Raw genomic sequence first — 55954 nt, 5'->3', positions numbered from 1 at the left:
TTCCAGCTCCTGTGGATTCTGCTCATCGGCTTCGTGCTGGGCGTCATCGCCAAGCTGTTCCTGCGCGGGCCGCAGTCGATCCCCTGGTGGCTGACCATGCTGCTCGGTGCCGCCGGGGCGTGGCTCGGCAACGCCGTGTCCGGCTGGCTCGGCGTCCGCCACACCTCGGGCATCGACTGGATCCGCCACATCCTGCAACTCGCCTTCGCGATCGCCCTGGTGGCCCTCGCCGCGCCCGCCTGGAGCAAGTCCCGCCCGAGCCGCTGACCCCGCCCGCCCCGTCTCCGGCACCCGCGGCGCAGCGACCTGCAGCGACGTGCAGCGCCGCGCACCGCCATGCCGCTCAGCCGACGTGCACGGCCGGCCGGCGCGTGCGGTCCGGCTCGGCCTCGCGCAGCACCTCCCGGGTGACCGGCGCGATCTCGCCCTGCCCGAACAGGAAGAACCGCAGGAACTGGGCGAACGGGTTGCCCTCGGTCCACTCGAAGTAGATGTGCGGCTGCTGCCCGGTCAGGTCGCGCACGTGCAGCAGCAGGGCGGCGATGGCGTTGGGCACGCTGGAGCTCTCCAGCGACAGCACCCGGTACCGGCCGTGCAGCACCTCGCCGTGCACGGTCAGTTCGGACTCGAAGTCGGACGGGTCGAGCACGGTGACCTCGACGAAGACCAGGTCGTCCTCGGCCGGGATGTCGTTGTCGGTGCGGATCTGGCGGATCTTGTCGCGGTACTCGGCGAGGTCCCGGCTGTTCGGCTCGTTGGCGATCAGCCGTAGCGGGCGGTGCATGTAGTCCCGGACGAACCGCTCGGCGACGTCGTCCAGCGTCACGTCGGTGACGCGCAGTTCGAAGGCCCGCTTGAGCCGGGAGAGGAAGGAGACCAGCATGATGCCCGCGATGAAGCAGGCACCGATCTTCACGCCGTCCGGGCGCTCGGCGATGTTGACCCCGGTGGTGTAGAGGAACACCGCGGCGATCACCGCGAAGCCGGCCCGCCAGCGGCGCTGCCCGGCCTTGTGCGCGGCGATGGTGACGGCGATCGCGGCGGAGCTGATCAGCACCAGCACACCGGTCGCGTACGCGCCGCCCTGCGCGTCCACGCTGGCGTCGAAGATCCAGGTGACCAGGAAGGCGATCAGGGTGAGGACGATGACGGTGGGCCGCACCGCGCGGGCCCAGTGCGGGGCCATGCCGTAGCGGGGCAGGTAGCGCGGCATCAGGTTGAGCAGCCCGGCCATCGCGGAGGCGCCGGCGAACCAGAGGATGGCGATCGTGGACAGGTCGTAGATGCTGCCGAAGGTGTTGCCCAGGTACTCGTGGGCGAGGTAGGCGAGCGCCCGTCCGTTGGCCTGGCCGCCGGGCTTGAACTGGTCGGGCGGGATCAGCAGCGTGGTGATGAGGCTGGTGGTGATCAGGAAGACGCTCATGATCGCGGCGGCGGTGGTGAGCAGTTTGCGGGCGCCCCGGATCCGGCCCGTGGGCTTCTCCTCGGTGTCGTCGGGGTCGCCCTCGATGTGCGGCATCACGGCGACGCCGGTCTCGAAGCCGGACAGGCCGAGCGCCAGCTTGGGGAAGACGATCAGCGCGACGCCGACCACGGCGAGCGCGTTGCCGTGCTCGGCGGTGAGCGCGTCGGTCCAGGCGGTGAACAGGTGCGGGGCCTTGAGCACGTGCCAGAGCCCGTTGACCACCACCACGACGTTGAGCGAGAGGTAGACCGCGACGAGGACCACGGCCAGGCCGATCGCCTCGCTGAAGCCCTTGAGGAAGACCCCGCCGAGCAGCGCGATCATGATGAGGGTCAGCATGACCTGCTTGCCGGTCAGCGCGCTGTGCAGGTGCGGGTTCTCGACCAGGTGGGCGCTGGCGTCGGCGGCGGACAGGGTGATGGTGATCATGAAGTCGGTGGCCGCGAAGCCCAGCAGGGTGAGCACGAAGAGCTTGCCCTGCCAGAACGACAGCAGGCGCTCCAGCATCGCGATCGAACCCTCGCCGTGCGGGCTCTCCTGGGCGACCCGCCGGTAGACCGGGAGCGCGCCGAGCAGGGTGACGATGACCAGCACGATCGTGGCGATCGGGGAGACCAGGCCGGCCGCGAGGGCGGCGATGCCGGGCTGGTAGCCGAGCGTCGAGAAGTAGTCGAGGCCGGTCAGGCACATGACCCGCCACCAGCGCTGGCCCTTCACGTGCGGAACCTGCGCGTGCGGGCCGGGATGCTGCTTGGCCATGTCCGCCAGGCCTTCCAGCATCCACGCCCGGAAGCGCCCGCCGCTGTTCCGGGGCGGTACCCCCGGTGCGGCCGAACCCGACGAGACCACGTACACCCCTGTCCACGACTCGGCCGGCCGCGTGCGGCTCCGGACCCCCGGCGGCCCGCCGGACGGCGGGCCTGGTCAGGCTAGGTGACCGGGCCACCACCACCCGGGCACCGCGCGGGCCAACACGCCAGGGTGCGCCCGTACGGCCCTCCCGGCCCGCGGGCGGCGCCCGGCCGTGCCGCGAGGCCCGGCGCGTCGGTCCGTACCCGACCTTGGGAGGAGTGAGGATGTCCGCGCACGTTGACGCACTAGGTTGACGCCGGGACCACGTCGACGGGCCTGACCCGTCGTCGGCCCCGACCTGACCCGACCTGACCCGATCAGGCCGGACCGGCGCTCCGGATCGCCGCGGACCGGTCGACACGACTGCGAACGACAGGGAGGCCGCAGTGGCGGTACCGAGCCGGCGGGGGATTCTGGGCCTGGGCCTGATGGCGGCCGCCGTCACCTCCTGCGGTGCCCGGCGCCCGGAGGCGGCGCCCGCCCCGCACACCTCCGCCGACGGACCGCCCGGTCCCACCGGGGCCGGGCCCGGCAGCGGCACCCCCGGCGCCGCCGGGAACACCGGGAACACCGGGAACACCGGGAACACCGGGCCGGGGCACGACCTGGCGCACGAACAGGCCCTGCCCGGCACGCCCGGCTGGGAGATCACCGACCCCGGCCCGGACTCCGCCGTCGAGGGCTTCGCCGACCGGGTCAGCGTGCTCCCCGGCGAGTCCTTCGGCCTTCACGTCTCCACCCCCGCCCCGGCCTTCACCGTCTCCGCGTACCGGATGGGCTGGTACGGCGGCGCCCGCGCCCGGCTGGTCTGGCGCCGCCAGAACGTCCCCGGCGGCAGACAGCCCGCGCCGCACGTGGACCCGACGACCCGCACCGTGCTGACCGGCTGGCAGCGCAGCCTCGCCGTGGACACCACCGGCTGGCCCGAGGGCGCCTACCTGCTGCGCCTGGACGCCGAGGACGGCTCCGGCCGCCGCTACGTCCCGCTCACCGTCCGCTCCGCCGTCACCGCCGGCCGGACCGTGGTCATGAGCGCCCCGGCGACCTGGCAGGCCTACAACGAGTGGGGCGGCCACAGCCTCTACAACGGCCCGACCGGCGGCCTCGCGACCCGTTCACTGAAGGTCGTCTTCGACCGGCCGTACGACTACGCCCACGGCGCCGGGCTGTTCCTGGTCTACGAGGCGCCGCTGATCGCCTTCGCCGAGCGGCTGGGCCTGCCGCTCGCCTACACCACCGGCGTCGACGTGGCCCGCGAGCCCGGCCTGCTGACCGGCGCGACCACCGTCGTCTCGCTCGGCCACGACGAGTACTGGTCCCCCGAGCAGCGCGCCGCCGTGGTCGCGGCCCGCGACGCCGGCACCAACCTGGCGATCCTGGGTGCCAACTGCTGCTTCCGCCGGATCCGTTACGAGCCGACCGACCTCGGCCCGGAGCGCACCGTGGTCTGCTACAAGGACGCCTGGGCTCAGGACCCGGGCCACCAGGCGGGCGCCCCGGCGACCACCGACTTCCGGGTGGGCCCGGGCGCCGATCCGGAGAGTTCGATGCTCGGCGTGATCTACGACGGCTACCCGGTGGACGCCCCGTACGTGGTCACCTCCCCCGAGCACTGGGCCTTCGAGGGGACGGGCGTCGCCGCCGGGGCGTCCTTCCCGCACCTGGTCGGCGTCGAGTACGACCGGGTGAACACCGCCTTCCCCACCCCGCGCCCGGTCGAGGTGATCGCGCACTCCCCCGTGGTCTGCGACGGCCGACCCTCCCACGCCGACACGGCCTACTACACCGTGCCGAGCGGCGCCGGGGTCTTCGCCTCCGGCACCATGCGCTGGGTCGAGACCCTGGACGCCCAGGGCCCCGGCGCCGGCCCCGCCGACCACGGCATCGACGCCCAGGCGGGGGACCTGGTCCGCGGGGTCACCGAGAACGTCCTGCGCACCTTCGCCGCCGGACCGGCCGGCCGCACCCACCCGGCCCGGGACAACCTCGCCGCCGTCTACGGCACCGCGTAGGGCCCGTCTTCAAACCCTCGCCCGGCCGGAAGCCGGGTCAGCCGGGCCGGAGGCCGGGTCAGCCGGAGGCGAGCGGCGGTGCGAAGGTCTCGGGCGGGCCGAAGTCCGAGAAGCGGTCGTCCGTCACGGTCCGCGTGCCGTCGACCACCATCGCCTGCTCGACGCGGACGGGCCGGCCGAGCCGGTCGATCCACAGGTCGCAGTCGGCGGGCGCGCCCCCGCCCTGCGCCCCGGCGTCGACCGACGGGTCCGCGCGGCGCATCAGGTCCGGCGACCGACCGGGAGGCGGAGCGTCGGGTCGTCAAGGAATTTCTCCGGTTCTGCGTTCGGGACGACGGTAGCCTGCCACATCGGCCGATCGCGGTCGAACGGATGGCCGGAGCCCGCTGGAGCCCGTCCGGTGGTCCGCCCCCGTACGGGAGCGGGCCCGCACCCCCGATACACTCGCACGGTCCAACCAGCGCAGGTCGTCCAGGCAAACCGACCGGTGCGGCACGGGGTGCCCGCCGGCGAGGGCACGAGGGAAACAGAACATGGTCGAGGCCTCTCCCAAGGTCGTTGTGGTCGTCCCCACGTACAACGAGCGGGAGAACCTCCCGGTCCTCGCGGGCCTGCTCGCCGAGCTTCCGGTGCCGAACCTGCACCTGCTGGTCGTCGACGACAACTCGCCCGACGGCACCGGCGAGGTCGCCGACAAGCTCGCCGCGAACTCCGGCGGCACCGTCGGCGTGCTGCACCGCACCGAGAAGAACGGCCTCGGCCGCGCCTACCTCGCCGGCATGGAGCGGGCCCTGGACGAGGGCGCCGACGTCGTGGTCCAGATGGACGCCGACCTCTCCCACCCCGCCTCGGCGATCCCCGAGATGGTGCGCACCCTGCTCACCGACGGCACCGCCGTGGTCCTCGGCTCCCGCTACGTCCCCGGCGGCTCGACCGCCGCCGAGTGGCCCTGGCACCGCAAGGCCCTCTCCGCCTGGGCCAACTTCTACGTCAACACCATCCTCGGCCTGGGCGTCCGGGACGCCACCGCCGGGTTCAAGGCCTGGCGCGCGACCACCCTGCGCGCCATCGACCTGCCCACCGTGCAGAGCAACGGCTACTCCTTCCAGGTCGAGATGAACTACCGGGTGGTCAAGCGGGGCATGACGATCCGCGAGGTGCCGATCCGCTTCGAGGAGCGGATCGAGGGCGCCTCGAAGATGAGCATGGGCGTGCAGGTCGAGTCCGCGCTGGCCCCCTGGAAGCTGCGCTTCAACCGCGGCGACTGACCGGACGGCGGGCGGAAACCGGCCGACGGGCGGCGACGCCCGCCCGGACCGCCGGGCGGAACCGGTGGTGACCGCCCGGGCCGAACCGCTGGCAACCGGCCGCTCCGGCGGGTTCATACGGGTGCCGGACGGGCCGCGGAACGGTGTGAAGGGCGGCGGCGGGGAAAGAAGGGCGACATGGCCCTTCTCCCGGAGTCACTCACGGCCCTGATCCGCCGCTTCGCGCGGGAGCCCTTCGTCGTCCAGACCGTGCGGGCCACCGTCGCGGCGACCATCTCCTACGCGGTGGCGACGCAGCTCAGCAGCGAGCCCGCCCCGCTGACGGCGCCGCTGACCGCGCTGCTGGTGGTCCAGGTGACCGTCTACTCGACGCTCAAGACCAGCATCCGCCGGGTCAACTCGGTGGTCGTCGGGGTGCTGATCGCGATCGGCTTCAGCGCCGTGGTCGGGCTCTCCTGGTGGAGCCTCGGGCTGATCATCCTGGCCTCGCTGGTCGTCGGCCGGTTCGTCCGGGTCGAGGAGTTCGTCCAGGAGGTCGCGATCAGCGCGATGCTGATCCTGGGCGTCACCAAACTGGCCTCGCAGGCCTGGGACCGCGTGCTGGAGACGCTCATCGGCGCCGCCGTCGGCCTGCTGTTCAACCTGGTGTTCGCACCGCCTGTCTGGGTGGACACCGCCGGGGAGTCGATCGAGGACCTCTCCCGGCGGGCCCGCCAGCTGCTGCTCGACATCGCCGAGGAGCTGGGCCGTCCCACGCCGGTCGCCCGGGCCGCCGAGCGGCTGCACGAGGCCCGCCGGCTGGACCAGGCGATCGCCGAGGTGGACGCGGCGCTGCGGCAGGCCGAGGACAGCCTGCGGTTCAACCCGCGGATCAGCGAGGGACTGCTGTCCCGGCTGGTGCTGCGCACCGGGCTGGACACCCTGGAGATCTGCGTCGTGGTGATCCGGGTGCTGGCCCGCTCGCTGACCGACCTGGCCAAACGGCGCGCGCCCGGCGAGCGGCTGTTCCCGCCGGACGTCGCGGTCGACCTGGAGGAGCTGCTGGACCACGTCGGCGGGGCGATGGTCAGCTTCGCGGTGCTGGTGACCACCCAGGTGAGCAGCAGCGCCGAGGAGGCGGAGACCCGGCTGACCTCCGAGCTGGCGGCGGCCTGGGCCTGCCGGGAGAACGTCGCCCAGGTGCTGCTGCGCAAGGTGCAGGAGCACCCGGAGGCCTGGCAGCTGCACGGCTCGATGCTGGCCGAGGTGGACCGGATCCTGGACGAGCTGGACCTGGAGCACCGCAGCCGGCGGCTGATGGAGGAGCTGGACCGGGCGTCGGTGGCCAACCGGGAGCGGTTCGCGCGGTTCGCCCGGCTGCGCCGGTTCCTGCGCGGCGAGCGGGAGCGGGGACGGGAGACGACGGCGCGCCCGGCGGCGGAGGCCGGGCGCTGACCGGACGGTCGGGCCCCGACCGGATCGGGGCCCCCGGGCTGTCAGGCCGTCACGGGGTTCAGGGCGTCGCGGGGTCAGGGCGTCACAGGGTCAGGGCATCAGGGCATCAGGGCATCAGGGCATCAGCCAGGGCTGCTGCGGGAGCGGGTGTCCGGTCTCCAGGTAGGTCTTCAGGTTGGAGAGCACGGCCGACCAGCCCTGCTCGGCGTCCACCCGCTCGGCCTCGTCGGCGAGGTTCTCGTGGGTGACGGTGAGCCGGGTGAGGTCCCGCCAGCCGCGGATGTCGAAGGTGACCACGGAGGGCCCGCCCGGGCGCCGCTCCTCCGGCCCCGCCCAGGTGGTGACCAGCCGGTGCGGCCGGTCGACGGCCTCGACCGTGCCGACCACGTCGGCGATCCCGGAGTCGTCGGTGCGCTGGTGCTCCCAGGTCGCGCCGGGCAGCCAGGTCGAGACGTTGCGGTGGCCCCAGTACAGGCCGGACTCGTCGGCGTTGGTGAGCGCGTGCCAGACCCGCTCGGGGGTGGCCCTCAGGTAGAGGACGGCGCGGTGGGTGGCGGCGGTCACGGCATCAGCCCTCGGCCGCGTCGAGCAGGGGCTGGATCTCCAGCTTCTGCATCCGCAGCATGGTCGCCATCACCCGGTCGGCCCTGGCCCGGTCCTCACCGCCGATCAGGTCGAGCAGGACGCGCGGAGTGATCTGCCAGGACAGGCCGTAGCGGTCCTTGAGCCAGCCGCACGGCCCGGCCTGGCCGCCGTCGGCGGTGAGCTTGTCCCAGAGTTCGTCGACCTCCCGCTGGTCCTCGCACTCCACCTGCAGCGAGACGGCCTCGGTGAAGGTGAACTCGGGGCCGCCGTTGAGGGCCACGTACGCCCGGCCGGCGAGCTCGAAGTCGACGGTCATGACCGAGCCGGCCGCACCGGGACCGGTCTCGCCGTAGCGGGTGACCCGGGTGATGCGGGAGTCGGGGAACAGCGAGGTGTAGAAGGCGGCGGCCTCTTCGGCCTGGTCGTCGAACCAGAGGAAGGTGCTGATGTTCTGCATGCGCCCGACGGTAGCGGCGGGGTCCGACGCGTGGGCCGAGCCACGGCCGGGGGTCACCGGTTCGGCGCCCCCGGCCGCGGCCCGGCCGCGGATCAGTGCACCCAGCCCGCGTAGCGCTGGGTGAAGCGCTGACCGGTGTGGGCGGTCACGACGACGTCGTAGCGGCCCTGCTTGTCCAGCGGCCAGGCCAGGTTGGCCTGCTTGCCCGGCTTGACCCAGACGGTCTGCGCGGTGCCCGCGAAGTCGTTGGGCGCGGCGGTGAAGGCCACGTCGGTCATGCCGTCGTTGGCGAGCTGGAGGCTGAACTTCCCGTTGCCGCGCAGGTCGGCGGTGACGATCGGCACGCCGATGTCGTTCTGGCCGTCCTGGCCGTCCTGGCCGTCCCGGACCACCGTGCCGCTGAAGCGGCGGACGAAGCCGTCCGGGCCGTGGACGGTGAAGTCGTAGCGGCCGTCGGTGGCCGCCGCGTCCCAGACGTACCGGGCGGTGGCGCCGGGGGCGACGGTGTACGGGGTGCCCGCGAACGGGAGCACGATGTTCGGGTAGACGGTGTACGGGAAGGCCACCGAACCGTCGTTGCTCATCGTGCAGGTGACCTTGCCGGTCTTGCGGTCCACCTCCACGTCGACCCACGGCTGGTACGGCAGCGGGCGGTGCGGGCGGTCGCCGCGCTCCTGGACGGGCATGGACTGGGCGCCGACCGCCGGCAGCGCGACGCCGGGCAGCTTGGCGCCCGCGTCGGCCTTGGCCATCAGGGCCTTGGTGTCGGGCAGCGTCGGGATCGAGTACTCGGGGGCGGCGAAGTCGAAGCAGCTGGTGAGGTCGCCGCAGACGGCCCGGCGCCAGGCCGAGATGTTGGGCTCGGCCACCCCGGTGACCTGCTCCATGAAGCGCAGCACCGAGGTGTGGTCGAAGACCTGGGAGTTGACCCAACCGCCGCGCGACCAGGGCGAGATGACCCACAGCGGGACGCGGTTGCCGAGTCCGATGGCACGTCCCTGGGTGAACTCCTCGGGGGTGCCGGGCTCGGGGGTGGGCGGGACCATGTGGTCGAAGTAGCCGTCGTTCTCGTCGTACATGACGAGGAACACGGTGTGCCGCCAGACGTCCGGGTTGGACATCAGCGACTGCAGCGCCTGGTCGACCCAGTGCGCGCCGTAGGCCGGGCCGGCGTCCGGGTGCTCGCAGAACAGGTAGGGCGCGACCAGCCAGGAGACGGTCGGCAGGGTGCCGTCCTTGCAGTGCTTGTCGAAGTCGGTCGGGTCGAACTTGGTCATCGCGTTGACGTACCGCGGGTCGTCGTGCGGGAACGCGTGGAACTGCTTGAAGTACGAGAGCGCGTTGTCGTCGTAGTCGCCGGTGCGATCGTCCTTGCTGGGGTTGTGGTAGACGCGCCAGGTGACGCCGGCCGCCTCCAGGCGCTCGGCGTAGGTGGTCCAGTCGGCGACGGGGTTGTCGGTGACCGGGGTGTTGTCGATCCACGGGCCGGTGGTGCCGTCGCGGCCGGGGCCGGAGGTGCCGGTCCACAGGTAGAGGCGGTTGGGGTCGGTGGGCCCCGCGAGGGAGGTGAAGTAGGCGTCGCAGATGGTGAACGCGTCGGCCAGGGCGTACTGGTAGGGGATGTCGTCCCGGTTGAAGTAGCCCATGGTGCGCTCGCCCTTGGCGGCGATCCACTTGTTCATCGCACCGTTGTTGATGGCCTGGTGGCCGGTCGCCCAGTCGTGGGCGAGGCCGCCGGCGTTCTGCGCGTTGTACTTGGCGGTGTCCATCCGGTACGGCAGCATCACGCCGCCGTCGCTGCGCCGGCTGTCCGGCTGGCGGAACACGTCGGTGCCGTCCGGGAACTGCAGCGCCTGCTTGTCGCCGAAGCCTCGGACACCGGCGAGGGTGCCGAAGTAGTGGTCGAAGGAACGGTTCTCCTGCATCAGGACGACGACGTGCTTGACGTCCTTGACGGTGCCGGTGAGCGGGACGGCTGCGGTGGTGCCGGGCGCGGGGGCCGGGGCGGCTTCGGCCGGCGCGCCGGCCAGACCGGTCAGGGCGGTGGCGCCGGCCGCGGCGGTGGCGCCGACGAAGGTACGGCGGGAGAGCTCGGGCATGACGAACTGGCCTCTCGGGGCTGTGGGTCTCAGAGCTGGAAGGTGGCGACGGCGGCGGCGGTGTCGGACGGCCACTCGTTGCCGGCCGCGTTCGGCTCGGGCTGCGGCCAGTCGGCGACCAGCGTGTGCGCCTCGACCAGCTTCAGCGGGCCGGCGTACTGCACGTAGTCGATCCGGTCCTGCGGCTCGGGCCGGTCGCCGCGCCGCTTGCGGGTGGGCGACCACGTGGCGCCCGGGGCCTTGGCCGGGTCGCGGTTCTCCTCGCGGAAGGTGTCGGTCAGCCCGGCGGCCTGCAGCGCCACGGTGACCGGCCAGCCGAGCGGGCCGACCCCGCCGTGCGCGGCGGCGGTGGCGGCCGTCCAGTCCAGGTGGGAGGGCGAGGAGAGCGCGCCGGCGAGGACGACCGGGAGGCCCCCGGCCGCGTCCGCGCGGACCGCGGCGGCGAGCGCCGTGGCCTGCTTCAGCCGCAGCGACCCGTTCTCGGCGGCCACGACCTGGGCGGCGGTGCTGCCGTCCTGCACGGCGTACGGGCCGTAGCCCGCCTCGTCCAGGTGCGCGGCCCAGAAGCGGACGGCCCGGCCGCCGGGCAGCTGCAGGGTGGCCGCGGCGGCGGGCAGGTCGGCGGTCGGCGGGGTGACGTCGGCGAGCGGGTGGCGGCTGAGGATGCCGACGCTGCCCGGGCTCTGGTAGGCGTACCAGCCGAGGGCGTCGGCCAGGGTCCTGGCGCGCTCGCCCGCCGTCTCCTGCAGGGCGAGGACGTCCAGGCCCTGGGCGAGGACCACGCGCAGCTGCTTCTCCAGCGCGTCGGAGTAGCCGGATCCCGCGTCGTGCAGGTTCCAACTCGCGGCCTTGAGGCGGGGCTTGGCCGCCGGGTCGACGACGGGGACGAGCACGGTGACGGTGTCGGCGGCGCCCGCGCCGTCCTTGACGCCGACGACGACCACCTCGGGGTTCTTCCCCGCGGTGGCGGGCGCGGTGCCGGTCAGCATGCCGTCCGCGCTGACGGACGCCCAGGCCGGGCCGCCGACCTTGCGGAAGGTGGCGGAGCCGGGCGCGTTGCCGACCGGGCGGGACCAGAGGCCGCCGAGCTTGACCTGCACGGCGGCGCCCGGCGCGACGGGCGTGGCGGTGAACGAGTCGACGGCGGCGTGCGGGCGGACGACCGCGGGCTTGGGGCGGAAGCTGAACGGGGCGCTCTGGGCGAGGATGCCGTAGCCGTCCTTGGCGAGCAGGTAGGCGGTGTACGGGCCGCCGGTCAGCGCGGAGGTGTCGAGCTGGACGTCACCGGCGGCGGCCGGGGTGTACTTCCACAGCAGCGAGGAACCGGTGCCGGGCCGGCGGCTGCCGTCGTAGATGCCGACCCAGTTCTTGGCGTCGGGCGCGTCGGTGCTCCAGTGGAAGGTGAGCCGGTCACCTTCGGTGGGGTTGGAGGAGGAGGTGAGGGTCAGGGCGCTGCCTGCGGCCACGGTTGTCCTGTCCGCCGCGCCCGGAGGCCGGTACCGCCGGGGGACGGTGCACGGGTCGGGTACGGCTGGTCACGGAGTCAGGGAGGGAGGGTTCGCCGCGGTCGGCTGTGCGGACAGTTGCGGGCTGTCCGCACAGTTGGCTGTACAACTGCGGGCGACCTCATTCACCTGGAGGTCAGCGACCGGGACATGAACGACGCATGACGGGTCATCGGGCGGCACGGGAACTTCAGCGGGCGCACGAAGAGGGCCGCGACGGATGAACCGTCGCGACCCTCCGGTACGTGGAGCACTGCGCGTGCACGCCCGTCGGGGGGCGCGCCCCGCCCCGACTCGCCACACCGACGCGTCAGGCCGGCGCCTCGGGCGGGGGCGTCCGGCCGGGGCCCCGGGCGGGGGCGTCAGGCCGGAGCCGGGCCGACGCGTCAGGCCAGGGCGAGGAAGAGCTTCTCCAGCTCGGCCTCGCTCATCGGCGCGGCGTCCTCGTCGGCGGCGGCCATGCACTGGCGCATCCCGCTGGCGACGATCTTGAACCCGGCCCGGTCCAGGGCCCGCGAGACGGCGGCGAGCTGGGTGACCACGTCCTTGCAGTCCCGGCCCGCCTCGATCATCGCGATCACTCCGGCCAACTGGCCCTGGGCGCGACGCAGCCGGTTCAGGACCGCGCCGACCGCCTCCTCGTCCACCTGCATGTCGGGGCCGCCTTTCGCATCGACTGTCGATGGACAAGTGTACCCCGCGGGGTATTCGTTCCCGGGTGGACGAAGCCCGTACCGACCGCCCCCCGAGGAACTCGGCTCAGCGACGGGCCAGCCGCCGCTCACCGCCGGCGCCGGTCGCGTACGGCACCTCGTAGTGCGCGAACACGGCGGGCTCGTCCTCGGCGGGCAGCACGTCGTCCGTCCCGATCGCCGGAGCCCCCTTGACCTGGCTCTTCGGGTAGGCCACCCGGACGTAGTCCGGCCCGACCACGGCGCCCACCAGCGGGACGAACACCAGGCGGCGCCGGCCGGCGAAACCCACCGTGACGGTGGCGAAGAACGCCTCGTCACTGGCCGTCTCGACGTAGACCGCCTCCAGCTTGCCGATGCGGTGGCTCTTCTGGTCGACCACCGAGTGGCCGCGCCACTCCCGGATGTCTGCCATTGCGATTCCCACGGCCCGGACCTCCCGTCGCCGGATGTTCCACTGTTCCACTGCCACTCCCCGATCCTCCATCCTGCGCCGCGACGGGCGACCCCGCGCGGCGGCCTCCCGGCCGCGCGCCGGCGTGAGCGGCCGGCTCCATGGCGTGAGCCACCCGTTCCGTGCTGTGAGCGGCCGGCTCCGCGGCAGCAGCACTGCGAGACGAAGCGGCAGCACGGCGAGACGAAAGGGACATACGGGGGTGACCCGACCAACCGGCGCCGGGGGCCATGACCCGGGCTCTAGGCTGGCCGCCGGCGAGGCCGCGAGCAGATCATCGGACTCTTGCGGGCAGGTTTACCGGTGGAGGGAGCAACAGCCGTGGGATACGAGTCCATGTGGGGGCCCGGCGGGGTCGGGCACCCGGCCGACCTGCGGCCCGACATCCCGCACCCCGCCCGGATGGACGACTACTACCTCGGCGGCAAGGACAACTTCCCCGCCGACCGCGCCGCCGCCGAGAAGGCGCTCGCCGCCAATCCCGAGTTCCGCTCCACCGCCCGCGCCAACCGGGGCTTCCTCACCCGCGCGGTGCGCTGCGTCGCCGAGCTCGGGATCGACCAGTTCCTCGACGTCGGCACCGGCATCCCGACGGTCGGCAACACCCACGAGATCGCCCGGGCCGCCGACCCGGGCGCCCGGGTCGTCTACGTCGACAACGACCCGATCGTGCTCAGCCACGCCCGCGCCCTGATGGCCGGCCCCGGGCACGGCCGCACCACGGTCATCCGGGCCGACCTGCGGCAGCCCGCCGCCCTGCTGGACGCCGTCCTCGCCGTGGAACTGCTCGACCTCTCCCGGCCGGTCGGACTGGTCCTCGCAGCCGTCCTCCACTTCCTGCGCGACGAGGACGAGCCGTACCGGGCCGTCACCACCCTGCTGGACGCCCTGCCCTCCGGCAGCCACCTGGTCCTCTCCCACGGCACCGCGGACTTCATCCCGGCCGTGGTCCGCGACCGCGTCACCGGCGTCTACGACAAGGCCACCGCCCCGCTCGTCGGCCGCACCCGCGCCGAGGTGCGGACCTTCCTCGACGGCCTCGACCTGCTCGACCCGGGCGTGGTCACCGTCCCGCTCTGGCGCCCCGACACCGCCCCCGCCCCTGGCGCCGACCGCGTGAGCATGTACGGGGCGGTGGCCCGCAAGCTCTGAACCCGGGGTGGACACCGGCCGCATCCGGCTCGACGGTCGGCAGGCGCACCCTGGCGTCGAACGAGACGTGGACGCCGAAGTCGGCGGGTGCGGCGCGGGCCGCGCTGGGCGGCGGACGGCGGCTGGCGGCCGTCGAGCGGCTCGCCGGCGGCAGCAGGAAGGGCGTCCACCGCCTGGTGATGGACGACGCCACGACGGCGATCGCCTACCGGTGGAGCGACGCCGAGAACTACTGGCCGGCGGCCGCGGGCGACGCCGACCGCACCGATCCGTTCTCGCCCGGTCTCGGACTCGACCTGGCGGCGGCGGTGCGGCCGCGCGCGGAGTACGCGGTGGTGCACGGCGAACTCGGGCCCGACCACGTCCTGGTGGGCGCGGACGGGCGCCCGGTGGTGATCGACGTCGAAGGCACGATGTACTTCGACGCGGAGTGGGAGCACGTCTTCCTGCGGATCCGCTTCCACGACGCCTACCGGCCCGTCGCGGTGGACGGACTCGACGAGGACCGGCTCGCGTTCTACGCCCTGGCGCACCGCCTGTCGCTGACGGCGGGCCCGCTGCGTCTGCTCGACGGCGACTTCCCCGACCGGCCGGCCATGGCCGGCATCGCCGAGCACAACCTCCGGCAGGCCCTGGCCCTGCTGTGACGTGCCGCGTTCCGGCGTCCGCCGGCAGCGCTCAGCCGGCGAAGAGCCGGCGCAGCACGGGCCCGAGGTGGTCCGCGTGCGGGCCGGGGAGGGCGGCGGCCTCGGCCGGGGAGCCGATCAGGGCGATCCGGTCGAACTCGGGCTCCGCGCCGAGCGACCGGTGGGCGGCGCACAACTCCGCGTGGCGCTCGGCCAGTTCCCGGGCCGGGCGGGGCGGGGCGAGGTGGAGCACGCCGACGCTGCCGTGCTCGCCGCGGACGAGCAGCCAGCGGGTGAGCCGTTCCGGGGGCGTGAACACGCCGGTCTCCTCGACGAGTTCCCGGGCGGCGTGGCGGCGCAGCGCGGGCGGGTCGAGCGGTTCGCCGGGCGGGGGCGGTTCGACGCAGCCGCCCGGCAGGCCCCAGCGGCCGGGGCGGGCGGTCGGGCCGGCCATCCGGCCGACCAGGATCCGGCCGTCGTCGGCGGGTTGGACGACGGCGACGTACAGGGAGCTCGCCCGGGCGGTGGCGCCCGGGACGAGGCGCAGGGCGAAGCGGCGGTAGCCGATGCGCGCCCAGTGGACGACGAGCGTGTCGGGGCTGTCCCGGACGAGGCCGGTGCAGGCGACGACCGGGCCGTCGAAGAGCCCGGGATTCGCCCGGACGGCCTGCCTCCAGGCACGGTCCATCGCGGCCCGCTCCGGCTCCGGGAGGGGTGGTGCGGGGGTTTCGACCAGGCGGATGCCGGCGGGTTCGAGGAGTTCGACGTCGACGGGCCCGGTGGTCGCGGCCGCGGGCTTCAGGTCTTCGGTCATCCCGCCATGGTGGCAGGGCCCCGGGTTCGGCGGCGGCCGATCGGAATTGTCATGACCGGACGACAAGCCCATGAATCGTGGGGCGGAGAAAGCCAGTTGGGGCGCGATTCGCCGAATCGTGGGCGAATTGACCGGCCGCGCAGGAAATCCCGCTCCGGGTACACACGTCGGCGCGTGCACCCGGAGCGCGGGCGACCGGAGGTCAGAGGCCGACCTGGATCTCGGCGCGGTGCCGGATGTACTCGTCGGGGTGCGAGCGGGCGATCGCGACCGCCGCCTCGACCAGGCCGTGCAGCGCCGCGGGGTAGGCGCGCGGCACCAGCGGGAGGCCGGGGAGGATGCAGCGGCGGACGTCCAGGTCCTCGTTGGCGACGAACTCCCGCAGCGCGGTCTCGTACCAGGTGTCCCGGACGCTCGCGCCCTCGTCGGCGGCGGCGCCGTTGCTGCCGTCCCCGATCGACAGGGCCGTCCAGTACCAGGCCCGCGCGGCGCCCGCCCGCTCGGGGTCGGTGCCGGTGCGCAGGTAGCCGAGCAGGGCGAGGCGGACCCGGCGCTGCCCGAAGGCGAGCAGGGCCGGCTCGACGAAGCGCCGGTTGAAGCTCGGGTTGGGGTCGTGGACCGCCGCCTCCAGCAGCGCCTCGAAGTACTCCTCGGGCAGTTCGGACCGTCCGGCGACCGCCTTGTGGACCTCCCACCGGGCCGCACTCTGGTAGTCGGGGCCGGCCGCGACCTCCGCCCCTATCAGGCGGAGCAGACGTGCGAGCCGGAGGTCGAACGCCTGCGATTCGTCCGCCGTACGCCCGGGCAACGGCTGGAGAATCCGCACCTCGCCTGCCGTGTCCTTGGTTTCCACGAACATCCTCCTCATTCTGAGTCATCGGCAGACTACTCGCCGATACACCAGTTCGGAGGTCGTTTTCGGCCAGCCCGGGCTTTGATCGGTTTCCGGTGAGGAATTTTGACGAACACTCAGCCCTCAATCGGCTCAAACCGCGCGAGTCGGCCGGCCCGGATCCGCCGGGGAGCACCCGGAGTGCCGGGAACGCCGGGCTCAGGACGGACGACCGGGCGGGACCAGTCCGGACTGGTAGGCGATCGCGACGAGTTGGGCGCGGTCGCGGGCGTCGAGCTTGGACATCGCCCGGTGCACGTGGGTCCGCACGGTGAACGGGCTGACGAACATGCGCTCGGCGATCTCCTCGTTGGTGAGGCCGGTGGCGGCCATCGACATCACCTCGCGCTCGCGGGCGGTGAGGACGGCGAGGCGCTCGCTCGTCGGACCGCCGGCGCCCGGGTCGGGCTGGGCCAGCAGCTGGTCGATCACGGCCCGGGTGGCGGCGGGCGAGAGCAGGGCGTCGCCGGCCGCGACGGTCCGGACGGCGGCGAGCAGTTCCTTCGGGTCGGCGCCCTTGCCGAGGAAGCCGCCGGCGCCCGCGCGCAACGCCTGCGCCACGTACTCGTCGATCTCGAAGGTGGTGAGGATGAGCACCCGGGTGCCGGACAGCTCCTCGTCGCCGCAGATCGCGGCGGTGGCGCCGAGGCCGTCGGCGCCGGGCATCCGGATGTCCATCAGGACGATGTCGGGCCTGGTCGCCCGGGCGAGCTCGACGGCCTCGCGCCCGTCGGCGGCCTCGCCCACCACCTCCATGTCCTCCTCCGCGTCTATCAGCATGCGGAAGGCACCGCGCAGCAGGGCCTGGTCGTCGGCGAGCAGTACCCGGATGGTCATGCGTGGTCCCTGTCCTCTCGAACGGCGCGAACCTGTCGGGTGGCGCGGTCCTGTCCTTCGGTTTCGTGCGTACGGGTGGCGCGGGCGCCCCAGGGGCCGCAGAAGGGCGTCACACCGCTCCCCCGGACGGCGCGGTCCGGTTCACCGGCCCTCGGTGAACCGGCCTCTCGGACTCCTGCCCCGCGGGGATCGGTTCCGCGGGGATCGGCTCCCCGGGGTTCGGCTCCGCGAGCTCCGGCCGCGGCGGCCGGGTCGGGGCCGTCGTCGCGGGCGCCCGTGCGCAGCGGCAGCTCGGCGGTGACCAGGAAGCCGCCGTCGGGCCGTTCGTCGGCGGCGAGCCGGCCGCCGACCGCGCCGGCCCGCTCGCGCATGCCGATCAGGCCGAAACCGCTCTCGCCCGGGGCGGGCTGGGGCAGCGGCGCGGCGCGGGGGCGCCCGGTCGCGGTCGGGCGCCCGTTGGCGACGCTGACCGACACCCGGCTCCCGCTGTAGGCGAGGGTGACCTCGGCGTCGGCGCCGTGGGCGTGCTTGGCGACGTTGGTCAGCGACTCCTGGACGATCCGGAAGGCGGTGAGGTCGACGCCGGGCGACAGCGGCCGGGCCTCGCCCCGGACGGTGAGCCGGACCGGCAGCCCGGCCCGTTCGAAGGAGCCGAGCAGCTCGGGCAGCCGGTCCAGGCCCGGGGTGGGTTCGAGCGGGGCGGGTTCCTCGGCGCGGCGCAGCAGGCCGACGGTGGCCCGCAGCTCCTGCAGGGCCGAGCCGGTGGCGTCGGTGATGTGGCTGAGCACCTCGCGGGCCTGGACCGGGTGGCTGTCCATGAGGTGGACGGCGATGCCGGCCTGGGCGTTGGCGAGGGCGATGTGGTGGGCGACCACGTCGTGCAGGTCGCGGGCGATCCGGATCCGCTCGTCGGCGACCCGGCGGCGGGCCTCCTCCTCGCGGGTGCGTTCGGCGCGTTCGGCGCGCTCCTCGATGGCCGCGAGGTGGGCGCGGCGGTTGCGGATGGAGTCGCCGAGGGCGCCGGGCAGCAGGGCCCAGGCCAGGACGCCGAGCCGTTCGCCGAGGGATGCGCCGGTGCCGACGGACAGCGCGATCCCGGTGAGCAGGACGGCGCTGCCGATGGAGGCGCGCAGCGCGGTGGCGCGGTCGGTGCGGACGGCCAGGTAGTAGAGGGCGCAGAGCAGCGGGGCGGCCAGCGCGACGGTCAGCCGGGGGCTGGTGAACGCGAGCAGGACGGTGCAGGCCAGGGTGACGGCGGTGACCGCCCGGGGGTGGCGGCGGTGGGCGAACAGGGCGAGCGCGGAGACCAGCCCGAGGAGTCCGGAGACGGGTTCCAGGCTGCTGATGTGGCCGGTCTGGTCGATGGTGGCGCCGACTCCGACGACCGCGATCAGGACGGCGCCGCCGATCACGTCGAATCGTCGGGGGTGGTTACGGCGCATGCGCTGCCAGGTGGTGGTCATGGTGCTGGTCTCCGGGTCGCGAGTCAGGGGCCGTCGGCGCGAGCGGCGACGGCCCCTGACTGCAACGGTAATCGGTGGGCGTGCGGATCCCGGCCGGGCTAGACCGTGACCGACTCCCGGATCGGTGCCGCTTCGGCGGCGGGCGTCTGCAGCTTGCTGCCCTCGACGTCCACGTCCGGCACCAGGCGGTCGAGCCTGCGCGGAAGCCACCAGGCGCGGTGGCCGAGCAGGGCGAGGACGGCCGGGACGATGGTCATCCGGACGACGAAGGCGTCGAACGCGACGGCTGCGGCGAGCCCCAGCCCCATCATCTTGATCATCGGCTCGCTCATCCCGATGAAGCCCGCGAAGACGGCGATCATGATGAAGGCCGCGGCGGTGACCACCCGGGCGTTGTGCCGGAAGCCGGTGACGATCGCCTCGCCGGGCTGCTCGCCGTGGACGAAGCCCTCTCGGATCCGGGTGACCAGGAACACCTCGTAGTCCATGGCGAGGCCGAAGACCACGCCGATCATGAAGATCGGCATCATGCTCATCACCGGGCCGGTCTGCTCCACGCCGATCAGGTCGGCCAGCCAACCCCACTGGAAGACCGCGACCACGGCGCCCAGGGCGGCGGCCACCGAGAGCAGGAAGCCGAGTGCCGCCTTCAGCGGGACGAGCACGGAGCGGAAGACCACCAGCAGCAGCAGGACGGCGAGGCCGACGACCAGGGCGAGGTAGGGCACCAGGGCGTCCGTGAGCTTCTGCGAGACGTCGATGTTCATCGCCGTCGTGCCGCTGACCAGGACCGTCGCGCCGGTGGCCGACGTGAGGGAGGCCGCGTCACCGCGGATGGTGTGCACGAGGTCCTTGGTCGCGGCCTCGCTCGGGCCGGTCGCCGGTATCGCGTTGAGCAGGGCCGTGTCACCGGCCTTGTTGAACATCGGCGGCGTCACGGTGACGACGCCCTGCAGGCCGGAGAGCTTCTTGGACACCTCGTTCGCCGCGGCCTTCGGGTCGGCGACGCCCTTGGCGTCCACCAGGACGGTCAGCGGGCCGTTGAAGCCGGGCCCGAAGCCCTCGGAGAGCAGGTCGTAGGCGCGGCGCTGGGTGGTGGAGGTGGGCTTGGCCTCGTCGCCGGGCAGGCCGAGCCGCAGGTCGAGCGCGGGGGCCGCGAGCACGCCCAGGCCGATCACGCCGCCGAGCAGCACCGCGAGCGGGCGGCGCAGCACGAACCGCGCCCAGCGGGAGCCGCCGTTCTCCTGGGTCGACGCCCGGCCGGCGTCGCCCCGGGCCTTGCGGACCTTGCGCGGCAGCACCTTGCGGCCGATGAAGCCGAGCAGCGCCGGGACCAGGGTGAGCGCGACCAGCACGGCGATGACGACCGTCCCGGCGGCGGCCATGCCCATCTTGGCCAGCATCGGGATGCCGACCACGGAGAGCCCGGCGAGGGCGATCACCACGGTGAGGCCGGCGAACACCACGGCGGAGCCGGCGGTGCCGACGGCCCGGCCGGCCGCCTCCTGCGGTGTCCGGCCCTCGGTCAGCTCGGCCCGGTAGCGGGAGACGATGAACACCGCGTAGTCGATGCCGACCGCGAGGCCGAGCATCATGGCGAGGGTGCCGGTGGTGGTGGACAGGCCGAGGACGCTGCCGAACGCGGTGATCAGCGCCATGCCGAGGCCGACGCCGACGACCGCCGTGAGCAGCGGCAGGCCGGCCGCGACCAGCGAGCCGAAGGTGATCACCAGGACGACGGCGGACAGCGCCATGCCGATCGCCTCGCTGCTGCCGCCCGCGTCGGGCTTGGCCATCAGCGCGTTGCCGCCGACCTCGACCTTGAGCCCGGCGTCCCGGCCGTGCTGGGCGGCCTGCTCCAGCGCGGTCGTGGCGCCCTTGGACAGCTCGCCCGCCTTGGCGGCGTAGCTGACCGTCGCGTAGGCGGTGGTGCCGTCCTTGGAGACCGCGCCCGCCGTGAACGGGCTGACCGCCCCGGTGACCTGCTCGGCGTGCGCGAGCTCGTCGACCGTCCGCTCGACCGCCTGCTGGCTGGGGGCGGCGGTGATCTTCTGACCGGAGGGCGCGACGAACACCAGCCGGGCCGAGGCGCCGTCGGCGTGGCCGCCGGGGAAGCGCTCGTTCATCAGGTCGAAGGCCTTCTGCGCTTCCGTGCCGGGCATCGAGAAGCCGTCGTCGGGCGCGGCGGGCGCCTTGGCCGCCAGGACTCCGACGGCCGCCAGCACGGCGACCCAGAGCAGGGTCACCAGCCGGCGCCGGACGAAGGCCCATCGGCCCAGACGGTAGAGGAACGTGGCCACGGGAGAGCGGACTCCTTCGGTGCGGTGCTCGGTACAGGGCGCGCCGCGGGCGGGCCGTACGCCCCCTGAGGGCGCGGTCCGCCGCAGCGTGACCAATCCTTGATCGGCGGGCCCTGCTCCGTCGTCGTCCCTGCGCAGGCCGTTTGCGTACTGCGGACGCAGTACGGCCCTCCCCCGTACGGAGGAGCGCACGCCCGGCGCCGGGAGTAGCCCTCCTACCTGCGGAGGAAGCAGTCGGGTTCACCCGTGCGGGCGGCGACGACGGGCCGTGACCCGGCCGGGCGAAGTAGCGTGATGTGCCTGGCCCGACCGCCGTCCGTGCGGTTCGGGACGACCCGACCTGATCGGTGCTGCCTCAGCAGCCAGCCGCCGGAGGTGCCCCATGGGCGTTCCAGCCGCCCGCATCGTGTTCGACGAGAGCGACCGCGCGGCCGTCGCCGAGGCGGTGACCGAGATGCTCACCACCGGCGCCCTCACCCTCGGTCCCTGGACCGAACGCTTCGAGCAGGCCTTCGCCGCCGAGCACGGCGCCTCGCACGCCGTCGCGGTGAGCACCGGCACGGCGGCGCTGGAGGTGATCCTGCGCACCGTCGACGTCCGGGGCCGCGACGTGGTCGTCCCCGCTGTCAGCTTCTACGCGACCGCCGGCGCGGTGGTCCACGCGGGCGGGCGCCCGGTGTTCGCGGACGTCGACCCGGCCACCCTCGCGCTCTCCCCCGACACCTTGGCGGCGGCCCTCACCCCGGACACCGCCGCCGTCGTCCTGGTGCACATCGGCGGCCTCGTCACCCCCCGGGTGGACGCCCTGCGCGCGCTCTGCGACCAGCGCGGCATCCCGCTGGTCGAGGACGCCGCGCACGCCCACGGCAGCAGTGTCGACGGGCGCGCCGCCGGGACCTTCGGGCTGGCCGGGGCCTTCTCCTTCTACCCGACGAAGGTCACCACCAGCGGCGAGGGCGGCATGATCCTCACCGAGTCGCCGGAGCTGCGCGACGAGGCCCGGATCTACCGCGACCAGGGCAAGGGCTCCTTCACCACCAACCACCACGTGCTGCTCGGCTACTCCTGGCGGATGAGCGAGCTCCACGCGGCGGTCGGCGCGGTGCACCTGCGCCGGCTCAAGGAGTTCATCGAGACCCGCCGGGCCGTCGCCCGCCGCTACGACGCGGCGCTGGCCGGGCTGGACGGCCTGGAACCGGTGCTCGAACCGCCGGGCTGCCGCGGCAACTACTACAAGTACGTGGCGCTGCTGCCGGCCGGCACGGACCGTGCGGCCTTCAAGCGGGCGGTCGCCGAGGAGCACGGCGTACGGCTGTCCGGCGAGGTCTACGACCTGCCGCTGCACCTCCAGCCGGTGCTCGCCCCGTACCGGCGCGGGCCGCTGCCCGCCGCCGAGGACCTCTGCGCACGGCAGGTCTGCCTGCCGGTGCACTCCGACATGACGGAGGACGAGACGGAGCAGGTCATCGAGGCCGTCTCGACCGTGTACCGGCGGCTGGTCGGCTGAGCCGACCGGAGTGAAGGGAGCAAGAACGTGCGGATAGCCGTCACCGGGGGCTGCGGATTCATCGGCTCACACGTCGTGGACCACCTCATCGCGGCCGGCCACGAGGTCCTCGCGGTGGACATGACCGACCAGTACCTCAACCCCGACGCCGAGCACGCGCGGATCGACGTCCTCGACCTGAAGGCCCTCACCGCCGCGCTGGCGGGCAGCGAGGTGGTCTACCACCTCGCCGCGATGGCCGACGTCGAGCAGGTCTCCGCCGATCCGGTCCGCGCCGTGCGGACCAACATCGACGGCACCGAGGCCGTCCTGGAGGCCGCCCGGCGCAGCGGTCTCAGCCGGACGGTGCTCGCAAGCACCGTCTGGGTCTACGGCGCCGCCCTCGCCGGCGAGCAACTCGGCGGTGAGGAGCAGGAGTTGGACGAGCACGTACCGATCGAACTGGAGCACAGCGGCCACCTGTACGTGGCCACCAAGCTGGCCGCCGAGATGCTCGTGCACAGCTACCGCGAGCTGTACGGGCAGCACTTCACCATCCTGCGCTACGGCATCCCCTACGGGCCCCGGATGCGCGACGAACTGGTCGTCGCCCGGTTCGTCCAAGCCGCACTGGCCGGACGCCCGATCACCATCGCCGGCGACGGGCGGCAGAGCCGCAACTTCGTCTACGTCGAGGACCTCGCCGACGCCCACGTGCGCGCCCTCTCCCCCGCCGCCGAGGACCAGACCTTCGCCCTGGAGGGCTCGACCGCCGTCTCCGTGCGCGACATCGCCGACACCGTCGACGGCCTGCTCGGGCCCGTGAGCATCGAGCACATCGGCGGCCGCAAGGCCGACTACACCGGGCGGCGGATCTCCTCCGCCCAGGCCAAGCGGCTGCTCGGCTGGTCGCCGCGGACCAACTTCGCCGAGGGCGTCCGGCGGTACGCCGACTGGTACCGGGCCGCCACCGCCGCGTCCACCGCCACCTGACCGGGGCCGCCCGATGCCGCACGCCCTGCTGATCTCCGGCTCGCTCGGCCAGGGCCACGACGTGATGGCCCAGGCCTGCGCGGACACCCTGCGGGAACGCGGCTGGACCACCGACACGGTCGACGCGATGGCCCTGCTCGGCGAACGCTCCGGCGCGGCCGGCGAGGCCGTCTTCCGCCGGCTGCTCGACCTGCCCGGGGTGTACGACGCGTTCCACTTCTCGGCGCTGCGGACGGGCGCGCGGATCGCGCTGCTCGCGGACGCGGCCGCCCGCACCCGGCTCGTCCCGGCGCTGCGGAAGCTGGTCGAGGCGCAGCGGCCGCAGCTGGTGGTCTCGGTGTTCGCCACCGCGACCTCGGCGGTCAACCGGCTGCAGCAATGGGGGCAGGGCCGGGAGTTCCGGCACTTCGTGTTCTGCACCGACGTCACGCCGCACCGGCTCTGGGTGCAGGAGGGCACGGACCTGTTCCTGGTCACCTCGGAGGTCGCCGCGTGCGCGGTGCGGCGCTACCGGCCGGACGCCGACATCGCCGTCGTGCCCGCGCCGCTGCGGCAGCCGTTCTACCGCCCGCCGGAACGGGCCGAGGCCCGCGCCGGGCTGGGCGTGCCGGCGGACGCCCGGTGCGTGCTGCTGATGTCCGGCTCCTGGGGGCTCGGGCCGCTCGCCCGCACCGCCGTCTCCCTCGCCGCGGCCGGACCGCACGTGCTCGCGGTGGCCGGGCACAACCGGGAACTGGAACGCCGCCTGCGCGCCGCCGCCCGCCGCGAACCCCGGCTGCACCCGTTCGGCCACACCGACCGGGTCCCCGCACTGATGACCGCCGCCGACCTCGTCGTCACCAGCTCCGGCGACACCTGCAGCGAGGCCCGCGCGCTCGGCCGGCGACTGCTGCTCCTCGACGTGGTCCAGGGGCACGGGCGCGACAACCTCCAGCACGAGCTCGAACTCGGCCACGCCGACGTCACCTCCGCCCACCGCGCCGAGGTCGTCCGCAACGCCCTCGCGGCGCTGAAGCGCCCCTCCCCGGCGCCCTCGCCCGGCGCCGACCCGGAGGGCTGGCGCGCCGGGTTCGGGGAGGCCCTGCGACGCGTGGGACTGGGGTAGCGGGCTTCGACCGAGCCGACCAGGTCGGGCCCGGCCCGGTCAGGTCGGGTCCGGTCAGGTCGGGTCCCGGCCCGGTCGGTCCCGGCCCGGTCAGGTCGGGTCAGTCAGGCCGCTTCAACGGCGTTGCTGCCGAAGGGCGTCGGGCCTCACCGCCGGTCCGTTCGGCCGGGCACCCCGTGGTCGCGGAGCGGGCCGAGGGTGAGGTGCCGGGCGCGGCAGTGGGCGGCGATCAGGGGCAGGGCGGCCAGGGTGGCGCGCCAGGAGTCGGGGGCGGAGGTGCAGTCGGAGTCGTGGAGCAGGAGGGTCGCGCCGCCGGCCAGGCCGGGGCGGGCGGTCGCGTAGACGGAGGCGCCGGTGGCATCCGCCGTCCAGTCGCGACCCCAGACGGTCCACAGCACGCTGCGCAGGCCGAGGCGGCGGGCGGCCAGGGCCGGACCGGCCGTCAGGACGCCGTACGGCGGGCGGTACCAGAGCGGGCGGGCACCGCACAGGCCGGTCACCGCCTCCTCGGTGCGGCGCAGCTCGCGCAGGTCGCGCACGGGGGCCGGGTACCACTGCTGCCGGTGGAACCAGCCGTGGACGGCGACCTCGTGGCCCCGCCGCACCAGCTCGCCGCCGAGCTCGGGGGCGCGTTCCAGCATCGCGCCGAGCAGGAAGAAGGTGGCGCGGACGCCGAGTTCGTCCAGCGCGTCGAGGACGTACGGGGTGCTGCGCGGATCGGGGCCGTCGTCGAAGGTCAGGGCGACGTGGCCCGGGGCGGTGCCGTGGCCGGCCGTGCGGCGGGCGACGGTGCGGCGCAGCGGTGGGAGCCGGACGGCGGCGGGGGCGAGGTGCAGGAACTCCGCGGCGGCCGCGGCGGCGAGGGCTCCGGTCGCGATCCTCACCCCGGGCTCACCCGAAGCGGGAGGCCATCCGGCGGAACACGCCCGGCGCGACGCCGTGGATGCGGGCCGGGAAGCCCAGCCAGTGCGGCACGTAGAGGCGGTCGCGCTCGGTGGTGATGCTCGCGACGACGGTGTCCGCGACCCGCTCCGCCGAGACGGGGCGCGGCCGTTCGCGCTGGTACGGCGTGCCGCGCCGGTCGAAGAACGGGGTGTCCACCGCGCCCGGGAGGACCAGGCGCACTCCCACGCCCGTTCCGCGCAGCTCGTACCAGAGGCTCTCCGCGAACATCGTCAGGCCGCCCTTGGTGGCCGCGTAGCCCGACTCGTCGCGCACGCCGACCTGACCGGCCATCGAGCCGAGCAGCACGATCCGGCCGTGGCGGCGCTCCAGCATGCCGGGCAGGAGGAGGCGGACCAGGCGTAGCGTGGCGGCGAAGTTGACCTCGATCATCCGGTCGAGGGTGTCGGAGGGGGTCTCCGCGAACGGGCCGCGCCAGCCGAGGCCGGCGCTCGCGACCAGGGCGTCCACCCGGCCGGCCTCGGCCAGGGCGGCCTCGGCGAGGCGGCGCGGGCCGTCCGGCTTGCTCAGGTCCTCGGGCAGGGCCAGGCCGTCGGTGCGGTCGGCGAGCTCGTCGAGGCGGGCGCGGTCGGTGCCGGAGACCAGGGTCCGCCAGCCCGCACCGGCCAGCCGGAGGGCGGTGGCGAGGCCGATCCCGGAGGAGGCGCCGGTGATCAGCGCGACCGGGCGCTCGGTCGGCGCCGACCGCCGGGATCCGGGGTGGGGTTCCGATCGGGGGTCCTCCGCCATCGCGCACCTGCCGCTCTGAGGCCAGTCGCCGTCCGATTTGTCCGGCAAGTCACCTTCGCACGGCGGCGCCGACCGGGCTACCGGGGCGGGACCGCCTGCTCCGCCCCCGCGCCCGGGTGCGGCCTCACCAGCTCGGCCGACTCGCCCTCCAGTTCGCCGAAGCGGGAGAGGAGGAAGGTGCCGCCCACCGCCACCGCGAAGCCCGTCAGCGCGCACCACTCGAACCCGGGACGCGCGGCGTCGCCGAGCGCCACGACGCCGACCAGGGCCGGGCCGAAGGTCTCGGCCACCGTCCCGGCGGCGGTCGCGGCCGTCACGGTGCCCCGCTGCAGCGCCAGGGCGTACGCCAGGTAGCCGCCGAGACCACCGGCGACCAGGGCGTAGGTCGCCGGGTCGGTGAGGATCGCGAGCAGGCCGGAGGCGTCCATCACCCGCACCGCCAGGCTGGTCACCCCGAAACCGACCCCGGCCAGCAGGCCCAGCCCGGCGGCGGCCGCGGTGCCGTTCCGGCGCACCAGGACGAGCGTGGCCGGCAGCATGACGGCGGTGGTCGCGAGCAGCGCCCAGTGGAAGGCCTCCGGGGCGTGGTTGCGCCCCTCCTTGCCCGAGCCCAGCGCCAGCAGGGTCAGGCCGACGACGACGGCGAGGATGCCCGCGACGTCGCTCCGGTGCAGTCGCGCGCCCAGCAGCCAGACGGCGGCCAGCGCGGTGACGGCCAGACTGGCGTTGGTGACGGCCTGCACCAGGAACAGCGGGAGGCTGCGCAGGGCCACGATGCTCAGCACGAAACCGACGATGTCCACCAGCGTCCCGACCAGGAACTGCCACGACCGCACCAGCGCGGCCAGCAGCCCCGCCCGCACCCGGTCGGCCCGCGGGGCGGACCGCGCACCGCGGGCCTGGAAGACCGCCCCGAAGCCGAAGCAGACGGTCGCGACCAACGCGGTGGTGAGTCCCAGCAGCATGCGTCTCCCAGCGTCGCGGGGCAGCATCCGTCCACCACCAGTCTGTCCCCGGCGTGGCGGGGGCGCACGGGTGAGGCGGGACGGGCGTACGGGATCAGGCCGGCGGACGGCGGAAGGAGGGGTGGGGGCGCGGAGGGGCCTGTGCCGCACGGAACGGGGCGGCGGCGGTTTGTGGCCCGCCGCCGCCCCGGCACCTGCGGAGCGGGCCGCGCTAGCCGAGCACGGAGGCGAGCAGCGCCGCGGTCTCGGCGACCACGGGCTCGTCCCGCACGGCGGCCTCGTCGGGCTTGGTGGTCAGCACGGCGAGGACGACGGGCGCGCCCGACGGGGTCCAGGCGATGCCGACGTCGTTGGCGGTTCCGTACCGGCCGGAGCCGGTCTTGTCGGCGAGGGCCCAGTCCGCCGGGAGGCCCTTGCGGAAGCGGTTCGTACTGGTCGTGTTGCCGCGCAGCCAGGTGGTGAGCTGTTCGCGCTTGGCGGGCGGCAGGGCGTGGCCCAGGGCGAGCCGGCGGTAGGTGCGGGCGATGGCCCGCGGGGTGGTGGTGTCGGTGATGCGGTCCGGCTCGGCGGAGTTGAGCTCGGGCTCCCAGCGGTCCAGGCGGGTGGTGCGGTCACCGATCGAGCGGCAGAAGTCGGTGACGGCGGTCGGACCGCCGAGTTCCCGGAGCAGCAGGTTGGCGGCGGTGTTGTCGCTGTGGTCGATGGCCGCCTTGCAGAGCTCGGCGACGGTCATGCCGTCCGCCAGGTGGTCCTTGGTCACCGCCGCGCTCTCCTCGCCGCCGGACCGCGTGATGTCCTCGGCGGTGTAGTGGATCCGCCGGGCGAGGAACTCGCCGTTGCGGTCGAGGTCGCGCAGGACGGCGGAGGCCGCGAGGGTCTTGAAGACCGAGCACATCGGGAACGGCTCGTCCGCGCGGTAGCGGACCGTCCTGCCGGTCGAGACGTTCCGGGCGAACACGCCGAGGCGGACGCCGTGTTCCCGCTCCATCGCCGCGAGCAGGCGGTGGGTGTCGGGCCCGCTCTCCGCGTACGCCGCACCGCCGGTCGAGGCCGTGACGGCGACTGCTGCTCCGAAGCCGAGCCCCAGGACCGCGCGGCGGCTGTGACGGAATTCCGACGACTGTGTGGACATGGTCCCCCTCTATCCGGACGTCGCGGCCGGAGCCGCTTCCTGAGTCACAGGACGCACCGCACGCCTCGATGGTTCGTCAACGGCGGAAATCGGGGGCGGGAACGACCCGAACGGGTCAGGACCGGATGGCCACCGCCGCGTACGCGGATGCCTCCGGGGCGGAGACCGGCGGATCGTCGGGGGCCGGGCGCCACTGGGGAGTGGGGACGACGCCCGGGGCGAGGAGGGTCCAGCCGTCGAAGAAGCGGGCGAACTCCGAGCGGGTGCGGGCCTGGACGGCGGTGCCGGCGGACTCGTAGATGCGGACCAGGCCGGCGATGTCCGTGGGCGCGAAGTCGGGGGTGACGTGGGTCATCACCAGGGCGCTGCCGGGGGCGAGGACGGACTTGAGGTGCTCGACGAGCTCGTAGGCGCCGTGGGCGTCGGGCACGAAGTGGAGCAGGGCGTTGAGGGAGAGCGCCACGGGGCGGCGGAGGTCGACGGTGTCGCGCAGCCCGGGGGCGTCGAGCAGCCGGGCGACGTCGGTGACGTCGGCCTCGACGTAGGCGGTGCGGCCCTCGGGGGTGCCGGTGAGCAGGGCCTGGGCGTGCGAGAGGACGATCGGGTCGTTGTCGGCGTAGACGACGCGGGCCCCGGGCACCACGCGCTGGGCGACCTCGTGGAGGTTGGGCGAGGTGGGGATGCCGGTGCCGACGTCGAGGAACTGGTCGAAGCCGGCCTCGGCGAGGGCGCGGGTGGAGCGGTGCATGAAGGAGCGGTTGGCGCGGGCGCCGCTGCGCAGCCACGGCGCGACGGCGAGGGCGTGCCCGGCGGCCTCGCGGTCGGCGGCGAAGTTGGTGAAGCCGCCGAGGAAGTAGTCGTACATCCGGGCCGAGTGCGGCACGTTCAGCCGCAGGTCCACCCCGTCGTAGAGACCCATCGCGTTTCCCCCTCGGTCCATCGTTCGCATGCCGGCAACCGATCGCATTGCTGCCCACGGTAACCGGGTGCCAATCACCGCGGATCGATTCAACGAGCCGTCGTATCACATGAGATGACAATCAGTGTTCGCTTTGCAGCCTGGAGTGACAGGCCTGATGGAATGAGGATGGGCACGGACAGCCCGACCCTCGGATGGCCTGGCGAGCAGCCGACGGCCACGGAAAGCAGGCTCGATGACGATCGACAGGGGTGCCCCCGCGCGCGGGTACCGGGGCGGGACGGCAGTGGACTGCACCGGCGGGGTGGGCCCGGACCGGGGGCCCGGCGGAGACCTCGGCCTGCGCCTGGACCTCACCTACGCCGCGTTCTGCGAGACGCACGAACCCGCTTGGCACGCCCTCGCGTTGACCAGGATAGGCAGTCGGGCCGACGCCGCGCTGGTGGTCGCGGCGGTGAAGGCCGACCTGGCCCGCTGCTGGCCCCAGGTGCTGCGGTTCGAGGAACCGGCCGCGTACACCTGGCGGTTGGCCAACCGGCACGTCGCGGACTGGGTCTCCGCCGAGGAGCCGGTGGAGGTGGAGGCGGTCACCTTCGCGGCGGTGATCAACGCGTTCAAGCAGGTGGCGAAGGGGCTGCTGCAGAGCGAGGCGGACGAGGTGCGGCTCTACGCGGCGATCCTCGAACTCCCGGACCGGCAACGGGACGTGGTGATCCTGCGCTACCTGCTCGGCCTGCATGTGAAGGTGATCGCGGCGTACCTGGGGCGTCCGGTGGCGACGGTGCACTCCAATCTGCGCCACGCCCGCGAACGGCTGGCGCGCCGGCTCGGGGTGGGCGAACTCCCGGACCGCGGGGGCGAACTGTGACGGACCGGCGGGCGGGCGGGTCCCCGCGCGGGGCGCACGCGACCGGCGGGCCGGGGCCGACGGGCGGGGCACGCACGACGTACGGGGCGCACGGCACCGGCGGGGCTCGCGGCGCGGGCGGGGGGCGTGCGGTGATCCAGGTGCCCCGGCCCGAACGCGCCCACGCCGAACGGATCGCGGAAGTGCGCCAGGCCCGGCTGACCGCCGCGCCGACCCACCTGCCGTCGGAGTACGAACAGGCCTCCTTCGAACTGGGCCTGGTGGTGGCCCTGATGCTGGGCGCGCCGGACGCCTCGCGCGGGCTCGACCTGCTGGTGAACGCGCGCCGGATCCAGCCCGAGGGGGCGGAGGTGTTCGGGGCACTGCTGTACGCCACCGGCAAGGAGGAGGGCGCCGAGTTCTGGTGGCGCTTCGCGGCCGGCTCCGGCGCCGGGACGGCCGCGTACTGCCTGCACCTGCACCACCTGATGCTCGGCGAGACCGACGACGCCGACTACTGGCGGGCCTGGTCGGACCAGCTCTCCTCGGCCGAACGCCCGCCCGGGCCGAGGCCGTTGCGGATGAGCAGACCGCTGCTGCCGGCCGACGTACGGCGCGACATCCTGTCCCGGGTGCACCGGGGGCTGGCGCCGCAGCTGCCGCCCGCACTGGTCGCGGTGATCGACCGGCTGCCGCTGCAGGGCGAGGACGCGGAGGAGGTCCCGAGCCCGTGGGGCCTCACCTCGGGGGCCACCTCCGCGTGCTCGTGGGACCTCCCGTGGGGGCTCGGCGACGACGACGGGGACCCTTCCCGGTGAGCGGGCGGGGCTCGTCGCGGCTCGCGCCGAGGACCCGTCGGAGTGAGCGGCCCGCGCCCGCCCGGGATCATCCCTTCAGGTGAGTGCGGACAGCCGGGCGACGATCTCCGGGTCCCGCCCGCTTCCGGCCTCGACCTCCTCACCGTCCGCCGTCGCCCGCCGGACGACGTAGTGGTGCGGCGCCATCGCGGTGTCACGGCCCGGCAGGGCGGCGACGACGGCTCGGTGCGCAGTAGCTGGGTCGAACGCGGGATCATCGGTGGCGATCTCGGCGACCAGCCTCCCCTCGGCCAGCGACAGTCGGTGGGGGCCGACGGCGGCGTCCACGAGGGCGCGGACGGCCGCGAGGTCGATCCAGGAGCCGTCGACCAGCCGCCACTCGCCGCCGGGCCGTTCGGCCGGCGGACCGAGCACGGCGGGCAGGTCGGCGAGCAGCACCGGGCCTTCGGCGGCCGCCGCGAGCAGGGCGAGCAGCGCCCGGGCGAAACCCTCGGTCTCCTCGGCGTCGAGCACCTGGGGGCAGGCGACCAGGACGAAGTCCAGGCTGCCGGTGATCCGCAGGATCGCCAGCATCAGCCGGACCGGCAGCGGCGGGCCGGGCAGCGGGGTCAGCTCGGGGTCACTGGACGGGGGCGGCTGGGCGTCGGCGACGGCCGGCGGGACGGTGAGGCTCAGGTCGTTCACGACCACCTGGCGGGCGAACCGGGAGCCGCGCCGGTGGGCGACGTCCTCGACCAGCTGCCAGACCTGCTCGGCGTCCAGGATGCTGTTCCAATAGGCCTTCAGCGAAGCCGACTTGGCGCGGCCGATCAGCTGGTCGAGATCGGCCGCATCGGTGTCCAGCAGGACCAGCGCGTCCTGCGCGAGGGTGCCGACGTGGTCGATCAGCTCGGCCTGATGGCGGTTGGCGGAGAGCGCCGACATCACCAGGTCTCCCCGCCGGCCGGCCCGGTGGGCGACCAGCGCGGCGAAGGCGGCGAGCAGGACCACGGACGGGCTGGCGCCGACCCGGCGGCAGACCGCGGCGAGGTGCCCGGCCGCCGAACCCGAGCGCACCATCAACGCGGTGTGGTCGCGGGGCGGGCCGGTGACGCGCGGGTCCGCGAAGACGGTCTGCGGGGCGCCGCCCAGCACCCGGGCCCAGTGCCGCAGTCCGGCCGCCGACTTGCGCCGGCCCTGCCGGCTCTGCTCCGCGGCCGCCAGCTGCAGCGGTGTCGGGGCCACGACCGGCGGCAGCTCCCGCCCGGCGGCGAGGGCGTACCAGTCCTGGATCAGCACGGCGGTGGCGGCGCCGTCGGCACCCGCGTGGCAGACCACGGCCACCAGTCGGAGCAACTGCTCACCCCGGACGACCAGGGTGAACCGGATCCGGGGCGCCACCGCCAGGTCCAGCGGGACGGCGACGTCGGCCCGCCCCAGCTCGCCCGCCAGGGCGTCCAGCCGGCCGTCGTCGTGGCCGTCCGCCTCGACCACCGCCACGGTGAAGCGCCCGCTCGGGTGCACCACTTGACGGGCCGGGAAGCCGTCCGGGCCGGGGCCGGGCGGGAAGGACGTGCGCAGCGACTCGTGCCGCTCGACCAGCAGCCTCAGAGCCACCAGGCCGGCCGGGACCGAGGTGCCGGCCGGCACCGGCCACACGGAGTCCTTGTTGATCCGCTCCGGGGCGTCGCTCCGGATGCAGCGGATCATGTTGTCCTGGCCGCGGGTCAGCGGGCCGGATCCGCTGCTCACGGCGGCGAAGCGGACTCCGACCTGCCTGGCGGCCGGTCGCGGGTCGATCGGGGCCGTCCGGCGCGGGGCCGTTTCGCGTGCGGTCGATTCGCGCGGGGTCGATTCGCGTGCGGCCGCCTCGGGGAGGGGAGTTTCGCGCGGAGCCGCCTCGCGGGGAATCAGGTCGTGCGGAGTCACGTCGTACGCGCCTTTCGGCTCGCCGGGAGGGGCTCAGCGGGGGGGTGTGATCGGGACGCTACCAGCGGCCCGCCGGACTGGTCCAGACCAAAGTCCGCTCGATTCAGCGGACCGTCAACTCTGCTGCCATACACAGGAGTTGACATGTAACGGCGGATCGCCCAGTGCCGCCACGGCAGCCCGGAACGGCCCCGGGACGGGCACGTCGCAGACCCTCGCCGGGCCGGCTCCGAGCCCACCGGGGTCGGCCACCAGCACCGGGGACGGCCCCACCACGGACACGCCGAAGGACTGCGTCAGCCGTCCGCCGTACGCCTTCACACAGGCCTCGCGGCGGCACCACAGTCCGGTGAAGCGGGCCGCCCGCTCGGACGGCTCGACGGGCTCGGCGACGAAGCGCTCCTCCTCGAACGGGAACCAGCGCGCGGCCATCCGCTCGGCCGTCCGGGCCTCGTGGAGCCGCTCGACGTCGACTCCGACCGCCCGCTGCTCGGCCAGGGCCAGCACCGCGAGCGCGCCCGAGGCCGACCAGCTGACCCGCAGGCCACCGGCGTCCGCGGCCTCGGGCTTGCCGTTCGGCCCGCGCCGCCAGCGGACCTCGGCCGGAGGACGGCCCAGCCGGGCGCCGACCAGCCGCCGGACGGCGCCGCGCACCACCGTGAACCGGTCGCGCAGCACCGGGTCCATGCCGTCGGCCCGCGCGCGTTCGTCGGCGTCGAGCAGCTGCCACAGGTCGGCGACGACCGCCGCGGGCCGGCCGGTGCCGATGAGCCAGCACTCGACCTCGCTCGCGGCCCCGCCCACTGCCCCGCTCACGGCAGGGCCACCGTGCTGAGCACCCCGAGCCGGCGGTCGTACCCGGCGAGCAGGGCCGGCCGCTCCTCCCGCCGCCAGCGCGGCAGGTGTTCGGCCAACCGCGCCCAGAGACCGGTGAAGGGCTGGGCGGGCTCCCCGGTGCCGAAGCCGCCGTCGTGCAGGACCTCCGCCCGCGCCCCCAGCTCCCCGGCCCGGGCCCGCACCGCGTCCTCGGGCGAACCGGCACCGGTCACCTGACGGACGGCCAGCCCGACCCCGGCTTCCTCCTCGCAGACCAGCACGACCGCCGCGTGCCGCTCCGGCAACGCGACCGGCTCCGACGGCCGGTAGTGCAGCGCGGTCTGTTCGGCGAGCACCACCACGGCCCGACGGCAGCCGCCGGTGCGGTGGTGGTCGGCGGCCAGCCGCAGGGCGGTGAACGCCGCGGCGGTGCCCTGGTCACAGATCGCGAAGGCGAGCGGCTCGCCCGGGACGGACCGGCCGAGCGCGAGCGAGGACGGCGCGCCGGGGCGGACGTCCGGGGTGTCGAAGGCGAGGACCAGCAGGTCCACCGGCTCGTCCTCGGCGAGTGCCTCGCGCAGCAGTCCGGCGGCCAGCTCCTCGTAGGAGTGGCCGACGCCCTCGCGCAGCAGGTCCTCGCGCAGCGGCAGGCCGTAGGGGCGGACCAGGTCGGAGACGAACGCCCGCAGGTCCGGATCGAGCGAGGTCTCCGAGCGGCCGTCGAAGCGGCGGGCGAGCGCCCGGGTGATCCGCAGACCGGAGGGGCCGGGGGGCACCCGGTCAGTCCTCGGGGATGACGTGCCCGGCGACGTAGTCGGCGAGCCTGGTGACCGAGCGCAGGTCGTCCTCGGTGATCTGCTCGACGTCCACCTGGATGTCCAGCGACTCTTCGAGCTCCAGGATGAGCTCGATGGTGCCGGCGGAGGTGAGGCCGAGGTCGTCGAAGAGGCAGGCGTCCTGCGAGATCTCGGGCAGTTCGCGCTTGAGGACGCGTGGCAGGAGTTCGCCGATGCCGTGCAGGATGCGCTCGCGCAGCTCGGGGTCAGTGGTCTGGACCACGGGTTCTGACATGGGGGTACCGTCCCGTCGTACGTGGGAAGTGCGCCCGGAGGGCTCTGGGGTGTGGCCGACGGTCCCGGGCGACCGACCGGTCGCCGACAGGTCGTCGGCTGGTCGCCGGCCGGTCATCGGCACGTCGTCAGCACTGCATCGCCATCGCGGAGAAGGTGGCTCCGACACCGGCGGCGGCGATCAGGTAGCGGTCGCCGCGGCGGAGCAGCCCCCGCGTGATGGCGGTGTGAAGATTGATGAGGCTGTCTGCAGCGAAACTGTGCCCGACCGACCGCACGTTGTCCAGCACGACTTTCTCGACCGGGTAGCCGAGGCGGCGCGCGATCATCCGCCAGGACGCCTGGTTGACGTTGTGCGGGAGGATCGCGGCCAGGTCGGAGAGGCCCAGACCGGCCCGGTCGAGGGCGGCCTCGATCGCCTCGACCATGACGTCCGGGTACTCGCGCTGGTAGCGGGCCAGCAGGTCCGCGTCCCCGGCCAACCGGCCGTCGAACTCGGGGCGTTGGCGCACCGCGAAGGAGAGCACCCGGTGCCGCTCGCCCCCGGCGCTGACCAGGCAGGCGGCCGCGCCCTCGGCGAAGATGCCGGTCTCCGGCACCACCTGGGCGTCCCTGGTGAAGGTCTTCTCCCCCGCCAGGACCAGCGCGAGCGCCGCCGGGTCGGGTTCGGACGCCAGCAGCCGGCCGGCCAGGTCGATGGCCAGCAGGCCCACCGCGCAGGCGTGGTGGGTCACCGTGAAGGCGTTGGCGTGCCCGAGGCCGCGCGCGGCGAGCAGCTCGTGCAGGGGGTTGAGCGGGTGGGGCACCGCCACCGGCATGCTGCGGGCGTGGATCACGAAGCGGATGTCGCGTTCGCGTCCGCGCAGTTCCGGCAGGCCGTCGAGGGCGGCTTCGAGCAGGTCGGGCAGCGTCCCGGTCGGATCCAGGCGCAGCTGGTCCAGGCCGTGGAAGCGGCGGAAGAGACGGAGTTGACGTGGGGTCAGGCCGATGCGCTCGCCCACCGCCTCGATGGGGACGGCGTGCGGGGGGAGGTGGACGGCCACTGCCTCCAGTGCGGTCACCCGGGCTAGTATTCCGACGCCCGCCGGGTCGCACAAGTGATCTCGAATCCGAGTCCGGACCCGGCACCGTCGTCGAACCCCTCTCGCGACCGCGTTCCCGGAAGCCGTCAACTGCGCTCCGCTGCGGCCGCGTTCACCTCCGCGCCGTCGAGCAGGTGGGAGATCCCCCGTGTCGCATCCCGAACCCCCGTCCTCCGCCGTGCCGCTGGATCCGGAGCTGGTCGCCCTCGTGGTCGAGGTGGCCGGCGCACCGCCCGGCTGGGCCCGCCACGTCACCCCGGACGCCCGGCTGGACGGCGACCTGCTGCTGGACGAGGCCGAACTCGCCGCGCTGGCCGGGCGTCTGCGCGAGCACTTCGGCCCGGCTGCCGACCTGGCCGCGCTGCGCGCCGGGCTGGACCTGGCCGGCCTGGAGGCGCTGACCGTCGCCGACCTGCAGCGACTGCTCCCCGAGGAGGGCGCCCGGTGACCCGGTTCCTGCTGGTGATGCCCCCGCTGACCGGACACGTCAACCCGGCCGCGGGCATCGCCGCCGAACTGGCCGCGCGCGGCCACGACGTCGCCTGGACCGGTACGGAGTCGGTGCTGCGCCCCCTGCTCGGCGGTGACGCCCGCGTGCTGGGCACCGGCACCCGGGCGTTCCGGGCGCAGGGCGGGCACGGGCTGGCCGCGCTGCGCTCGCTCTGGGAGGGCTTCATCGTCCCGTACGCACGGTTCACCGCGAAGCCGCTGGACGCGGTCGTGCGGGAGTACCGGCCGGACGTGCTGCTGGTGGACCAGCACACCCCGGCAGGCGCGCTGGTCGCGCACCGGCACGGCCTGCCGTGGGCGAGCTTCGCGCCCGGGGCGATGGAACTGGGCCGCCCCTACCGTGCGCTGCCGCAGGTCGAGGCGTGGATGACCGGGCTGCTGCGCGGGCTGTGGGAGCGTGCCCGGCTGCCCGGGGCGGAGTACGTCGACCCGCGCTTCTCCCCCGCGCTGGTGCTGGCCACCACCGGTCCGGCGCTCACCGGCCGCGCCGCACCGCCGCACCACGCGCAGGTCGGGCCGGTGATCGCGGCCCGGCCGTACGATCCGGGGTTCCCGTGGGAGCGGCTGCTGCCGGGCCGGCGGCGGGTGCTGGTCACCATGGGGACGCTGGCCGGGGAGCTGGGCGCGGACTTCCTCGCCCGGGCCGTTCGGGCGCTGGAGCTGTGCGGCGAGGACGTGCAGCCGGTGTTCGCGGCGCCGCGCGGGCTGCTGCCCGCGCTTCCGGCGCGGGCGGTCGCGGTGGACCGGGCGCCGGTCGCGGCACTGATGGCGCGCGGCGAGCTGGACGCGGTGCTGTGCCACGGCGGGATGAACACCGTGGGCGAGGCCCTGGCGCACGGATTGCCGCTGGTCACCGCGCCGATCCGGCACGACCAGCCGTTCGTGGCCGCGCAGGTGGCGGCGGTCGGGGCCGGGCTCCGGGTGCCGTTCGCCAGGGTCACCGCGGAGCGGCTGGCGGAGGCGCTGGGGACCGTGCTGGAGGCAACGGCCCATCGGGAAGCGGCGGTTCGGGTCGGGACGGAACTGCTGGCCGGAGGCGGTGCGGTGGCCGCCGCGGCCCGGCTGGAGGCACTCGGCTGACCGCCTCGGCCGGGAAGTCCCCTTAGCAGAAACGGAGATCACACGTCCATTGGTCTAGGCCATTGTTTCCGGGTGGGAGTTCACCCTAGGGTGTCGCAGCAGCACCGCCCTCCGCAGGTGCCGAGCACCGCCTTCCCGGGTGCCGTGGCAGCCCATCCCCGTACGGGAGTTCCGGTTGATCGAGACCACGGGACTGCGCAAGTCCTACCGCAAGAAGACCTCCCGCCGCAGCGGCGACAGCCGGAGCGTCGACGCCGTGCGCGGCATCGACCTGGCCGTCGCCGCCGGCGAGATCTACGGCTTCCTCGGCCCCAACGGCGCCGGGAAGACCACCACCCTGCGCATGCTGGCCACCCTCATCCGCCCCGACGACGGCCGCGCCGTCATCGCCGGGGCCGACCTCTTCACCGACCCGGCCGGGGTCCGCCGCCGGATCGGCTACGTCGCCCAGGGCGGCGGCACCACCGACAACGTCAGCGCCCGCGAGGAGCTGGTGCTGCAGGGCCGGATGTACGGCGCGGCCAAGGCCCAGGCCGTCCGGGCCGCCGAGGACGCGCTCAAGGCCTTCGACCTCGGCGAGTTCGGCGACCGGCCGTGCGCCACCTACTCCGGCGGCCAGCGCCGCCGGGTGGACATCGCCCTCGGGGTGATCCACCGCCCCCGGGTGCTGTTCCTGGACGAGCCGACCGTCGGGCTGGACCCGTCCGGCCGGGCGCACGTCTGGGAGGAGATCCGCCGGCTGCGCACCGAGGGCATGACCGTCGTGGTGACCACCCACTACCTGGACGAGGCCGACGCGCTCTGCGACCGGGTCGCCATCGTCGACCACGGCCGGGTGGTGGCCGAGGGCACGCCGGAAGCGCTCAAGCGGGAGATCTCCGGTGACGTCGTCCTGCTCGGCCTGGCCGCCGGGGAGGGCGCCGTCGAGCGGGCGGCCGAGGTGCTGCGCCCGCAGCCGTACCTGCACAGGCTGGAGCCGGACGGGGACCGGGGGCTGCGGCTGTACCTGGAGGACGGCGCCGCGGCCGTCCCCCGGCTGCTGCGCGCCCTGGACGCGGCCGGCGTGACGCCCGGCACCGTCCAGCTCCAACGGCCCAGCCTGGACGACGTGTTCCTGGCCCGCACCGGACGCTCGCTGCGCCAGGCCGGCCCTGCGGCCGACACCCCATGACCCGCCGCCACCCTGCCCCGTCCGACCCCCTGGGGAGACCGTGAAGCTCGCCCGCGACACCTGGCTGGTCTTCCAGCGCCAGCTGCTGCTGATGATCCGCACCCCGGTCTGGATCGCCGTCGGCATCATCCAGCCCCTGTTCTACCTCCTGCTGTTCGCCCCCCTGCTGAAGAAGGTGCTCGCCCCCGAGGGCGCGAACAGCTACGCCGACGCCTACCAGGTGTACGTGCCGGGCCTGTTGGCGGTGCTGTGCATCTTCGGCGGGCTGTTCACCGGCTTCAGCCTGCTCGGCGAACTCAAGGCCGGGATCATCGAACGCTCCCGGGTGACCCCGGTGAGCCGGCTCGCGCTGCTGCTCGGACGGGCGCTGCGGGAGATGGTGGCGCTGCTCGTGCAGGCCGTCCTGATCACGCTGATCGCGCTGCCGTTCGGCCTGCGGGTGAGCCCGCTGAACCTGCTGCTCGCCTACCTGCTGCTGGGGCTGCTGGCGCTGATGACCTCGGCGATCTCCTTCGGCATCGCCCTGATGGTCCCGGCCGATGCGGCGATGGCGCCGGTGGTCAACACCATCGCGCAGCCGATCGCGCTGCTGTCCGGGGTGCTGCTGCCGCTCACCCTGGCGCCGCAGTGGCTGCAGCAGCTCGCCCGGTGGAACCCCTTCTACTGGGCGGTGGAGGGCATGCGCGCGCTGTTCTCGGGGCACGCCGGGGACGCCGCGGTCTGGCAGGGGCTGCTGGTGGTCGTGGTGATGACCGCCCTGGCGGTGTACTGGTCGGCCCGGCTGTTCTCCACCCGGGTGCGCTGAACCCGGGCGCGCCGGGCCGGGCCGCGCTGAGCCCGGCCCGGAGACGGCAGAGGAAGGGGCCCGGCTCGCCATGAGCCGGGCCCCGTGGGCGTGCGTGCGCTCAGGAGGCGTGCACGCCCATGCCGCGCACCCGCTCAGGAGCCGATGAACGCCGCCAACTTCGCCACACCGTCGATGATCTGAGCCTGCGTCAGTGAACTGACGGAGAGCCGAAGACGGTGCTCGCCGCCGCCGGCCGGGTAGAACGGCGCCATCGGTGTCCACAGCACCCCGTGGTCGCGGGCGCAGCGCTCCATCGCCGCGTCGTCGGCGGTGAAGGGCACGGTCAGCACGGCGAAGAAGCCGCCGTCCGGCCGGTTCCAGGAGACGCCCAGGCGGCGCCGCTCGGAGGCCGGGAAGTGCCGGTCCAGCTCCCGCAGCAGGGTGTCCAGGCCGGCCGCGTAGTGCGCCGTGGCGCGGGCGTTGGCGGCGCGCAGACGGCAGTCGTGGGCCAGCAGCATTCCGCCGATGACGCCCTGGCTGAGCGCGGGCGTGTTGACCGTCGTCATGCTCTTCAGCTTGGCCAGCTCGTCGGCGAGCAGACCGCTGCGCCCGCCGGGGCCGACCACCTCCTGGTCGGCGACCACGTAGCCGAGCCGGGCGCCGGGGAAGCAGGTCTTGGCGAAGGACCCCAGGTGGACGACCTGGCCGCGGCGGTCCAGCGCCTTGAGCGTGGGCCGCAGGCCCGGGGTGCGGGCGAAGAAGCCGTACGGGTTGTCCTCGATGACCAGGACGTCCTCCTCGGCGGCCGTCTCCAGCAGCCGGGTGCGGGCGTCGACCGGCATGCTGGTGCCGGAGGGGTTGGCGAAGTCCGGGACGACGTAGAGGGCGCGCGGGCGGCGTCCCTCGGCGCGGACGGCCCTCGCGGCTGCGAGCACGGCCTGCGGGTCGGGCCCGCCGTCCGGGCCCTCGGGGACCGGCCGGGTGGTCAGGTCGAGCAGCCGCGCGGCACCGGTGACGCCGACGTAGCAGGGCGAGCTGACCAGCAGGACGTCGTCCGGGCCGGCGCAGAGCGCGCGCAGGGTGAGCAGCATGCCCTCCTGGGCGCCGACGGTGAGCACCAGGGACGCGGGGTCGACGGTCAGGCCCTCGTCGTTGGCGAGGGTGCGGGCCACCAGGTCGGCGATGATGCCCTTGGTGGGGCCGTACTGGAACAGCGTGCTGCGCACGGCGTCCCGGTCGAGCCCGCGCTCCGCGAGGTGGGCGAGGAAGCGCTCAAGGTGGGCCGGGACGTCCTCGGGCTCGAAGAAGCCCTCGTAGGGGCGGCCGGGGGCGAAGGAGACGGCCCCGGGGTAGCGGGTGGTGACCTCGTTGAGGAAGGTCATCGCGTCCAGCAGCGGGTCCGCGAGGGAGGCGTGCAGGTCTTCCAGCCGGAGCCTCACCGCAGGGCCTCCCGCAGCCGGCCGGCGGCGTGCGCCTGGGCTTCGGCGGCGGCGTCCAGGGTGCCGGTCATGGCGAAGAAGCCGTGCGGCACGCCCTCGTAGCGGCGCAGTTCCACCGGGACCCCGGCGGCCCGCAGCGCCTCGGCGTACTGCTCGCCCTCGTCGCGCAGCGGGTCGTACTCGGCGGTGAGGACGGTCGCGGGCGGCAGGCCCGCCAGGGTGGCGGCGCGCAGCGGGGAGGCGTACGGGGAGGCGCCGTCGGCCGGGTCGGCCAGGTAGTGGCCCCAGTACCAGGCGACCGAGCGGCGGTTGAAGAACAGCGGGTCGTCGTGTGCGCGCAGCGAGGGGGTGTCGGCGCCGTGGTCGGTGTTGGGGTAGACGAGCAGTTGGTGGCGCAGGGCGGGGCCGCCCTCGGCGCGCAGCAGGAGGGTCAGGGCGGCGGTGAGGTTGCCGCCGGCGCTGTCGCCGCCGACCGCCAGGCGCTCGGGGTCGAGGCCGAACTCCTCGGCGCGTTCGACCAGGTGCCGGAGCGCGGCACGGCAGTCGTGCAGGGCCGCGGGGAAGGGGTGTTCGGGGGCGAGCCGGTAGCCGACGGACGCGGTGACGCAGCCGACGGCGTTGGTGAGGCGGCGGCAGACGGCGTCGCTGGTGTCGGGCGAGCCGAGGGTCCAGCCGCCGCCGAACAGGTAGAGCAGGGCGGGCAGTGGGCGGCCGGGCGGTTCGGGGCGGTACAGGCGCAGGGCGAGTTCGCCGCCGGGGCCCTCGATGCGGTGTTCCTCGACGGCGGCGACCGGTTCGGGGGTGCCGGCCGCGGCGCGGATGTCGGCGAGGTCGGCGACGCGGGCTTCGGCGAGGGTGAGGGTGTAGAGCGGCGGTGCGCCGCTGCTCGCGCGCCGGGCGCGCAGGGCCTCGGCCTGGGGGTGCAGGGGCATGGGTGGTCCCGTTCTGGAGCGGGGGGTCGGTGGTCGGCGGACGGTTCGGGGGTCGGCGGACAGCGGACGCTTCCGGGGTGGTCAGCGGTCGGCCTCGACGTAGATCGTCTCGTCGGTGCGGAACGCCGTGTCGAGGTCGGCGACGTCCGGCCGGGCGCCCTGCCGGTAGGCGCAGGGGCGGATCCGCTCGGGCGCGAAGCCGGCCAGGGCGAGGACGTGCCGCAGCTCGTCCAGGTCGTAGATCCACTGGTGGCCGTAGTGGCGGAAGATCTGGTTGACCAGGAAGGCCGGGCGGGCCGGCATCGGCGGGCCGAAGCCGAGGGTGGTCAGGCGTCGGCGGTGCTTGGCGAGGAAGCCGTCGCCGGTGGCGTAGCCGACCAGGTAGCGGGCGAGGTCGGGGGTGGTCAGGCGCAGGACGCCGCCCGGGCGTAGCACCCGGCGGGCCTCGCGCAGCCAGCCGACCGCGACGGGCATGGTGACGTGCTCGATGAGGTGCTCGGCGTACACCCAGTCGACGCTCGCGTCCGCGAAGGGCAGCGGCTCGGAGATGTCGAGCCGGAGGAACCAGCGGTCGCCGTCGACGCGGTACAGGGTGCCGGGCTCGGCGGTGGCCTGCGGGCCGCCTCCCGGCGAGGTGCACAGGGCGGCGAGGTCGGTTCCGAGGCCCTGCGGGTGGGCGGTCCGGAACGCGGCGAACTCGATTCCGGTGAGGCCGAGTTCGCGGAAGTCCGCGTGGTCGTGCGGCAGCCCGCCGGGGTGCGCTTCGAGCGTGTCGCAGGTGGCGACCTGCGCGCTGAAGGCGTCCAGGCGGGTGGCCAGGCCGTCGGGATCGTCCCAGTCCCAGCCGGGGAATCGGGCACTCTGATCGGTCATCCGGGTCTTCCTCTCGAAGGTACGTGGCGCGGGTGCCGCGCGGTTCAGCCCGGGGCGCAGGGCCAGGGGGCGAGGGTCGTGCGGTCCAGGTCGGCGAGCCGGGGGCGGCCCAACAGGGCCATGGTGTGCTCCAGTTCCTCGCGCAGCAGGCCGAGCACGCGGTGGACTCCGGCTTCGCCGTCGGTGGCGAGGCCCCAGAACGCGGGACGGCCGACCAGCACGGTGCGGGCGCCGAGGGCGAGGGCGACGGCGATGTCCGCGCCGGTGCGCACGCCGCCGTCGAGCAGCACAGGCAGGTCGGCGGGGACGGCGTCGACGACCTCGGGCAGGGCGGCCAGCGCCGGTACGGCTCCGTCGAGTTGGCGTCCGCCGTGATTGGAGACCAGGACGGCGTCGGCGCCGTGCTCGACGGCGAGCCGGGCGTCCTCGGCGGTGAGGATGCCCTTGAGGACCAGCGGCAGCCGGGTGCGTTCGCGCAGCCAGGCGAGGTCGCCCCAGCTCAGGGTGGGGTCGAACTGCTCGCGGGCGTGCTCGGCGATGCCCGAACTGCCCTTCGCGGCACGGTGGCTGGCCGTCATCAGGGCCGGGTCCAGGTTGACCGCGCGGACGGTGGGCGGGACGGCGAAGCCGTTGCGCAGGTCGCGCAGCCGGCGGCCGATCCGGGGGGCGTCCACGGTCAGCACCAGGGCGTGGTAGCCGGCGGCCTCGGCGCGTTCCACCAGGTCGGCGAGGACGGCGCGTTCGCGCAGCCAGTACAGCTGCAGCCAGAGCGGGCCGGTGGTGGCCCCGGCGATCTCCTCCAGGGTGCGGCTGGCGAACATCCCGGCGACCAGCAGGGCGCCGGCGCGGCCGGCGGCGCGTGCGGTGGCGGTCTCGCCCTCCGGATCGACCAGGCGGTGGTAGGCCATCGGGGCGATGCCGAGCGGGAGGGCGAGCGGTGCGCCGAGCAGGGTCAGCGCCGGGTCGCAGTCCGAGACGTCGACCAGGGTGCGCGGGCGCAGCGCATAGCGCCCGAACATCTCCCGGTTCGCCGCCAGGGTGCGTTCCGCCCCGCTGCCGCCTTCGATGAAATCCCAGATTTCCGGGGAAAGTTGTTCGCGCGCCGTGCGCTCGATCCCGGCCAGAGTGAGTACTCCCACGGGCGTTCCTCGTTCCCGGACGGCCACGCGCGGGCCGCTCCCGGTTCGGCAGCGTAGGAGCAACGGCCACATTGGTATAGACCTTGATTTGACCAAACGTCTGTGCCATGGTCTGGCAACGGAATTGACCGCTTTGGTTGTGAACGGCGTTCATGTCAAATCCCCTCTCTTGTGTGGAGCCGCGTTGACCGGCTTTTCCTCTCCACTTCCGCCTTCCGCGGCACCGCCGCACCCCGACGCACCGGACGACTGGGTCGACCGCCTGCTGCTGGCCGGCCCCGGCGGCGAGGAGTGCCTGCACCTCGGCGCGCCGCTCGACCGGGACGCCCTGCGCGCCCTGGTCGACGAGCAGTCCGTACGGCTGGCGACGGCCGGGCTGGGCCCCGGCGGGACGGCGGCGCTGCGGCTGCCGCCCTCGGTGGCGTTCGTCGCGGTGCTGCTGGCATGCTGGCGGCTCGGCGCCCAAGTCGCCCTGCTCGACCACCGGTTGACCGACCACGAGATCGACGCGGCGGTCGCGCGGCTGGCCCCGCAGGTGCTGGTAGGCTCCGCCCACCGGCCCGCGGCGGCACTGCGCGGCTTCTCCGAGGTGGAGCCGGTGGCCGTCCCGCTGCCGGACGGACGACTGGCCCGCACCGGGCACGCGTTGATCCAGCTCAGCTCCGGATCGACCGGCCCGGCCAAGGTCATCGCCCGGAGCGCCGGCGACCTGCTGCGCGAACTCGACTGCTACCGAAGGCTGGTGGAGTTCCCCGGCGAGGGCGAACGGGTCGTCCTGCTCTCCTCGGTCGTGCACGTTCTCGGCCTGGTCGGCGGGCTGCTCAACGGCCTGCACGCCCGTGCCGCACTCACCGTGCCGGAGCGGATGACGGCGGCGGGCATCCTCGCCGCAGTCGCCGGCTCCGACCGGCCGACCACCGTCATCGGAGTGCCGTTCCACGCCGAATTGCTGGCGGGGACGGTCGCTCCCCCGCCGCTGCCGCGGCTGCGACGGATGATCGTCGCGGGCGAACTGGTCCGCCCGGGCCTGCCCGCGCTGTTCACCGAGCGCTACGGCGTCCCGCTCGGCACCATGTACGGCATGACCGAGACCGGGGTCATCGCCACCGACCTCGACGGCACCCTCCACCCGGCCAAGCGCCCCGTCCACGGGATGCGACTGCGCCTGGTGGAGGGCGAGTTGCAGCTCTCCGCGGCGTCCTCCCCGTACCCCGGCCTGGACGATCCGACGCGCTGGTCGGACGGCTGGCTGCACACCCGGGACGCCGCCGGGCTGGACGGGAGCGACGGTCTGGTCACCGTGCTCGGCCGACTCGACTCCCAGGTGTCGATCGGCGGTCTGAAGGTCGACCTCACCGAGGTCGAGCAGACCCTCACCGCACTGCCCGGGGTACGCGAGGCCGTGGTCGTCTTCGACGACGGCGCGATCGAGGCCTACCTGGCCACCGAACCCGACGCCGACCTCGCCCTGCTCCACGCCGGACTGGAGCGCCGCCTCGCCGCCTACAAGCGGCCGCGCCGCCTCGCCCTGCTCCCCGTCCTCCCCCGCACCTCCACCGGAAAGCTGCTGCGCGACCCGGCCGCCCTGCGCGGCTCCGCCACGGCCGGCGCGGCCGCCGCGCGCTGACCCGGCGCCCCGCCGCGCACCTCCGCACGTACGCACCAGAACCCCGACAAGGAGCCACCACCATGCAGGACCGCATCCGCGCGTTCGTCCTGGCCGCCCTGACCGACATGCAGTACGACGTCTCCGAGGCCACCGGTGACACCGACCTCGGCCCGGCCGGGCTGGACCTCGAATCCCTCGCGCTGGCCGACCTCTCGGTGCAGGTCGAGGACGAGTTCGGGATCAAGTTCGACCTGGACGAGATGGAGACCACGGCGCTGATGACCCTGGACGAGTTCACCGCCGACGTCGCCCGGCGGATCGACGCCCTCGCCGCCACCTCCGGCAGCGCCGCGTGACCGGCACCCCGCGTCCGGACGACCTCCCGGAGCGGGCCGAGGTGCTCACGATGCTGGCGGCGTTCGGGCAGCGCGCCGCCGACACCGTGCCCGAGGAACTGGGATCACTCGAACTCACCTGGCTCGTCGCCGAGTTCGAGCAGCGCTACGGCCTGCAGCTGGACCTGGACGACGAGCGCTTCGGCGCGGTGCGGACGGTCGACGACGCGACCGCCCTGCTGCGCGACGCCGTTCTGACCGAACGCGCCGTCCTGAGCGAGCGCGCCGTCCTGGCCGAACGCGCCGGTCCGGCCGAGCCCACGGGCGCCCGGCCGTGAGCGGCGCCGCCACGGGCGCAGGACCTCCCGGGCCGCTGGGCCGGGCGGGGCCGGTGGTCACCGGTGTCGGCGTGCTCAGCGCCGCCGGGCGCGGGCTCGCCGCGCTCACCGAGGCCGCCGCGCACGGCAAGGCCACGTTCGGCCCGGTCACCCGCTTCGACGTGCGGGCCCGCCGGACCAAGCGGGCCGCGCTGCTGCCCGACGCCCTGCTGTCCGGTGCAGCACTGCCGAGCGCGCCGCCGACCAGCCCCCCTGCGCCCGGCTCCGGGCCGGCGCCCGCCTCGCCCGCCCCGGCCGTGGCGGTGCTCGACGCGATCGCCCAGGCCTGCCACCAGGCCGGCCCGGGCGCCACCGAGGGCACCGCACTGCCCGTCCTGCTCGCGCTGCACAGCGACGAGCGGACCCGCGCCACCGTCGACGCGGTGGCCGCCGGGCTCCGCGCCGGCCGGACGGCCGCGGGCGTCAGCCGGGTGTACACCGGCGCCTGCGTCGCCGCCGCGACCGCCGTCGCCGACGCCGCCGCGGCGGTGGCCACCGGACGGCACGAGCGGGTCCTGGTCGCGGCCGTCCACCTGGTCGAGCCGGGCGTGTTCGCCGTCTTCGACGCCGGGCGCGCACTGGCCCGCGACGGCGAGCTGCGCCCGTTCAGTGCCGGACGGACCGGCACCCTGCTGGGCGACGCGGCCGCGGCCGTCGTGGTCGAGGCCGCTGCGGCCGCCGAACGCCGCGGTGCGTCCGTGCTCGCCCGGCTGGCCGGCTGGGGCCGGGCCGGCGACGCCCACCACGTCTGCCGCCCCGAACCGGACGGCACCGGGGTGGCCCGAGCGATCGAGGCCGCGCTCGCCCGCGCGGGCGTCGCACCGGCCGAGGTCGGCTACGTCAACGCCAACGGCACCGGATCCCCCCTGGCGGACCTGGCCGAGGCCCGCGCCCTGCGGCGGGTGTTCGGCCCGCACACCGGGCACCTGCCGGTCAGCTCCAGCAAGTCCGTGCACGGGCACGCCCTGGAGGCCTCCGCCCTGCTCGAACTCGCCGTCCTCGTCGGCGCGTTGGGCGCCGGCAGACTTCCGGTCAACGCCGGCTGGCTCGGCCCCGACCCGGACGTCGGCCTGGACCTCGTCCTGGACGGCCCGCGCACCGCCCGCCCCGCCCACGCGCTCAGCCTCAACTCCGCCTTCGGCGGCGCCAACACCGCGCTGCTGCTGGCCCCGGGATGACACCGACACCACCATGACCACCGCTGCCGACCACACCCACGGCCTGCGGGTCCTCGCCGAGGCCCGCCGCCCCTCCCCCGGCCTGACCGGGCCACCGCCACCGCTGCCCGGCTTCGCGGCCTCCGGCTTCAACCCGCTGGTCGCCGACACCGCCGACCGCTGCCTGCGCGAGCACCACGGCCCGCCACCCGCCCCCGGGCGGACGGCCCTGCTGCTGGCCAGCGCGAGCGGCGACCTCGCCACCGCGCGGGCCATCGAGCAGAGCGCCGAACCCGGCCGACGGACCGGCCCGCTGCTGTTCTTCCAGTCCAACCCCAACGCCGTCCTCGGGCACATCGCCGCCCGCTGGGGCCTGACCGGCCCCGTCGTGGCGATCTGTCCGACCGCCGCCGAACCCGGCCGCGTCCCGGCGGAGGCGTACGAACTCGCCGCACTGCTGCTCGCCGACGGCGACGCCGACCGGGTGCTGGTCGTCGGCGCCGAGCAGACGCCCGACGGCGACCACGCCGCGGCCGTCCTGCTCGCGGGCCCGACGGCCTGAACCCGCCGAACACGCCCCGAACGTCCTGAACCCCCGCCCGCCTTGCACGACCCCGAACGCCCGGAACGAGCTGCACCCCCTGCACGCCCCGAGCAGTCCCGAGCGCCCCTGCCGCCCGCGCGCGGCCGACCGACGCTGCCATCCGATCAGCCGCCCGGGCCGTCCAGCGGCCCCGAGGGAGGGATCCACCCCCGTGACCATCCGCAGTCTCCGCACCCTGCTCGCGGACGACCCCGACGTCGGCGCCGGCAACGTCCTGACCGCCCGGATCGCGCTCGGGCAGGACGTCGACGAGCCGCTGCTCACCTTCGACACCCCGGTGGACGACCACCCGGCCTGGCAGCCGCTCACCCTGCGCGAGCTCGACCGGGCGGTCCGGGCCCGGGCCGCCGCCCTGCACGCGCTCGGCGTCACCCGGCGCGACCCGGTCGTGGTCTACGCGAGCGACGCCGCCGACCACGTGCTGGCCTTCCTCGCCCTGGCCCGGCTCGGCGCCGTCCCCGCCCTGCTCAACCCGAACCTGGACGGCGAGCGCGCCGCCCGCTACATCTCCCGCCTCGGCGCGACCGGCGTCCTCGCCGACCCGGCCCACCTCGCCCTACTGGCCGGCCACGAGCCCGGCGCTCCCCTGCTGCCCGAGATCGGCACCCTCGGCGCGGGCGACCCGGACGACGCCCCGGAGCCGTACCGACACTGGTCCGGCGATCCGGTGGCGATCACCCATTCCTCCGGCACGACCGGCCTGCCCAAGGCCGTCGTCCACTCGCATGCGAGCCTCTACGCGGCGATCCGCCACCGGCTGCGGCTGCCCCGCCCGCAGGGCCAGGACCGCATGCTCAGCGCCCTGCCCGCACCGCACGCCGCGACCCTGATCGCGCTCAACCTCGCGCTCAGCTCGCACACCCGGCTCGCCCTCCTGTCCCGGCAGTCCGGCGACGGCGTGCTGGAGGCGATCGAGCGGTGGCGGCCCACCGGGGTGGTCGGCTTCGCCGCCACCTGGGCCGACCTGGCCCGCCACGACCTCACCACCCGGGACCTCACCTCCGTCGCGCTCTGGTGGAACACCGGCGACTGCGCGCACGAGGTGCACATCCGCCGCCTGATCGCCACCGGCAGCCGGGAGACCGTCACCCGTGCGGGCCGCGCCCGCGTCCCCGGCTCGCAGTTCGTGGACGGCCTCGGCTCCACCGAGATGGGCCACTCGCACTTCTTCATCACCCACGGCCCCGGCACCGAGCGCTACGGCCGCTGCGTCGGCCGCCCGCACGCCTTCGTCGACTGCGCGGTGCTCGGCCCGGACGGCGAACCGCTAGGCCCCGGCGAGGTCGGCGAACTCGCCACCGCCTCACCGACCTTGGCGCTCGGCTACTGGAACGACTCGGCCACCACCTTCCGCACCCGGGTCCGCGGCCGCTTCCTCACCGGGGACCTGGTGTACCGGGACGAGGACGGCTACTACTACCACGTGGACCGGGCCGTCGACTCGGTCGAACTCGGCGACGGCGGAAGGCTGTTCACCGCCATGTCGGAGGAGCGGGTGCTGGCCGCCCACCCGGACGTGCTGGACTGCACAGTGGTGGCGTTCCGGGACGGCGAGCGGGTGGTCACCGACGTCCTGCTGCTCCTCGCCGAGGGCGCCGACCCGTCGATCGACCGCACCGGGGCCGTCCTCGCCGCCCTGGACGGGCCCACCGCCGCGACCGTCCGCCGGGTGTCGGTGGTCTCCGGCGACGACATCCCGCTCGGCCCGACCGGCAAGGTCCGCAAGGTCCTGCTGCGGCAGCGCCACCTCGCGGCGGTCGGCGCGTGACCGGCCGCGAGGGCGCCGTCGTCACCGGCATCGGCCTGGTCACCCCGCTCGGCCGCAAGCCCGCCGAGGTGTTCGAGGCGCTGACCGCCGGCCGCTCCGGCATCCGCGCCGTCCCCGAGGGCCACGCCGCGCACGGCTGGCTGCCCGCCGCCGGGATCGCCCCCGCCCTGGACGGCCGGGAGGTGCTGCCGCCCACCGAGACCCGCTGCGTGGACCGCTTCGTGCTGCTCGGGCTGGCCGCCGCGGACGACGCGCTCGCCGACGCGGGCCTGGTGGTCGGCCGGGACGCCGACCCGCACCGCACCGCCGTGGTGCTGGCGACGGGCGGCGGCGGGCTGGAGACCTTCGAGCAGCAGTCGCACCGCCGGCTGGAACGCGGCCGCCCCGGCGTCAGCCCGTACCTGCTGCCCGGCATGCTCTCCAACATGGCCGCCGCCCGGGTCGCCATCAAGCACGGCATCCGGGGGTACAGCTCCGCCGTGGTGACGGCCTGCGCGGCCGGCGCCCAGGCGATCGCCGAGGGCCTGCGGCTGATCCGGGCCGGCGACGCGGACGTGGTGGTGTGCGGCGGCACGGAATCCTCGCTGCACCCGACGATCGCCGCAGCCTTCACCAACGCCCGCGCACTGGCGCAGGGTTGGGACGAACCGGAGCAGGCGAGCCGGCCCTTCGACGCCCGGCGCAACGGCTTCGTGCTCGGCGAGGGCAGCGCGGTGCTCGTCCTGGAGAGCGCGGCGCACGCCCGGGCGCGCGGCGCCGGCGGCTACGCGGAGGTCATCGGCTGGGGCGCCTCCACCGACGCCCACCACCCGACCATGCCCCGGCCCGACGGCACCGGCGCCGCCGACGCGATGCGCGCCGCGCTCGCGAGCGCGGGCCTGGCCCCGGGCGACATCGACTACGTGAACGCCCACGGCACCGGCACCAAGCTCGGTGACGTGGCCGAGACCGCGGCCCTGCACGCCGTCTTCGGCGCGCACCGGCCCGCGGTCAGCTCCACCAAGGGCGCCACCGGCCACCTCCTGGGCGCCGCAGGCGCGTTGGAGGCGGCGGTGACCGCCCTGGCGGTGGCGAGGGGGACGCTGCCGCCCACACTCAACCTGACCGCCCCCGACCCGGCCTGCGACCTCGACCACGTCCGGGGCAGCGCCCGGTCCGCCCCGGTGCGCGCCGCGCTGAGCAACGCCTTCGCCTTCGGCGGCCACAACCTCAGCCTCGTCCTCGGCCCCGCCCGGGCCGGGGCCGCCGGATAGCGCGCCGGCCCACCGATCCACCACCTGCCATCCCTCCGGGGGGAGATCCCGATGTCCGTCCAGACCATCACCCACGCCGAGTTCCACTGCGCCGACGCCGACAAGACCGCGGCCGGGCTCTGCGCCGACTACGGCTTCACCGCCGACGCCCCGGCCACCGCGCCGGACGGCACCCGCACCGTCGAACTGCGCCAGGGCACCATCCGGCTGCACCTGGCCTCCGCCGCCGACCCCGAGCACCCGGTCGCCGACTTCGTCGCCCGGCACGGGGACGGCGTCGCCGTCCTCGCCCTGGGCTGCACCGACCCGCAGGCCGCACTGGAACGCGCCGAACGGCACGGTGCCCGCGTCCTGGACCGCGCCGGCGCGCTGATCGCCGGCTTCGGCGACACCGCGCTGCGCCTCGTCCCGCTGCCCACCGACGGGCCCGCCCCCGAGCCGAGCCTGCTGGAGGCGCTCGACCACGTCGCGATCTGCCTCCCGGCCGGCGAACTCGCCCCCGCCGTACGGTTCTGCGAGGCCGCGCTCGGATTCCACACGATCTTCGAGGAGCACATCGAGGTCGGCGAGCAGGCCATGGACTCCAAGGTGGTGCAGAGCCCCTCCGGCGCGGTCACCTTCACCCTGATCGAACCCGACACCGGCCGCCGACCCGGCCAGATCGACGAGTTCCTGGCCGCCCACGGCGGCGCCGGCGTGCAGCACCTCGCCTTCAGCACCCACGACATCACCACCGCCGTCCGGACCGTCCGCGCGCGCGGCGTGGAGTTCCTGACCACCCCGGGCGCCTACTTCGACGTCCTGGCCGAGCGCTTCGGCGAGACGGCCATCCCGGTGGAGACCCTGCGCGACCTGCACGTCCTGGTCGACCAGGACCACGGCGGCCAGCTGTTCCAGATCTTCGCCCGCTCGACCCACCCCCGGCGCACCTACTTCCTCGAACTGATCGAGCGCCAGGGCGCCGGCACCTTCGGCACCGCGAACATCAAGGCCCTGTACGAGGCCATCAAGCGGCACAGCTCCGCCGCCTCCGCCTGACCACCCCGCACCCCCGAAGGAGGCCCGACCATGACCACGACCGCCGAGTTCCGGCTCACCGAGGCCGAGCGCGCGCTGCTGCCCACCCCCGACGAGGTCGCCCACTACCGCGAGCACGGCTGGTACCTGTCCCGCCGGCTGTTCGGCGACGAGGAGCTGGACACCCTGCAGGCCGCCACCGAGCTGTACTACGCCGGCCACCGCGACCGCGAACTGCCCGTCCGTCCGCCCAGGTTGGCGTCCTGGCAGCCCTCGGACGGTCCCGTCCAGCGGCACAACGACTACGTCCACTACGAGAGCGATGCGATCGGCGCCGTCCTGCGCAAGCCGCTGGTCGGCGCGGTGGCCGCGCTGCTCGCCGGCACGGAGGAGATCCGGATCTTCCAGGCCACCCTGATCTACAAGCCGCCGGTGCCCGGGGAGCCCAGCAACCGGGTGCCGTGGCACTTCGACAAGCACTACTGGCAGACCTGCACCTCGCAGGAGATGCTCACCGCCTTCATCCCCTTCCACGACTGTCACGAGGAGAACGGCACCATCACCATGGTCGACGGCAGCCACCGCTGGCGGGAGCTGCCCTCCGGCGAGGACTCCACCCGGCACTTCGCCGACCGCGACCGCTCCGAACTGGACGGCATCCTGGCCGCCAACGCCGCCCACAACGGGCAGCAGGTGACCAAGGTCCCGATGCCGATCCCGCGCGGCCACATGTCCTTCCACCACTGCCGCACCTACCACGGCAGCGGCCCCAACCTGGCCTCCTACCCGCGCCGCGCCGTCTCGCTGCACCTGCAGGACGCCGCCAACGAGTACCACCGGCACGACCGGGCGGACGGCAGCCCCGTGGTGTACAACCACGACGTCCTGGTGCGCCGCACCGCCGACGGCCGGCCGGACTACGCCGACCCGCGGTTCTGCCCGGCGGTCTGGCGGGGACGGCCGTGACGGCTCCCCCGGACACGGCCACACCGGCCGCAGCCCTTCCCGCGGAGGCGGTGCGCGCGCCGGGCGCCCCCGCCCCGCTCGGCACGCCCGCCGAGCGCTACCGGATGCTGCGGCTGATCCGCGGCTTCGAGGAGCTGGCGCTCGGCCTGGTGAAGTCCGGCGCGATCCCCGGCGGCATTCACCCGTACATCGGGCAGGAGGCCGTCGCGGTCGGTGTCTGCTCGGCGCTGGGCCCGGCCGACCGGCTCACCAGCACCCACCGCGGCCACGGCCATGTGCTCGCCCGGGGCGCCGCACCGCACCGGCTGCTCGCCGAACTCCTCGGCCGCGTCGACGGGTTGAACGGCGGCCGGGGCGGCTCCATGCACGCCGCCGACCTCTCCCTGGGCATCCTCGGAGCCAACGGCATCGTCGGCGCCGGCGCCCCGATCGCGGTCGGCGCCGCCTGGGCGGCCCGCCAGGAGCAGGCCGGTCGGCAGATGCAGGCCGCCCCGACGCCACAAGCCGACCCGCAGGCGCGGACCGGCCAGGAGCCGCCCGGGCGAACCCCGGTGGCAGTGGCCTTCTTCGGCGACGGCGCACTCAACCAGGGCGTGCTGCTGGAATCGCTCAACCTCGCCGCGATGTGGCGCCTGCCGGTGCTGTTCGTCTGCGAGAACAACGGCTACGCCACCACCCTGCCCGCCGCCACCGCCGTCGCGGGCAGCGCCACCGGCCGGGCGGCCGCCTTCGGCATCCCCGCCGAGGAGGTGGACGGCATGGACACCGAGGCCGTCCGCGCAGCCGCCCTGCGCGCCGTCGAGCGGGCGCGCGACGGCGGCGGCCCCGGCTTCCTGGAGTGCCGCACCTACCGCTACGAGGGCCACCACACCATGGAACGCCGGATGAAACTGCGCTACCGCACCCCCGAGGAGGTCGAGGCCTGGCGCGGGCGCGACCCGCTCCCCCGGGCCGCCGCCCTGGTCGACCCCGAGGCGCTCGCCGGGCTGGACCGATCGGTGGCCGAACAGCTCACCTCCGCCGAGGAGTTCGCGCTCGCCTCCGAGCACCCGGACCCGGCGGGCGCATCGGACCACCTGTACGCGGACGGGCTGCGGGCCCGGGCGGGAGCGACACCGTGACCAGGCTCTCGTACACCAAGGCGCTCAACCGGGCGCTGGCCGACGAACTCGCCGCCGACCCCGCGGTCTGCGTCTTCGGCGAGGACATCGGCGCCGGCCTGGCCGGGCCCACGCTCGGCCTGCTGGACCGCTTCGGCCCGGACCGGATCGTCGACACCCCGCTGTCCGAACAGGCCTTCACCGCGATGGCGGTCGGCGCCGCGCTGGCCGGCCGACGCCCGGTGCTGGAGTTCCAGATCCCCTCGCTGCTGTTCCTGGTCTTCGAGCAACTCGTCAACCAGGCGCACAAGTTCTCCCTGATGACCGGCGGCCAGGCGGCCGTGCCGCTGACCTGCCTGGTCCCCGGGTCCGGCTCCAGGGACGGCTGGGCCGGACAGCACTCCGACCACCCGTACAGCCTGTTCGCGCACGCCGGCCTGAAGACCGTGGTGCCCGCCACCCCGACGGACGCCTACGGGCTGCTGCGCTCGGCGATCCGGGATCCGGACCCGGTCGTGGTGTTCGCGCCCGCCGCCGCCCTGCCGGTGCGCGAGACCGTCACCCGGGAGCTCGCCCCGGTGCCGCTCGGCCGGGCCCGGATCCACCGCCCGGGCACCGACGTCACCGTGGTCGCCCTCGGGCACCTGGTGCACGACGCGCTCGCCGTGGCCGAGGAGGTCGCGCCGGACGTCTCGGTGGAGGTGTTCGACCCGCGCACCGTCCACCCCTTCGACTGGCAGGCACTGGCCGACTCGCTGCAGCGCACCGGCCGACTGGTGGTGATCGACGACTCCAACCGCAGCTGCGGCTTCGGCGCGGAGGTGCTGGCCACCGCCGCCGAGGAACTGCGCCTGATCGCCCCGCCGCGCCGGATCACCCGGCCCGACGGCGCCGTCCTGCCCTTCGCCCCGGCCCTCGACCGGGCCGTGCAGCCGAGCCGCGACCAGCTGCGGCACGCGCTGTACGCCGTCATGAAGCACCCCTGACCGGCCCCCGCCCCCGCAAGCCAGTGCCGCGACACCCCCGTGCCCGGCACACCCCGCGGCACCCCTGCAGCACCACGCGGGACACCCCCGCAGCACACCCCGTGACCGACAAGGAGCCCGCATGTCCGCCAACCGCTACCACTGGGACCGCTCCCACCCCGGACTGACCAGCCTGCAGCAGGCCATCGACCCGCTGCGCCGCGAGGTGGTCGGCCATTCCGTGTACGCGGCGCTCACCGACATCGAGCGCGTCCGCACCTTCCTGAACAGCCACGTCTTCGCCGTCTGGGACTTCATGTCGCTGCTGAAGAGCCTGCAGCGCGACCTGACCTGCGTCGAGGTCCCGTGGGTGCCCGGCGGCCCGACGGCCAGCCGGCGGCTGATCAACGAGATCGTGCTGGTCGAGGAGAGCGACGAGCTCGGCGAGGGCTACACCAGCCACTTCGAGCTGTACCTGGACGGCATGCGCCGGGCCGGCGCCGACCCGCGCCCGGTGGAGGCGTTCCTGGCCCTGCTGGGCACCGGGTCCGCCGTGCCGGAGGCGCTGAAGGCCGCCGACGTCCCGCAGCCGGCCGTGGACTTCACGAGCACGACCTGGTCCGTCATCGAGAACGCCCCGGTGCACTGCCGGGCCGCGGCCTTCGCCTTCGGCCGCGAGGACCTGATCCCCGAGATGTTCGCCCAGGTGATCGCGATCGACGACCCGGACGGCCTGCTCACCGTCTTCAAGGACTACCTGGCCCGGCACATCGAGGTCGACGGCGAGCAGCACACCCCGATGGCGATGCAGATGCTGATCGACCTGTGCGGCGACGACCAGGCCAAGTGGGACTCCTGCGCCGAGACCGTCCAGACCGCACTGCAGGCCCGCTCCCGGCTGTGGACCGGGATCGAGCGGTCCTTCCGGTAGCGTCCGGCGCCCGGACGGCGCTCAGATCACCTTCGGCAGCACGGCGGCCGACGCGGGCGGCTCGTCGGCCGCCGTCCGGAAGCGGTGCAGCGCCGCCCGGCCCTCCGCACCGCGGACCCGGGCGGCGAGCCGGGCCGGCAGCACCACCGTGGTCAGCCACCCCTCGCCGCGGAACCCCTCGACCGTCCAGCAGACCCACGG

55 protein-coding genes (2 of these 55 running past the window's edge) are annotated in these 55954 nt (G+C 74.6%); 27 read left to right on the top strand and 28 right to left on the bottom strand.

The window, feature by feature from the left end:
• Positions 1 to 267 carry the 3' portion of a GlsB/YeaQ/YmgE family stress response membrane protein gene (locus tag ACIGG8_RS07665; RefSeq protein WP_396546315.1) on the top strand. The gene continues 3 nt to the left of window position 1, outside the view, so the window shows 267 of its 270 coding nt (coding positions 4–270); its start codon lies beyond the left edge, outside the window; it ends in the stop codon at positions 265 to 267.
• 76 nt (positions 268 to 343) lie between these two features.
• On the opposite strand, the gene ACIGG8_RS07660 is transcribed toward ACIGG8_RS07665, so the two are convergent.
• The gene (locus ACIGG8_RS07660) at positions 344 to 2224 is read right to left on the bottom strand and encodes an amino acid transporter (protein WP_396546314.1); all 1881 of its coding nucleotides are present in this window, start codon (positions 2222 to 2224) and stop codon (positions 344 to 346) included.
• Between the two features lie 479 nt (positions 2225 to 2703).
• Between ACIGG8_RS07660 and ACIGG8_RS07655 the strand changes: the two genes are divergently transcribed.
• Complete coding sequence (locus ACIGG8_RS07655; RefSeq protein ID WP_396546313.1) at positions 2704 to 4329, top strand: N,N-dimethylformamidase beta subunit family domain-containing protein; 1626 nt, start codon at positions 2704 to 2706, stop codon at positions 4327 to 4329.
• 58 nt (positions 4330 to 4387) lie between these two features.
• Here the strand turns inward: ACIGG8_RS07655 and ACIGG8_RS07650 are convergent, their stop codons facing one another.
• Positions 4388 to 4591 carry a hypothetical protein gene (locus ACIGG8_RS07650; RefSeq protein WP_396546312.1) on the bottom strand — a complete coding sequence of 68 codons (204 nt, stop codon included), beginning with the start codon at positions 4589 to 4591 and terminating at the stop codon, positions 4388 to 4390.
• Positions 4592 to 4862: 271 nt separating this feature from the next.
• Between ACIGG8_RS07650 and ACIGG8_RS07645 the strand changes: the two genes are divergently transcribed.
• Complete coding sequence (locus ACIGG8_RS07645) at positions 4863 to 5597, top strand: polyprenol monophosphomannose synthase (protein ID WP_396546311.1); 735 nt, start codon at positions 4863 to 4865, stop codon at positions 5595 to 5597.
• Between the two features lie 177 nt (positions 5598 to 5774).
• Entirely contained in the window at positions 5775 to 7031 is a 1257-nt protein-coding gene (locus ACIGG8_RS07640; RefSeq protein ID WP_350520850.1) for an aromatic acid exporter family protein, read from the top strand.
• A 114-nt stretch (positions 7032 to 7145) separates the two neighbouring features.
• Here the strand turns inward: ACIGG8_RS07640 and ACIGG8_RS07635 are convergent, their stop codons facing one another.
• From ACIGG8_RS07635 to ACIGG8_RS07610, 6 genes are all read right to left on the bottom strand, one after another.
• A complete protein-coding gene (locus tag ACIGG8_RS07635; RefSeq protein ID WP_396546310.1) occupies positions 7146 to 7595 on the bottom strand; it encodes an SRPBCC domain-containing protein in 450 nt (149 codons plus the stop codon).
• A 4-nt stretch (positions 7596 to 7599) separates the two neighbouring features.
• On the bottom strand, positions 7600 to 8073 hold the full coding sequence (locus ACIGG8_RS07630) for a VOC family protein (protein WP_396546309.1): 474 nt from the start codon (positions 8071 to 8073) through the stop codon (positions 7600 to 7602).
• A 92-nt stretch (positions 8074 to 8165) separates the two neighbouring features.
• A complete protein-coding gene (locus tag ACIGG8_RS07625; protein ID WP_396546308.1) occupies positions 8166 to 10172 on the bottom strand; it encodes a phosphocholine-specific phospholipase C in 2007 nt (668 codons plus the stop codon).
• A 29-nt stretch (positions 10173 to 10201) separates the two neighbouring features.
• Positions 10202 to 11638 carry an endonuclease/exonuclease/phosphatase family protein gene (locus ACIGG8_RS07620; RefSeq protein WP_396546307.1) on the bottom strand — a complete coding sequence of 479 codons (1437 nt, stop codon included), beginning with the start codon at positions 11636 to 11638 and terminating at the stop codon, positions 10202 to 10204.
• 425 nt (positions 11639 to 12063) lie between these two features.
• Positions 12064 to 12330: a metal-sensitive transcriptional regulator gene (locus tag ACIGG8_RS07615; RefSeq protein ID WP_188303232.1), complete on the bottom strand. Its 267-nt coding sequence runs from the start codon at positions 12328 to 12330 to the stop codon at positions 12064 to 12066.
• A gap of 106 nt (positions 12331 to 12436) precedes the next feature.
• The gene (locus ACIGG8_RS07610; protein ID WP_396546306.1) at positions 12437 to 12784 is read right to left on the bottom strand and encodes a PRC-barrel domain-containing protein; all 348 of its coding nucleotides are present in this window, start codon (positions 12782 to 12784) and stop codon (positions 12437 to 12439) included.
• Positions 12785 to 13144: 360 nt separating this feature from the next.
• On the opposite strand from ACIGG8_RS07610, the gene ACIGG8_RS07605 reads away from it, so the two are divergent.
• Positions 13145 to 13975 (top strand): SAM-dependent methyltransferase, encoded by an 831-nt coding sequence (locus tag ACIGG8_RS07605; RefSeq protein ID WP_396546305.1) that lies wholly within the window; start codon positions 13145 to 13147, stop codon positions 13973 to 13975.
• 179 nt (positions 13976 to 14154) lie between these two features.
• Positions 14155 to 14622: a hypothetical protein gene (locus tag ACIGG8_RS07600; RefSeq protein ID WP_396546304.1), complete on the top strand. Its 468-nt coding sequence runs from the start codon at positions 14155 to 14157 to the stop codon at positions 14620 to 14622.
• Between the two features lie 31 nt (positions 14623 to 14653).
• Here the strand turns inward: ACIGG8_RS07600 and ACIGG8_RS07595 are convergent, their stop codons facing one another.
• From ACIGG8_RS07595 to ACIGG8_RS07575, 5 genes are all read right to left on the bottom strand, one after another.
• Positions 14654 to 15415: an NUDIX hydrolase gene (locus ACIGG8_RS07595; protein WP_396546303.1), complete on the bottom strand. Its 762-nt coding sequence runs from the start codon at positions 15413 to 15415 to the stop codon at positions 14654 to 14656.
• Between the two features lie 202 nt (positions 15416 to 15617).
• The gene (locus ACIGG8_RS07590) at positions 15618 to 16268 is read right to left on the bottom strand and encodes a hypothetical protein (protein ID WP_396546302.1); all 651 of its coding nucleotides are present in this window, start codon (positions 16266 to 16268) and stop codon (positions 15618 to 15620) included.
• A gap of 198 nt (positions 16269 to 16466) precedes the next feature.
• The gene (locus ACIGG8_RS07585; protein WP_350520860.1) at positions 16467 to 17144 is read right to left on the bottom strand and encodes a response regulator transcription factor; all 678 of its coding nucleotides are present in this window, start codon (positions 17142 to 17144) and stop codon (positions 16467 to 16469) included.
• Positions 17141 to 18607, bottom strand: coding sequence for a sensor histidine kinase (locus ACIGG8_RS07580; RefSeq protein WP_396546301.1), 1467 nt, complete (start codon positions 18605 to 18607; stop codon positions 17141 to 17143). The genes ACIGG8_RS07585 and ACIGG8_RS07580 overlap by 4 nt, the downstream gene beginning before the upstream one ends.
• A 98-nt stretch (positions 18608 to 18705) precedes the next feature.
• Positions 18706 to 20907, bottom strand: coding sequence for an MMPL family transporter (locus tag ACIGG8_RS07575; protein WP_396546300.1), 2202 nt, complete (start codon positions 20905 to 20907; stop codon positions 18706 to 18708).
• A gap of 382 nt (positions 20908 to 21289) precedes the next feature.
• Here ACIGG8_RS07575 and ACIGG8_RS07570 point away from each other — a divergent pair, with 382 nt between their 5' ends.
• The 3 genes from ACIGG8_RS07570 to ACIGG8_RS07560 are packed head-to-tail and all read left to right on the top strand — an operon-like array spanning position 21290 to position 24491.
• Complete coding sequence (locus tag ACIGG8_RS07570; RefSeq protein ID WP_396546299.1) at positions 21290 to 22414, top strand: DegT/DnrJ/EryC1/StrS family aminotransferase; 1125 nt, start codon at positions 21290 to 21292, stop codon at positions 22412 to 22414.
• Positions 22415 to 22441: 27 nt separating this feature from the next.
• Entirely contained in the window at positions 22442 to 23386 is a 945-nt protein-coding gene (locus tag ACIGG8_RS07565) for an NAD-dependent epimerase/dehydratase family protein (RefSeq protein ID WP_350520864.1), read from the top strand.
• A gap of 13 nt (positions 23387 to 23399) precedes the next feature.
• On the top strand, positions 23400 to 24491 hold the full coding sequence (locus ACIGG8_RS07560; RefSeq protein ID WP_396546298.1) for a hypothetical protein: 1092 nt from the start codon (positions 23400 to 23402) through the stop codon (positions 24489 to 24491).
• Between the two features lie 146 nt (positions 24492 to 24637).
• Here the strand turns inward: ACIGG8_RS07560 and ACIGG8_RS07555 are convergent, their stop codons facing one another.
• The 5 genes from ACIGG8_RS07555 to ACIGG8_RS07535 all read right to left on the bottom strand — a co-directional run bounded on the left by ACIGG8_RS07555 (position 24638) and on the right by ACIGG8_RS07535 (position 29199).
• A complete protein-coding gene (locus tag ACIGG8_RS07555) occupies positions 24638 to 25375 on the bottom strand; it encodes a polysaccharide deacetylase family protein (RefSeq protein ID WP_396546297.1) in 738 nt (245 codons plus the stop codon).
• Between the two features lie 7 nt (positions 25376 to 25382).
• Complete coding sequence (locus ACIGG8_RS07550) at positions 25383 to 26183, bottom strand: SDR family NAD(P)-dependent oxidoreductase (RefSeq protein ID WP_350520867.1); 801 nt, start codon at positions 26181 to 26183, stop codon at positions 25383 to 25385.
• A 77-nt stretch (positions 26184 to 26260) separates the two neighbouring features.
• Positions 26261 to 27148: a DMT family transporter gene (locus ACIGG8_RS07545; RefSeq protein ID WP_396546296.1), complete on the bottom strand. Its 888-nt coding sequence runs from the start codon at positions 27146 to 27148 to the stop codon at positions 26261 to 26263.
• Positions 27149 to 27359: 211 nt separating this feature from the next.
• Positions 27360 to 28280, bottom strand: a complete 921-nt coding sequence (gene bla / locus ACIGG8_RS07540) for a class A beta-lactamase (protein ID WP_396546295.1) — start codon at positions 28278 to 28280, stop codon at positions 27360 to 27362.
• A 115-nt stretch (positions 28281 to 28395) separates the two neighbouring features.
• Entirely contained in the window at positions 28396 to 29199 is an 804-nt protein-coding gene (locus ACIGG8_RS07535) for an SAM-dependent methyltransferase (RefSeq protein WP_396546294.1), read from the bottom strand.
• A 235-nt stretch (positions 29200 to 29434) separates the two neighbouring features.
• Between ACIGG8_RS07535 and ACIGG8_RS07530 the strand changes: the two genes are divergently transcribed.
• Together ACIGG8_RS07530 and ACIGG8_RS07525 are read left to right on the top strand one after the other, a co-directional pair.
• Entirely contained in the window at positions 29435 to 30067 is a 633-nt protein-coding gene (locus tag ACIGG8_RS07530) for a sigma-70 family RNA polymerase sigma factor (protein ID WP_396546293.1), read from the top strand.
• Between the two features lie 131 nt (positions 30068 to 30198).
• Positions 30199 to 30864 (top strand): hypothetical protein, encoded by a 666-nt coding sequence (locus ACIGG8_RS07525; protein ID WP_396546292.1) that lies wholly within the window; start codon positions 30199 to 30201, stop codon positions 30862 to 30864.
• 75 nt (positions 30865 to 30939) lie between these two features.
• Here the strand turns inward: ACIGG8_RS07525 and ACIGG8_RS07520 are convergent, their stop codons facing one another.
• The 5 genes from ACIGG8_RS07520 to ACIGG8_RS07500 form a co-directional block, all read right to left on the bottom strand.
• The gene (locus ACIGG8_RS07520) at positions 30940 to 32595 is read right to left on the bottom strand and encodes a condensation domain-containing protein (protein ID WP_396546291.1); all 1656 of its coding nucleotides are present in this window, start codon (positions 32593 to 32595) and stop codon (positions 30940 to 30942) included.
• Between the two features lie 291 nt (positions 32596 to 32886).
• A complete protein-coding gene (locus tag ACIGG8_RS07515; protein ID WP_396546290.1) occupies positions 32887 to 33588 on the bottom strand; it encodes a 4'-phosphopantetheinyl transferase family protein in 702 nt (233 codons plus the stop codon).
• The gene (locus ACIGG8_RS07510) at positions 33585 to 34364 is read right to left on the bottom strand and encodes a hypothetical protein (protein ID WP_396546289.1); all 780 of its coding nucleotides are present in this window, start codon (positions 34362 to 34364) and stop codon (positions 33585 to 33587) included. Before ACIGG8_RS07510 ends, ACIGG8_RS07515 begins: the two co-directional genes overlap by 4 nt.
• 4 nt (positions 34365 to 34368) lie before the next feature.
• The gene (locus ACIGG8_RS07505) at positions 34369 to 34659 is read right to left on the bottom strand and encodes a phosphopantetheine-binding protein (RefSeq protein ID WP_396546288.1); all 291 of its coding nucleotides are present in this window, start codon (positions 34657 to 34659) and stop codon (positions 34369 to 34371) included.
• A gap of 127 nt (positions 34660 to 34786) precedes the next feature.
• Positions 34787 to 35719 (bottom strand): 3-oxoacyl-[acyl-carrier-protein] synthase III C-terminal domain-containing protein, encoded by a 933-nt coding sequence (locus tag ACIGG8_RS07500; protein ID WP_396546287.1) that lies wholly within the window; start codon positions 35717 to 35719, stop codon positions 34787 to 34789.
• A 169-nt stretch (positions 35720 to 35888) separates the two neighbouring features.
• Here ACIGG8_RS07500 and ACIGG8_RS07495 point away from each other — a divergent pair, with 169 nt between their 5' ends.
• The 4 genes from ACIGG8_RS07495 to ACIGG8_RS07480 all read left to right on the top strand — a co-directional run bounded on the left by ACIGG8_RS07495 (position 35889) and on the right by ACIGG8_RS07480 (position 39306).
• Positions 35889 to 36188, top strand: coding sequence for a hypothetical protein (locus tag ACIGG8_RS07495; RefSeq protein WP_396546286.1), 300 nt, complete (start codon positions 35889 to 35891; stop codon positions 36186 to 36188).
• The gene (locus ACIGG8_RS07490) at positions 36185 to 37330 is read left to right on the top strand and encodes a glycosyltransferase (protein WP_396546285.1); all 1146 of its coding nucleotides are present in this window, start codon (positions 36185 to 36187) and stop codon (positions 37328 to 37330) included. Before ACIGG8_RS07495 ends, ACIGG8_RS07490 begins: the two co-directional genes overlap by 4 nt.
• A gap of 175 nt (positions 37331 to 37505) precedes the next feature.
• Positions 37506 to 38501 (top strand): ATP-binding cassette domain-containing protein, encoded by a 996-nt coding sequence (locus ACIGG8_RS07485; protein ID WP_396546284.1) that lies wholly within the window; start codon positions 37506 to 37508, stop codon positions 38499 to 38501.
• Positions 38502 to 38541: 40 nt separating this feature from the next.
• Positions 38542 to 39306 (top strand): ABC transporter permease, encoded by a 765-nt coding sequence (locus ACIGG8_RS07480; RefSeq protein WP_350520881.1) that lies wholly within the window; start codon positions 38542 to 38544, stop codon positions 39304 to 39306.
• Positions 39307 to 39440: 134 nt separating this feature from the next.
• Here the strand turns inward: ACIGG8_RS07480 and ACIGG8_RS07475 are convergent, their stop codons facing one another.
• The 4 genes from ACIGG8_RS07475 to ACIGG8_RS07460 form a co-directional block, all read right to left on the bottom strand.
• Entirely contained in the window at positions 39441 to 40727 is a 1287-nt protein-coding gene (locus ACIGG8_RS07475) for a PLP-dependent aminotransferase family protein (RefSeq protein ID WP_396546283.1), read from the bottom strand.
• Positions 40724 to 41659: an alpha/beta hydrolase gene (locus tag ACIGG8_RS07470; protein ID WP_396546282.1), complete on the bottom strand. Its 936-nt coding sequence runs from the start codon at positions 41657 to 41659 to the stop codon at positions 40724 to 40726. The genes ACIGG8_RS07475 and ACIGG8_RS07470 overlap by 4 nt, the downstream gene beginning before the upstream one ends.
• An 81-nt stretch (positions 41660 to 41740) precedes the next feature.
• Positions 41741 to 42532, bottom strand: a complete 792-nt coding sequence (locus ACIGG8_RS07465; RefSeq protein WP_396546281.1) for a class I SAM-dependent methyltransferase — start codon at positions 42530 to 42532, stop codon at positions 41741 to 41743.
• Between the two features lie 44 nt (positions 42533 to 42576).
• A complete protein-coding gene (locus ACIGG8_RS07460; protein WP_396546280.1) occupies positions 42577 to 43671 on the bottom strand; it encodes an alpha-hydroxy acid oxidase in 1095 nt (364 codons plus the stop codon).
• A 184-nt stretch (positions 43672 to 43855) separates the two neighbouring features.
• Between ACIGG8_RS07460 and ACIGG8_RS07455 the strand changes: the two genes are divergently transcribed.
• The 12 genes from ACIGG8_RS07455 to ACIGG8_RS07400 all read left to right on the top strand — a co-directional run bounded on the left by ACIGG8_RS07455 (position 43856) and on the right by ACIGG8_RS07400 (position 55753).
• Positions 43856 to 45298, top strand: coding sequence for a class I adenylate-forming enzyme family protein (locus ACIGG8_RS07455; RefSeq protein ID WP_396546279.1), 1443 nt, complete (start codon positions 43856 to 43858; stop codon positions 45296 to 45298).
• A 62-nt stretch (positions 45299 to 45360) separates the two neighbouring features.
• Positions 45361 to 45636 carry a phosphopantetheine-binding protein gene (locus ACIGG8_RS07450; protein WP_350520887.1) on the top strand — a complete coding sequence of 92 codons (276 nt, stop codon included), beginning with the start codon at positions 45361 to 45363 and terminating at the stop codon, positions 45634 to 45636.
• Positions 45633 to 45953 carry an acyl carrier protein gene (locus tag ACIGG8_RS07445; RefSeq protein WP_396546278.1) on the top strand — a complete coding sequence of 107 codons (321 nt, stop codon included), beginning with the start codon at positions 45633 to 45635 and terminating at the stop codon, positions 45951 to 45953. Before ACIGG8_RS07450 ends, ACIGG8_RS07445 begins: the two co-directional genes overlap by 4 nt.
• Entirely contained in the window at positions 45950 to 47170 is a 1221-nt protein-coding gene (locus ACIGG8_RS07440; RefSeq protein WP_396546277.1) for a beta-ketoacyl synthase N-terminal-like domain-containing protein, read from the top strand. The genes ACIGG8_RS07445 and ACIGG8_RS07440 overlap by 4 nt, the downstream gene beginning before the upstream one ends.
• Before the next feature lie 13 nt (positions 47171 to 47183).
• Positions 47184 to 47711: a beta-ketoacyl synthase N-terminal-like domain-containing protein gene (locus ACIGG8_RS07435; protein WP_396546276.1), complete on the top strand. Its 528-nt coding sequence runs from the start codon at positions 47184 to 47186 to the stop codon at positions 47709 to 47711.
• 193 nt (positions 47712 to 47904) lie between these two features.
• Positions 47905 to 49521 carry a class I adenylate-forming enzyme family protein gene (locus ACIGG8_RS07430; RefSeq protein ID WP_396546275.1) on the top strand — a complete coding sequence of 539 codons (1617 nt, stop codon included), beginning with the start codon at positions 47905 to 47907 and terminating at the stop codon, positions 49519 to 49521.
• Positions 49518 to 50774 (top strand): beta-ketoacyl-[acyl-carrier-protein] synthase family protein, encoded by a 1257-nt coding sequence (locus ACIGG8_RS07425; RefSeq protein ID WP_396546274.1) that lies wholly within the window; start codon positions 49518 to 49520, stop codon positions 50772 to 50774. The genes ACIGG8_RS07430 and ACIGG8_RS07425 overlap by 4 nt, the downstream gene beginning before the upstream one ends.
• 51 nt (positions 50775 to 50825) lie before the next feature.
• Positions 50826 to 51812 carry a 4-hydroxyphenylpyruvate dioxygenase gene (gene hppD / locus ACIGG8_RS07420; RefSeq protein WP_396546273.1) on the top strand — a complete coding sequence of 329 codons (987 nt, stop codon included), beginning with the start codon at positions 50826 to 50828 and terminating at the stop codon, positions 51810 to 51812.
• A gap of 30 nt (positions 51813 to 51842) precedes the next feature.
• A complete protein-coding gene (locus ACIGG8_RS07415) occupies positions 51843 to 52757 on the top strand; it encodes a phytanoyl-CoA dioxygenase family protein (protein WP_396546272.1) in 915 nt (304 codons plus the stop codon).
• Positions 52754 to 53878, top strand: a complete 1125-nt coding sequence (locus tag ACIGG8_RS07410; RefSeq protein WP_396546271.1) for a thiamine pyrophosphate-dependent dehydrogenase E1 component subunit alpha — start codon at positions 52754 to 52756, stop codon at positions 53876 to 53878. The genes ACIGG8_RS07415 and ACIGG8_RS07410 overlap by 4 nt, the downstream gene beginning before the upstream one ends.
• The gene (locus tag ACIGG8_RS07405; RefSeq protein ID WP_350520895.1) at positions 53875 to 54843 is read left to right on the top strand and encodes a transketolase C-terminal domain-containing protein; all 969 of its coding nucleotides are present in this window, start codon (positions 53875 to 53877) and stop codon (positions 54841 to 54843) included. Before ACIGG8_RS07410 ends, ACIGG8_RS07405 begins: the two co-directional genes overlap by 4 nt.
• 121 nt (positions 54844 to 54964) lie before the next feature.
• Entirely contained in the window at positions 54965 to 55753 is a 789-nt protein-coding gene (locus ACIGG8_RS07400; RefSeq protein ID WP_396546270.1) for a DUF3050 domain-containing protein, read from the top strand.
• Positions 55754 to 55774: 21 nt separating this feature from the next.
• Here the strand turns inward: ACIGG8_RS07400 and ACIGG8_RS07395 are convergent, their stop codons facing one another.
• Positions 55775 to 55954, bottom strand: partial view of an acyltransferase gene (locus tag ACIGG8_RS07395; RefSeq protein ID WP_396546269.1) — the 3' portion only. Its footprint extends 1170 nt past the window's final position; the window shows 180 of its 1350 coding nt (coding positions 1171–1350); its start codon lies off the right edge, out of view; its stop codon occupies positions 55775 to 55777.

Source organism: Kitasatospora sp. NPDC085464, assembly GCF_044541955.1.
In the GTDB taxonomy this organism is placed as follows: Bacteria; Actinomycetota; Actinomycetes; order Streptomycetales; family Streptomycetaceae; genus Kitasatospora.
This window is presented reverse-complemented; position numbering and strand designations above follow the sequence as displayed.

Coding starts and splice junctions, on each gene's coding strand:
- ACIGG8_RS07560 (WP_396546298.1), top strand. CDS start 23,400: ATGCCGCACGCCCTGCTGATCTCCGGCTCGCTCGGCCAGGGCCACGAC.
- ACIGG8_RS07465 (WP_396546281.1), bottom strand. CDS start 42,532: ATGACCGATCAGAGTGCCCGATTCCCCGGCTGGGACTGGGACGATCCC.
- ACIGG8_RS07640 (WP_350520850.1), top strand. CDS start 5,775: ATGGCCCTTCTCCCGGAGTCACTCACGGCCCTGATCCGCCGCTTCGCG.
- bla (WP_396546295.1), bottom strand. CDS start 28,280: ATGTCCACACAGTCGTCGGAATTCCGTCACAGCCGCCGCGCGGTCCTG.
- hppD (WP_396546273.1), top strand. CDS start 50,826: ATGTCCGTCCAGACCATCACCCACGCCGAGTTCCACTGCGCCGACGCC.
- ACIGG8_RS07625 (WP_396546308.1), bottom strand. CDS start 10,172: ATGCCCGAGCTCTCCCGCCGTACCTTCGTCGGCGCCACCGCCGCGGCC.
- ACIGG8_RS07650 (WP_396546312.1), bottom strand. CDS start 4,591: ATGCGCCGCGCGGACCCGTCGGTCGACGCCGGGGCGCAGGGCGGGGGC.
- ACIGG8_RS07505 (WP_396546288.1), bottom strand. CDS start 34,659: ATGTCAGAACCCGTGGTCCAGACCACTGACCCCGAGCTGCGCGAGCGC.
- ACIGG8_RS07595 (WP_396546303.1), bottom strand. CDS start 15,415: ATGACCGAAGACCTGAAGCCCGCGGCCGCGACCACCGGGCCCGTCGAC.
- ACIGG8_RS07660 (WP_396546314.1), bottom strand. CDS start 2,224: ATGGCCAAGCAGCATCCCGGCCCGCACGCGCAGGTTCCGCACGTGAAG.
- ACIGG8_RS07615 (WP_188303232.1), bottom strand. CDS start 12,330: ATGCAGGTGGACGAGGAGGCGGTCGGCGCGGTCCTGAACCGGCTGCGT.
- ACIGG8_RS07400 (WP_396546270.1), top strand. CDS start 54,965: ATGTCCGCCAACCGCTACCACTGGGACCGCTCCCACCCCGGACTGACC.
- ACIGG8_RS07600 (WP_396546304.1), top strand. CDS start 14,155: ATGGACGACGCCACGACGGCGATCGCCTACCGGTGGAGCGACGCCGAG.
- ACIGG8_RS07435 (WP_396546276.1), top strand. CDS start 47,184: ATGACCACCGCTGCCGACCACACCCACGGCCTGCGGGTCCTCGCCGAG.
- ACIGG8_RS07645 (WP_396546311.1), top strand. CDS start 4,863: ATGGTCGAGGCCTCTCCCAAGGTCGTTGTGGTCGTCCCCACGTACAAC.
- ACIGG8_RS07535 (WP_396546294.1), bottom strand. CDS start 29,199: ATGGGTCTCTACGACGGGGTGGACCTGCGGCTGAACGTGCCGCACTCG.
- ACIGG8_RS07530 (WP_396546293.1), top strand. CDS start 29,435: ATGACGATCGACAGGGGTGCCCCCGCGCGCGGGTACCGGGGCGGGACG.
- ACIGG8_RS07470 (WP_396546282.1), bottom strand. CDS start 41,659: ATGCCCCTGCACCCCCAGGCCGAGGCCCTGCGCGCCCGGCGCGCGAGC.
- ACIGG8_RS07550 (WP_350520867.1), bottom strand. CDS start 26,183: ATGGCGGAGGACCCCCGATCGGAACCCCACCCCGGATCCCGGCGGTCG.
- ACIGG8_RS07610 (WP_396546306.1), bottom strand. CDS start 12,784: ATGGCAGACATCCGGGAGTGGCGCGGCCACTCGGTGGTCGACCAGAAG.
- ACIGG8_RS07570 (WP_396546299.1), top strand. CDS start 21,290: ATGGGCGTTCCAGCCGCCCGCATCGTGTTCGACGAGAGCGACCGCGCG.
- ACIGG8_RS07415 (WP_396546272.1), top strand. CDS start 51,843: ATGACCACGACCGCCGAGTTCCGGCTCACCGAGGCCGAGCGCGCGCTG.
- ACIGG8_RS07545 (WP_396546296.1), bottom strand. CDS start 27,148: ATGCTGCTGGGACTCACCACCGCGTTGGTCGCGACCGTCTGCTTCGGC.
- ACIGG8_RS07580 (WP_396546301.1), bottom strand. CDS start 18,607: ATGACCACCACCTGGCAGCGCATGCGCCGTAACCACCCCCGACGATTC.
- ACIGG8_RS07450 (WP_350520887.1), top strand. CDS start 45,361: ATGCAGGACCGCATCCGCGCGTTCGTCCTGGCCGCCCTGACCGACATG.
- ACIGG8_RS07585 (WP_350520860.1), bottom strand. CDS start 17,144: ATGACCATCCGGGTACTGCTCGCCGACGACCAGGCCCTGCTGCGCGGT.
- ACIGG8_RS07630 (WP_396546309.1), bottom strand. CDS start 8,073: ATGCAGAACATCAGCACCTTCCTCTGGTTCGACGACCAGGCCGAAGAG.